We start from the raw sequence: 45,268 nt of genomic DNA on the forward strand, positions 1-45,268 counted from the left end.
CCAGTTCTTCGAGGGTGACCATTTCGAGTTGATACTGCTGAGGGGACGATTCTTTTAGCATCAGGATAAGCTCGTTTTTTAGCCTACCCCTATTAGATCAAAGTCCTGGCCAAAGGGCCAGGACTTTGTCAGCAGTCTGAAGGCGATGCTCAGCATCGCCTTTTAGTTTGCCTGTTACCCGCGGATCCGGGTTTAGTGGACCACGCCTTCCGCTTTGCGATTTTGCGCGCTGAGGAAGCGATAGCTCAGCTCTTTCTTGTCTTTGTTCAGCTCGACGGTTACCGAGCCGCCGTCGACCAGCGAACCGAACAGCAGTTCGTTCGCCAGCGGTTTCTTCAGGTTTTCCTGCATCACCCTGGCCATTGGCCGCGCGCCCATGGATTTGTCATAACCCTTGGTGGACAGCCAGTCGCGGGCTTCGTCGCTGACTTCCAGCGAAACGCCCTTGGCGTCGAGCTGCGCCTGCAGTTCCACGATAAACTTGTCCACCACCAGTTGGATAATTTCCGGCGATAAGTGATTAAACCAAATCACGTTATCCAAACGGTTGCGGAATTCAGGGGTGAAGATCTTCTTGATCTCGCCCATGGCATCGGTACTGTTATCCTGCTGTATCATCCCGATGGACTGGCGCGTGGTCTCCTGCACCCCGGCATTGGTGGTCATGACGACAATCACGTTGCGGAAATCCGCCTTGCGCCCGTTGTTGTCGGTCAGGGTACCGTTGTCCATTACCTGCAACAGCAGATTAAACACATCCGGATGCGCCTTCTCGATTTCATCAAGCAGCAATACCGCATGCGGGTGCTTGAGCACCGCGTCGGTCAACAGACCGCCCTGGTCGTAGCCGACATATCCCGGAGGCGCGCCGATCAGGCGGCTGACCGTATGGCGTTCCATATATTCGGACATATCAAAGCGCAGCAGTTCGATATCCAGCGCTTTTGCCAGTTGCACCGTGACTTCGGTCTTGCCCACCCCGGTCGGACCCGCGAACAGGAATGACCCGACCGGCTTATGGTCCTGGCCCAGCCCGGCGCGGCTCATCTTGATAGCCTCGGTCAGCGCCTCGATGGCTTTATCCTGCCCGAACACCAGCATCTTCAGGCGTTCGTTCAAATGCTTGAGCACATCGCGATCGCTGGACGAAACGGTTTTTTCCGGAATGCGCGCGATACGCGCCACCACCGATTCAATATCCGCCACGTTAACGGTCTTTTTACGTTTGCTCACCGGCATCAGCCGGCTGCGGGCGCCCGCTTCATCGATAACGTCGATGGCCTTGTCGGGCAAATGGCGATCGTTGATGTATTTCACCGCCAGCTCAACCGCCGCGCGCACCGCCTTGGCGGTATAACGCACGTCATGATGGGCCTCGTATTTCGGTTTAAGGCCGGTCAAGATCTGCACGGTTTCCTCAACCGAGGGCTCGGTAATATCGATTTTCTGGAAGCGACGCGCCAGCGCCCGATCCTTCTCGAAAATATTGCTGAATTCCTGGTAGGTGGTGGAACCCATAACGCGGATCTTGCCGCTGGAGAGCAGCGGTTTAATCAGGTTGGCCGCATCGACCTGGCCGCCCGAGGCGGCGCCGGCGCCGATGATGGTGTGGATTTCATCGATAAACAGAATGCTGTTTTTATCCGATTCAAGCTGCTTGAGCAGCGCTTTGAAACGCTTCTCGAAGTCGCCGCGGTATTTGGTGCCAGCCAGCAATGAGCCGATATCCAGCGAATAAATCGTGCAGTCGGCGATAACCTCGGGCACGTCCCCCTGGACGATGCGCCAGGCCAGGCCTTCGGCAATCGCCGTTTTGCCGACGCCGGACTCGCCCACCAGCAACGGGTTGTTTTTGCGCCGGCGGCATAACACCTGCACGGTACGTTCCAGCTCCCGCTCGCGGCCAATCAGGGGATCGATCCCGCCCACACGGGCGAGTTGGTTGAGATTGGTAGTGAAGTTTTCCATACGATCCTCCCCGCCTGCCTGCTCTTCATTAACCGGATTTTCAGGACCCGGCGCCTGTGTTTCATCTTTACGGGTGCCGTGGGAGATGAAATTGACGATATCAAGCCGGCTGACATCGTGCTTGCGCAACAGATATGCCGCCTGGGACTCCTGTTCGCTAAAAATGGCGACCAGGACATTGGCTCCGGAGACTTCACTGCGTCCAGAAGATTGCACGTGGAAAACCGCGCGCTGCAATACGCGCTGGAAACTGAGCGTAGGCTGCGTATCGCGCTCTTCGTCGCTGGTCGGTAAGGTTGGCGTGGTTTGTTCGATAAATGCTTCGAGCTCCTGGCGCAACGCCACCAGGTCAACCGTGCACGCCTCAAGCGCTTCCCTCGCCGAAGGGTTGCTGAGCAGGGCCAGCAACAGATGTTCCACGGTCATAAACTCATGCCGGTGCTCGCGCGCTCTGGCGAAAGCCATATTTAAACTGAGTTCCAGTTCTTGATTGAGCATTGGCACCTCCCCAAATTGATTGCCTGTTCAGGCCTTTTCCAGCGTACAAAGCAACGGATGCTCATTTTCCCGGGCATAACGATTAACATGAGCGGCTTTGGTTTCGGCGACTTCGGCGGTGTAGACTCCGCAGATAGCCTTGCCGTGATAATGAACCGTAAGCATCAGTTGCGTTGCACGTTCAACATCATAAGAAAAGAACTTTTGCAGCACGTCAATGACAAATTCCATCGGAGTGTAGTCGTCATTGATAAGTATAACTTTATACATTGATGGGGGTTTTACCGCATCTTTCAACAGGTCCTCGGCAAAATTCTGTTCGCCCGGCCTTTCACTAGTGTTGCCCATCGTCTTTCCGTCAGTACGTTTCTCTTTCTTGATATATCGTTGCGACCGCTTGGCTCTTCATGGCGCAACCCCATCATGATTATCAGTCTACCATCAGATGTTCAAAACAGCTGCCTGCTATAACCTATAACAATAATAGGATTTTGATTGCAGCCGGCGCCTTGAGATTTTGTCAAAAAAGCGTCAATATCGTTAACTGCTTCAAAGTTTAAGAATGTCATCAGCCAACTCCTCCAGCATCCTCTTGACCTGCGCTTCCTATCCTCTAGAGTGTACTTGCGTAAGCCGCTGCTGTTTTGACCAATCAGGCTTACGGCGTCAACAATCCTCATCACGTATAAGATTCGGTTGCGAGGGATGTAGAAGCATGGAGACGGGTAAAGTAAAATGGTTCAATAACGCCAAAGGTTTTGGGTTTATCTGTCCTGAAAGCGGCGGCGAGGATATATTTGCGCATTACTCAACAATCCAAATGGACGGTTATCGAACGCTCAAAGCCGGGCAAGTGGTCAGATTCGATGTTCATCAAGGTCCCAAGGGGAACCATGCGAGCCTGATTGTGCCTGTTGAAACCGAGACTGTTGCCTGATGACGCGCCTCGCGATTAATGCCTAATGATGCTAGTGAAATGCCAGTGATGCGCTGGCATTTTTTTTGCCGCCGGTCCCTGCATACTCAAGGTATAACATTTTTATTTTAAGACGCAAGCATAATTATGTGTGAGGCAATCACTATCTTGACTAATGATTTCCCGGCGCCCATCCGTGTCCATGGCGCCGGTTGACGCCGCTTAGCTGGAATCCCGCCTGAATAACATAAACCTATAGTAAACATATTATAATCTCTGGTTTATCTCGCCTCGACATTGACCTTCCGTTTAATAACATTTTGCTGAAATAGGCTTTTGTTTAAACCAGGTCATACAGATATGTCACAGCTTGTCACCAGTCTGGAAAAACCAGATACATTAACCGGTTGGCAATTGGCGCTTGCCCTGTTTCGCGGCAGGCGGGTACCGGGTATCGCATGGGAACATCCAGTCTACCGCTGCAAGTTTATGTTGCGCTATCTCTGCACGTTTAAACACTCCGCGCCCTGGCTGGCGTATCTGGCCCAGTCTCCGCTGCTGCCGCAGATGCTGGCCACGCAGCCGGGGTTGCCCTGCAAGCTGCATCGTCCCTACCTGGCGGCAAATATGAAGAGTGAACAACGTTTGGCGGCCCTGCTGTTCCATTACGACTACATCCAGTCGCATTTACCCAAGCCCTTGCTCAAGGGGCACATGTCGCGCGCGGGTGTCATCCTGGCGGAGCTGGAGGGAAAGAACGGCCAGCGCTTTTACCTGCGCTTCGACTCGCTGGACCATTTGAACCGCGAGGGCGAGGCCACCGTGCTGTTTTGCGATGAACAGGACGTCATGCTGGCCGAGATAACCTTTGCCTTTACCCCGGGACAGGGCGCCACCCTGTTTATCGGCGGCTTGCAGGGCGCGCGGCGGGACGTGGAGCATGAGACCATACAGCTTGCCACCAAGTCCTGCCACGGCCTGTTCCCCAAACGGCTGGCGCTGGAGGCGGTCATGCTGCTGGCATCCAACCTGGGCGTCGCCCGTATTCTTGCGGTCGGCAACGGCAGCCACATGTACCAGGATTTACGTTATAGCTGCAAAAAAAAGCGGTTCCTGCATGCTGATTACGACAATTTCTGGTTATCGCTTAATGGCCAAAGCAACGAACAGGGCTATTTCCAATTGCCGCTGTGCATTGCGCGTAAACCCCTAGACACATTGCCCAGTAAAAAACGCGCCGAATACCGGCGCCGCTATGATCTCCTGGACCAGCTCACCCGGCAAATCAACGCGCATTTCGTCAAGGATGAAAAACCGGCCATCTCCTGACGCCAGACGCCGCCGCCTTCCCGCTAAAAATGATCATCCGCGCGAACCGGGATTAACCCGCGCCTTTACAGCAATCCCGGTATTCGTTAGTTTAAGGCAGCGTTTCTTGCCGTGCAAAAGGATGTGACCCCGCCATGTATTCCGGCCTGCTGATAATTCTTATTCCCCTGATTCTCGGTTACCTGTTGCCGCGCCTGCGCCAACCGATACTGCGGGCCGTTAATCGCCTGTTGAGCGCCATGGTCTATATCATCCTTTTTTTCATGGGCATCAGCCTGGCTTTTCTGGATAACCTGGCCACCAACCTGTTAACGATCGCCTGGTATGCCGGCACCAGCGCCCTATGCATTCTGACGGTAAACGCCGCCGCGCTGTGGTGGCTGGAAAAACGCTCTCCCTGGACGACGCCGGGCCATCAGGAGGCGCCACCTTCCCGGCTGCGCATGGCCATGGATTCCCTCAAGCTTTGCCTGGTGGTGGTGGCGGGGTTCCTTATCGGCCTGACCCATTGGCACTGGCTCGGCGTCGCCTCCCGCGCCGGCGAATTCGCCCTGATCCTGCTGTTGCTGCTGGTGGGAATTCAATTGCGCAACAGCGGCATGACGCTGCGGCAAATCCTGCTGAACCGGCGCGGGGGCATCATCGCCCTGGTGGTGGCGGCCAGCGCCATGATCGGCGGCGCGGTCGCGGCATTGCTGCTGGGATTGCCCTTGCTTACCGGCCTGGCCATGGCTTCGGCTTTCGGCTGGTACTCGCTGTCGGGCATTTTAATGACCGACGCGTTTGGTCCGGTGGTGGGCAGCGCCGCATTTTTCAACGATCTGGTGCGCGAACTGCTGGCCATTATGCTGATTCCCGGACTGATGCGCCGCAGCCGCAGCGTCGCACTCGGCCTGTGCGGCGCCACGTCGATGGATTTCACGCTGCCGGTGCTGCAGCGCAGCGGAGGCCTGGAGGTGGTGCCGGCGGCCATTGTGCACGGCTTTTTATTAAGCCTGCTGGCACCGATTCTTATCGCGCTGTTTTCCGCCTGACAGGTCAGGTACTGCACTTCCCCGTTTAAAAGGACTAAGCTTTACCGGCATGGGATTTTTTTGTCTTAGTCCTGGCTCATTTCAAAGGGGAAAACCATGAAACAAACCGTTGCGGCAGCCATTGCCAAAACCTTGGAGCAAGCCGGCGTCAAGCGTATCTGGGGCGTTACCGGCGACTCGCTTAACGGCCTGAGCGACAGCCTTAATCGCATGGGCACCATTCAATGGATGGGCACCCGTCACGAAGAGGTAGCGGCCTTTGCCGCCGGGGCGGAAGCCCATGTCACCGGTCAACTGGCGGTGTGCGCCGGTTCCTGCGGACCGGGCAACCTGCATTTGATCAACGGTTTGTATGATTGCCACCGCAACCAGGTGCCGGTGCTGGCGATCGCCGCCCATATTCCCTCCAGCGAAATCGGCAGCGGCTATTTCCAGGAAACCCGCCCGCAAGAGCTGTTTCGCGAATGCAGCCATTACTGTGAATTGATCACAAATCCGGAGCAGCTTCCCCAGGTGCTGGGCATCGCCATGCGCAAGGCCATTCTTAACCGCGGCGTTTCGGTTATCGTGCTGCCCGGCGACGTGGCGCTGAAACCGGCGCCGGAAGACTATAAGCCGGAATGGTATGCGCCACAGCCGCCGCTGAGCGTCCCGCCGGTGGGAGAATTGGAAAAACTGGCCGCTATGCTGAACCAGGCGGAAAATATTACCTTGATGTGCGGCTGCGGCTGCGCCGGCGCCCATGACGAAGTGGTCAAGCTGGCGGGGCTGCTCAAGGCGCCGATCGTGCATGCGCTGCGGGGCAAGGAGCATTTGGAATGGGACAACCCCTATGACGTCGGCATGACCGGCCTGATTGGCTTCTCGTCCGGTTATCATGCCATGATGAACGCCGACACGCTGGTCCTGCTGGGCACCCGCTTCCCCTATCGCGCCTTCTATCCCACCCACGCCAATATCATCCAGATCGACATCGATCCGGGCAGCCTGGGCGCGCATTGCGCGGTGAACATGTCGCTTATCGGCGACGTGAAATCGACGCTGGCGGTATTGTTGCCGCGTCTGGCGGAAAAGACCACGCGTCATCATCTCGATCAGGCGTTGGCGCATTATCACGCGACCAGGGGCGATCTCGACGCGCTGGCCAAACCCAACGGCGACAAACCCATCCATCCGCAGTACGTGGCGCAGCAGGTAAGCCGCCTGGCGGCCCGCGACGCCATCTTTACCTGTGACGTGGGCACGCCGACCGTATGGGCGGCACGCTATCTGGAAATGAACGGCCAACGGCGGCTTATCGGCTCGTTCAACCATGGCTCCATGGCCAACGCCATGCCGCAGGCCCTGGGCGCGCAGGCGGCCTATCCCAAGCGGCAGGTGGTCGCCCTGTGCGGCGACGGCGGATTTACCATGCTGATGGGGGATTTTTTATCCATGGCGCAGATGAAGCTGCCGGTGAAGATCGTTATCTTCAACAATAGCGTACTGGGTTTCGTGGCGATGGAAATGAAGGCGGGCGGTTATCTGACCGATGGGACCGATCTGCAGAATCCTGATTTCGCCGCCATCGCCCGCGCCGCCGGCATCAAGGGCATCCGGGTGGAAAAATCCGCCGATCTCGACGCCGCGCTTAACGAGGCGTTCGCCACCGACGGACCGGTGGTGGTGGATGTAATTACCGCCAAGGAAGAGCTGGCCATGCCGCCGCAGATTAAATTTGAACAGGCAAAAGGTTTCAGCCTCTATATGCTGCGCGCCATTATTAACGGACGCGGCGATGAAGTGGTAGAATTGGCCAAAACCAACTGGCTGCGCTAGCGCCCGGCATGTTGCGTCCGGCGGGAATTCGCCCTGGCCGGGCGACGACGTCATTTGGGCGTGGGTCTTAACGCCCGTATCTAGAACGTAACGGAGTGAGCATGATTGATCTACGCAGTGATACCGTCACCTTGCCGAGCGATGCCATGCGCCGGTTAATGGCGTCAGCCGAGGTCGGCGATGACGTGTATGGCGACGATCCCACCGTGGCGGCGCTTGAAGCCGACGGCGCCCGCCTCGGCGCCAAGGAGGCGGCGCTGTTTTTCCCCAGCGGCACCCAGGCCAATCTGGTGGCGCTGCTGACCCATTGCCAGCGTGGCGAAGAGTACATCGTCGGCCAGCAGGCGCATAATTACCGTTTCGAGGCCGGCGGCGCCGCGGTACTGGGCAGTATCCAGCCACAGCCGCTGGAAGCCGACGCCGACGGCACCCTGCCGCTGGACAAAGTGGCGGCGGCCATCAAGCCCGATGATTTTCATTTCGCCCGCACGCGGCTGTTAAGCCTGGAAAATACCCATAACGGCAAAGTATTGCCGCAGGACTACCTGCGCCAGGCCTGGCAGTTTACCCGCGATCGCGGCCTGGCGCTGCATATCGACGGGGCGCGTATTTTTAACGCCGTGGCGTCGCTTGGGGTACCGCTTAGCGAAATAACGCAATATTGCGATACCCTGACCATCTGTTTATCAAAAGGATTGGGCGCGCCGGTGGGCTCGCTGCTGTGCGGCGGCGCGGATTATATCAGCCAGGCCAAGCGCTGGCGCAAAATGGTGGGCGGCGGGATGCGCCAGTCGGGGATCCTGGCGGCGGCCGGCCGCTATGCCTTGGAGCATAACGTGCGGCGGCTTGGCGAAGACCATGATAACGCCCGCTGGCTGGAGCAGCGGTTATCCGCGCTGGGCGTGGAAATCATCGCCCCGGGCGCGCAAACCAATATGCTGTTTATCCGCCAGCCGGCGGAATTAGCCGCCAAGCTCGGCCCCTGGATGAAACAGCATGATATCCTGATTGCCGCCGGCACGGTAACCCGGCTGGTCACCCATTTAAATACCAGCCGCGCCGATCTGGAGAAGGTGGTGGACTGCTGGCAGGCGTTCCTGCGGCATCAGGCGCAATTATCCGGCGCTCCGCTCACCGGCGTGTATTTCCAGTAGCGCATCCAGGATAGCCTCGGTTTCCGCGTCCGCCAGGCCGCGAAAATCCCGCGGGCGAAAATGCATCTGGAACGCCGCCAGCGCTTGTTGCCGGAGCGCCGACGGCAGTTCTGGCGAGACATCGTAGCCGTAGCGCGCCATCCGCGTCATCACGCCCGCCATCGCCACCCGCGCATCAGGGTCGCGCCCCGCCAGGAAATAATCTACCCGTTGCCTATCCGGCCAGACGCCGACGCCGGCCGCCGCCAATTGCCGCCAGGGGAATAACGGGCCGGGGTCCTGCTTGCGCCGCCAGGCGATATCACTGTGCCCCACCACATTGCCCGGCAGGATATGGTAACGGCTGACGATGTCCCGGCTTAGGGCTATCAGCAGCGCTATCTGCCGGGGCGGGTAGGACGTTGCGCGATAGCCCGCCAGGGTGGGTCGATAACCCTGGTTTTCGATTTCGATGCCAATCGAGGTATCGTTAAGATGGGTGCGGCCGCGCCAAAAACTCTCGCCCGCATGCCAGGCGCGACGGGATTCATCCACCAGCCGCAGCGCGGTGGGGACGCCCCGCGCCTGAGCGGACGATACGGGAATTAAATAGTGGGCGCTTACCTGCTCAGTGGTCAGGGTGCTTAGCGACGCGGCAAAATCCTCGGCGGTGTAATGGAGCACCAAAAACTGTATCCGCTCATCCGCGCCGCCGGCGCGCCGTGAATCGTCTATCCGGTAAGCCGTCTGGACGACCGGCGGTTTTATCCCCTGCTGGCAACCGGCGGTGCCGGCGCAAAGCAGGGCCAAACCAAGCCATAATGCCCTGGTCGATGCTCTAACGGCGCAAAAACCCGCGCCCCTGATGTTCAAATTACCAGCATCCATGAGAAATTTTATCCTGCAGAATGACCCTCTCCCGCAACAAATCGGCATAAAAATGCAGGGAATGAATTACGTCGGCTATTCTGTTTAAGTTTTGATTATACAGTCTACATGATAATACTGCCCTTTACTCATAAGGAAAGTGTGAATATCATGGCTCATTCTTGGTTTTTCCCAATTATCAACGTTTATCCCATTAAAGAAAGTATTTTTCCCGCAGTCTACAAAAACTTAACTGAAAATAGATTCGTAAAGTCCTTTGTGGCAATAAAAAATGTCTGTACCCTTACGGGCAAAACGTCAAATTTAAATAATGCTGACATTGTCGGCGACGCCGCTGACCCGGCAAATCGATTTTGTCATGCGCCTGGATATTCCCACCGGGAAACGGTGACGATACTGAAACAATGTATGTCCCGCCTGGTCGACTCATGCCGGAAGGTAAAAAATATTATTATGCACCGTGTCTTCTCACTCTCGTCACAACGTAGTTTTATGGACTTCCAAAAAAACCAACCGCCAAATAAAAAATCCTGTGATAAATTTACCGATAGCGCGGAAGATTACTACTCTCGGGTAATATTTAATAAATTACGCGATACTTTGCATAACCACATCAACACTAACGGAGGCACAAATGAGGCATGGAAGTCGCAAGAATCAAGGACCTATATTGGTGCCGTCATCAATAAAACCATAGATAAATATATAACCACAGATGAGGGGAAGCGTATTACCCAAACGCTTGGCATAAATGAATCAAGGAAAAGATGGTCTAATGAAATATATAAAAAGCTAAACTACAAAGACGGTTCAGGCCGTGAAAATGATATCCATAAACTTGCCAATCCCTCTATTTACAAAGCCGTTTTCGAATTTTTTGCCGATCCGGGCAATGAAATTGCCGATCCTTTGATTGGCAATGGCGTTAAAAAACTATGCAATGATGCCGAATTTATCTGGAAGATAAGCCACAGAGTCTATGTCGCGAAATTCAAGGATGTGCCTTCGCCTGAAAAAGTCATTGCCCAGACGCTCAATTATTTAAATAAACTGAAGCCGGCGCGGCCGCCGGAGCCTGAGATATCCTCTCCATCCGAGGGGAAACACGCCAAGGCCTATACCTCAGGCGCGACGTTTCTTAGTAAAAATTTCATGAACTTTCTTATGGGAATGATTGATAAAACAGTCGCATAAGGCCTCACGCAATCCTTGACCCAGAGTAGCAGCGCCGGGCGCGTTCGACTTCGCGCCGGGCCTCTCCCCGCCTTTAGCCAAACGTGCCCGCATGGGTACAACCATCTGATTTTTCACTATACTCGTTGATACTGATCTACCGCCATCCTCTATCATGCAGGTGAATAATGAAAAAAAATCTTTATGCCCTATTGCCGCTGGCATTTTTACTTGGCGCATGCACCCAGGTTGAACCGGCGTTCAAGGATATCGGCACCCGCAGCGCGCCCTGCGTCGACGGCGGGCCCGATGAGGTGGCGCAGGCGTTCTACACCCTGCGCATTGCACAGCCGCAGGGGAAACCCACCGCCGCGCAGTTGGGACAATACCGCCCTTATCTCAGCGAACGCCTGTTCCAGGTGCTGACCGCCGACCGCAAGGCGCAGGCTAAGCTTGGCGCCTTGCCGCCTGGCGATATCTTCAGCAGCAAAGCCGACGGCCCGTCGGCCGCGGAGGTTCATAGCGCCTCGCATATCCTGAATACCGATGCGAAAAATATCCCCCTGCGCGTCGATCTGAGCCGCGTCCAGAGCGGCGGCGGCCAGACGGTACATTGGCAGGATGAGGTGCTGATGATCCGCGAAGGCACCTGCTGGGCGATCGACGACGTGCGTTACCTGGGCACCTTATCCGCCCATCCCGCCGGCACCCTGCGCCAGACGCTGGAAGAGCGCTAGCCGATCGCCGGCAGCCTTTCCGGCTGCCGGCGGCGTCCGCTGCCAGGATGTCCGCCACCCGTTGCGTTAAAAGTCAGCACATCGCGGTCATCCGCCGGTGAGGCATGACGTTTTGTGCTGTTCGTGATATTATTACGCTCCTAAATGTAAATTTTAATCACGGCAGATTGCATCGGGCGGCTGTCGACGTTAACATCTGCCGCCTTAATGGCTATTCAGTTTCTTCGCATGAGTATTCAACTAAACCGCATTGACTGTTTTTACGGCGCCACCCAGGCACTGTTTGATATTACCCTTGACTGCCCGGCGGGAGAAACGCTGGTGCTGCTCGGCCCCAGCGGCGCGGGTAAAAGCTCCCTACTGCGGGTACTCAACCTGTTGGAGATGCCGCGCGCCGGTCAGTTGGCGATCGCCGGCAACCAGTTCGATTTTCACCATGCGCCGGGCGAGAAAGCCATTCGCGAGCTGCGGCAAAATGTCGGCATGGTGTTCCAGCAATATAATCTCTGGCCGCATCTCACGGTGCGACAGAATTTGATCGAGGCGCCCTGCCGGGTACTGGCCCTGTCGCGCGCCGTGGCCGACAAACGCGCGGACAAACTGCTTGATCGCCTGCGTTTAACCGATTTTGCCGATCGTTTTCCCCTGCATCTGTCCGGCGGTCAGCAGCAGCGGGTGGCGATAGCCAGGGCGTTGATGATGGAACCGCAGGTGCTGCTGTTTGATGAGCCTACCGCGGCGCTGGACCCGGAAATAACCGCACAAATCGTCAGCATCATTCGTGAACTGGCCCAAACCGGCATCACGCAGGTGATTGTGACGCATGAAGTAGAGGTAGCGCGTAAGACTGCCAGCCGCATCGTGTATATGGAAAACGGCCGCATTGTGGAACAAGGCGATGCCACGCATTTCGCCGCCCCCCACACCGAGGCGTTTGCTCACTATTTGTCGCATTAATTGTTGGAATAAAAAAATGAAAAAATTGATAATTGCCGCGGTACTGGCAGGGATCGCATCTTCCGCCGCCGCGGCGCAGACCATTCGTTTTGCCACCGAAGCCTCCTACCCGCCGTTTGAGTTTGTCGATGCCAATAATAAAATCCAGGGGTTTGATATCGATTTGGCCAATGCGTTATGCAAACAGATTCAAGCCGAATGCACCTTTACCAACCAGGCTTTCGACAGCCTGATCCCAAGCCTCAAATTCCGTCGTTTCGACGCGGTGATCTCGGGTATGGATATCACGCCGGACCGTTTGCAGCAGGTGACTTTCAGCCAGCCTTATTATGAAAATTCCGCCATTTTCGTGGCGCAAAAAGGCAAATTCACCGATCTGGCCTCGTTGAAAGATAAGCGTGTCGGCATGCAGAACGGCTCCACCCATCAGAAATTCCTGCTGGATAAACATCCGGAAATCACCGCCGTGCCTTACGACAGCTATCAGAACGCCATCCTGGACCTGAAAAACGGTCGTTTGGACGCCGTCTTCGGCGATACCGCCGTGGTCAATGAATGGCTGAAGAAAGACGCCGACCTGGCCACCGTCGGGGACAAGATCACCGATAAAGCCTATTTCGGCACCGGCCTGGGCATCGCCATGCGGCTGAACAATAATGAGCTGCGCGACCAGTTCAACGGCGCGCTGGAAAAAGTCAAACAGGACGGCACCTACCAGGTTATCTACCAGAAATGGTTTAAGCAGTAATCGCCCTTCATGAATGAACTTCAACCGATAGCCAGCGCCGCCGGGACCACCGTCGGCCTGGCGTTATGCGCGCTGGTGGCCGGACTGTTGCTGGCGATGTGTTTTGCCGCCTGGGAATCCGCCCGCTGGAAGTGGCTGGGGCTTATCGGCACCGCCGTGGTGACGCTGCTGCGCGGCCTGCCGGAAATCCTGGTGGTGCTGTTTATTTATTTCGGCGCGTCGCAGCTGCTGGTAACGCTTGCCGACGGCGTTAGCCTCGACCTGCTGGTGGCGCGCATTCCGGTGCGCCTGCCCATCGATAATTTCAACGTCAGCCCCTTTGTCTGCGGCGTTATCGCCTTGGCATTGCTGTATGCCGCCTATGCGTCGCAAACGCTGCGCGGCGCGCTGAAAGCCATACCGCAGGGGCAGTGGGAGTCCGGCCAGGCGCTGGGCATGAAAAAAAGCACGGTCTTTTTCCGTCTGGTGATGCCGCAGATGTGGCGCCATGCGCTGCCCGGCCTGGGTAATCAATGGCTGGTGCTGTTGAAAGACACCGCGCTGGTCTCGCTGATAAGCGTTAACGACCTGATGCTGCAAACCAAGAGCATCGTCAGCTTTACCCAGCAGCCGTTTACCTGGTACCTGGTCGCGGCGGCGGTTTACCTGATCATCACCCTGCTTAGCCAGATTATCCTGCGGGCGTTGGAACGTCGCGCCACCCGCTTTGAAACGAGGGCTTCCTGATGCTGGCCTACCTGCCCGAGCTGCTCAAGGGCCTGCCCACCAGCTTGACGCTGACGCTGTGCGCCATCGTCATTGCCTTGCTGCTGGCGCTGCTGTTTACCCTGGTTATCAGCCTTAAGACCCCGGTCCTGACGCCGTTAATCAGGATTTACATCACCTTGTTTACCGGCACCCCGCTGCTGGTGCAGATTTTTTTGATTTATTACGGACCGGGTCAATTCGCCGCCCTGCGCGCCATTCCCTGGCTATGGGCGCTGGTCTCGCAGCCGTGGCTGTGCGCCATGGTGGCGCTGGCGCTTAACAGCGCCGCCTACAGCACCCAGCTTTTCACCGGCGCCGTGCGCGCCATTCCCGCCGGACAGTGGCAGTCATGCGCGGCGCTCGGCATGTCGCGCATGCAATCCCTGCGCTTGTTGATGCCCTTCGCCATTAAACGGGCGCTGTCGTCATACTCGAATGAAGTGGTGCTGGTATTCAAAAGTACGTCATTGGCCTACACCATTACGCTGATGGACATCATGGGGCACGGGCAGCTCATGTATGGCCGCACCTACGACGTCATGGTATTCGGCGCGGCGGGTATTATCTATCTGTGCGTTAACGGCGTGCTGACCCTGCTGATGCGTTTGATCGAGCACCGGGCATTACGGTTCGAGCGGCGCAACTGACGGCCGGCGCCGCAGCAAGACCAGCGTTTCGTAATGGGCGGTATGCGCAAACATGTCGAATAACTGCGCCTTGACGATGTGGTAAGCCGGTAGGGCGCCCAGGTCCCTGGCCAGGGTTTCCGCCTGGCAGCTGGAGTAAAGGATATAGGCCGGGGCCATGTCGTCAAGATAGTTGCATAAATCCGCGCCAATGCCGCGCCGGGGCGGATTGACCAGCACCAGATCGGGAACCTCTGCCCGCGAACGGGCGAACTGCGTGGAATCCAGCGCCTGGAAGCGCACCTGGGTCAACCCCATCAGCGCTGCCGACTGGCGCGCGCCGGCTATCGCCTCGGCGCTTATTTCAATGCCGGTCAGGCGGATATCCGGCCCCGCGCAGTGCAGCCCAAAGCCCCCCACCCCGCAAAAAAGATCCCACAGGCTGCCTATCCCAAGCTCGCGCACCCACTGCCGCGCGGTGGCATACAGCCGGGCGGCGACCGCCGGATTGGTCTGGAAAAATCCGCGCGGACGGATAAACAGCGGCACATCATTAAGCCACTCGACAAGCGACGCGTCGTCGCTCAGGATGATTTCGGTTTCGCCCTCGAGGATGGCCATGTGCACCGGCTGGATATTCGCGGATATGACCCGCAGTTGGGGCAATTGCGCGCGCAGCCAGGGCAGCTGCGCGCGCAGCCCCGTCAGTTTGGCGTCCGACCGCAGCACGAAGCGCAGCATCATGCCGCCGTCATGGCGGCTTTCGGTCAACAGCAGGAATTTGAGTTCCCCCCGTCGGCGCGCCACATTGTAGGGCGTCAGGCCGGCGCGGGCGATGAAGGTTTTCAGCAGCGCGAAAACCGGGACGAAGGACGCGGGATAGAGCGGGCAGGCGCACAGGTCAAGCGGCTGGCCGTTGCGCGCCACGATGCCCAGCACCGGGCGCTCCACGCTGCCGCTGACCACCATCTTGGCTTTATTGCGAAACGCCGTCTGCGGCGAGGCGACCGGCGCCAGCCATTGCCCGACCGGCATGGCCGACAGCAGCCCGGCCAGGGCGGCCTGTTTGTCCGCCAGCTGCCGGGCGTAGGGCTTATCCAGCCACTGGCAGGATTGGCAACCATCGACGCTCGAGAGCTCGCAATGCATAATTTTTCCGGCCGGTTAAACGGGCACGCATTGTACCATCGGTTGCGCGTAAAAATCACCGGCCGCGTTTAAAAAAGCGCCGGCTGGAGAGCGGCGCGAATAATAACAGCATGATCACGATATCCGGCAATTTATGCATCAGGAGTTCGCCTGCGATCTCAGCCGCGCTATTGCCCGAGAGGGCGAACATTTCGGGATAAAAGCCGTTCCAGGTGGCCAGGAATAAATAGCCGGCGCTCAGGCCCTGGCATACGACAAAATACCAGCGCGACCAGCCAAGACCGCGCATCACCGCAAAGCCGCAGCGCAATTCGACAAACAGCACGGTCAGGCTTGCCAGGAACAGCAGCGTCAAATCCCACGAGCGGCTGCTGGTATCGATAAAACTGCGCACCCCCTCCACACCCAGGCTATTGGTCAACATCAGCATGCCCAGGCAGCGGGTGGCGACGATGGCGCTGCCGGCAATCAATACCGCCACCGGCGCGTTGCCGCGCAATCGCGTCCTTTGCGCCGCAACCCGCTTTAGAAGGCGCAAATGCAGGTACTCGGTATTGCCGCCCCTTAGGATCTCCGACATGGTCCTTCTCCTTGTAATTTCGCCATATTAAACAGCGGTACCAGGATAAAGACTAGCAGTAATCAGCGCATTCAGCCACGTAACGCCCGCCGTCGATCCCGTTGGCGCTGTTTTTCGGCGCGGGACATCAGCCACCAGGCGATCAGGCCGATAATCCCGACCACGCCCAGGATGATGGTGGCCAGGGCATTGATTTCCGGATTGACCCCCATCCTGACGCTTGAGAATACCAGCATCGGCAAGGTGGTGGCCCCGGGACCGGCGACAAAACTGGCAATCACCAGATCGTCCAGCGACAGGGTAAAGGCCAGCAGCCAGCCGGAGACAATGGCCGGCGCAATCATCGGCAGCGTGATGATAAAAAACACCTTGATGGGCGTGGCGCCGAGATCGAGAGCGGCTTCCTCAATGGATTCATCCAGCTCGCGCAGCCTGGAATTCACCACCACCGCCACATAGGCGGTACAAAACGTCACGTGCGCCAGCCAGATGGTGAACATGCCGCGCTCCGCCGGCCAGCCGATGGCGTGCCCGAGCGCCACGAACAGCAGCAGCAGCGACAGGCCGGTTATCACATCCGGCATTACCAGCGGCGCGGTCAGCATAAAGGCAAAGCCGGTGGCGCCGCGAAAGCGGCCGAAACGCACGATCACCACCGCCGCCAGGGTACCGAGGATCACCGCCATGGTGGCGGTGGCGGCCGCCAGCGTCAGGCTAAGCGACACGGCGCTGAGCATCGCGTCGTCATTGATCAGCACCCCATACCACTGCGTCGACCATCCGGCCCACACCGTGACCAGTTTGGAGCTGTTGAACGAATAGATCACCAGCATCAGCATCGGCGCGTACAGAAATGTAAAGCCGATAATCAAAATCACGATGCGCCACGGCGAGCGTATGACGGGTAGCGTATTCATGCATGGTCCCCCAGGGTTTTATTCTGATGTTTATGGAACCACATTATCGGCGCAATCAGCAGCAGCAGCATGATGACCGCCACCGCGGACGCCACCGGCCAATCACGGTTGTTAAAGAATTCCTGCCATAAAATCCGCCCGATCATGATGCTGTCGGGACCGCCCAGCAATTCCGGTATCACGTATTCACCCACCGCGGGAATAAACACCAGCATCGAGCCGGCGATGATGCCGCCTTTGGTCAAGGGCACGATGACCTGGAAAAAGGTTTTCAGCGGGCGGGCGCCGAGATCGAGTGATGCCTCCACCAGGGAATAATCCAGCCGGGTCAGGGCGGTATAAATAGGCAGGATCATAAACGGCAGATAGGCATACACCACGCCGATATACACCGCCAGATTGGTATGCAGGATAACCAAAGGCCGATCGATAACGCCAAGCCATAGCAGGACGTTATTGAGGATGCCGTTGTTTTTCAGGATCCCCATCCAGGCGTAGACCCGGATCAAAAAGGACGTCCACGACGGCAGGATAACCAGCAGCAGCAAGATATTGCGCGTAGAGGGTTTGCTGTGCGCCACCGCCCAGGCCATCGGGTAGCCTATCAGCAGGCAGAAAAAGGTGGAAACCGCCGCCACCTGCAACGATTGCAGATAGGCCTCGATATACAGCGGATCGTCCAGCAGTTGCAGATAATTAGCCAGGTTGAGGGAAATATCCAGCTTGCCGTCCAACCAGCTGACCAGGTCGGTATAAGGCGGGATGGCGCGGGCCATCTCCGCCATGCTTATTTTGAAAACGATCAGAAAGGGCAGCAAAAACAGCAGCAGCAGCCACAGGTAGGGCAGGAAAATCACCGCCTTGCGACCATGACGCATTTGCAGCCTTGTTAAGATGCGCGGGGTGTTGGCCCCCTCGATGGCCGGCGGGGGCGGTAACTTCTGGTCAGAAACAGACATGATTTATCCCCTGCCCTACACCGTCAGCACAACACAGCTGTCCGCATCCCAGCAAAGACGCACTTCATCTCCCCAGGTCGGCGTGCCTTTGCGGTAACGGTGCGCATTTTGCAGCTGCGCGCTGATGGTCTGGCCGCTTTGCAGCAGCACGTGGTAAATGGAAAGATCGCCCAGATAGGCGATATTGACCACCTCGCCGACGGCGAAGTTAACGCCGTCCTCCGGCACCTCGTCGCACAACATGATTTTTTCCGGCCGCAGCGCCACATGCACCGGCACGCCGTCGACCACCGAGACATCGGAGTTCACCTGGAGCGGATGCACCAGGCCGGGACTTTGGATAATCAGCGCGTCATCGTGGCGTTCCACCAGCAGGCCATCGAACATATTGACCGAACCAATGAATTCGGCGCTGAAACGGCTGTTGGGGTGCTCATAAATGTCTTCCGGCTCGCCGATTTGCACGAACTTGCCCCGGTTCATAATGGCGATGCGCCCGGCCATGGTCATGGCCTCTTCCTGATCGTGGGTCACCATGACGCAGGTCACCCCGACGCGTTCAAGGATATCCACCACCTCAAGCTGCATCCGGTCGCGCAGTTTTTTATCCAGCGCCCCCATCGGTTCGTCAAGCAGCAATAACTTTGGCCGTTTTGCCAGGCTGCGCGCCAGGGCCACGCGCTGGCGCTGGCCGCCGGAAAGCTGATGAGGCCTGCGGGCGGCGAATTCCTGCATATGCACCATCGCCAGCATCTCCGCCACGCGTTGTTTAATCTCGGCGCGCGGCAGTTTATCCTGCTTGAGCCCGAAGGCAATATTCTGCTCCACCGTCATATGCGGAAAAAGCGCATAGGACTGGAACATCATATTAATGGGCCGCTGGTACGGCGGCATATGGGACAGATCCTGTCCATCGAGCACAATCTGCCCATGGGTCGGTTGTTCAAAACCCGCAAGCATCCGCAACAGCGTGGATTTACCACAGCCTGACGCGCCCAATAAAGCAAACATTTCCCCTTTATAGATCGTCAAACTGACATCATCGACCGCCGTTTCGCCGTCGAAGGTTTTGGTCAAATTGCGAATCTCCAGTAATGGCGTCACCATTTTCTGGGTTTTGGGCTGTGGGCGGGGTATGGCATCGTTCACTAACATGACTCTCCGGAACAGAAGAAACGGATAAGAGTTAATCGGCTACCGTCTCAGAAATAGCATAACAGGCGGTATTGCACCGCCTGTGGATGAGCGTGATGTTAAATCCGCGGCCGGTGGATTATTTGCCGCTTTTGACCTTGGTCCAGGCCCGGGTGATAACACGGTCGATTTGCGGTGGCTGGACTTTAAGGCTGAACAGCTTCGCACGTACTTCGGGCGGCGGATAAATGCCGGGATTATTGCGAACCTCTTCATTGACCAGCGGCGTGGCCGCTTTATTGCCGTTGGCATAAAATATCTGGTTGCTGACCTGGGCAATAACCTGCGGGTCCATCAGAAAATTAAGAAACTGATAAGCCTCGTCGGTATTTTTGGCATCGGCCGGGATGGCCAACACGTCAAAAAACGCCAGGGCGCCTTCCTTCGGAATACTATAGGCAATATTAACGCCGTTCTTCGCTTCTTTGGCGCGATTTGCAGCCTGCATCACATCCCCGGCCCAGCCAATTGCCACGCAAATGTCGCCATTGGCCAAATCATTAATGTACTGCGAGGAATGGAAATAACGCACGCTGGGACGCAGTTTTAACAGCAGATCGGTGGCCGGTCCGGTATAATCAGCGGCATTGGCGCTGTTGGGATCTTTTCCCAGGTAATTGAGGACGGTTGCGAATATCTCCGAAGGCGCATCCAGGAATGAGACGCCGCAGCTTTTCAATTTGGCCAGGTTTTCCGGTTTCAACACCAGATCCCAACTGTTTACCGGCGCGTCCGCTCCCAGAACGGCTTTGACCTTATCGACGTTATAGGCGATGCCGGTGGTAGCCCACATATAGGGAATGGCATATTTGTTATCGGGATCGTGCTGGCTGATGAGTTTCAGCAATTCCGGATCAAGATTTTTATAATTAGGCAGTTTGCTTTTATCCAGCGGCTGGAATACCCCGGCGGTTAACTGGCGCTCCAGGAAACTGGCGGAAGGCACCACCACGTCAAAGCCGGTGCTGCCGGCCATCAGTTTTCCCTCCAACACTTCATTGGAATCGAAAACATCGTAAATGACTTTGATGCCGGTTTGTTTTTCAAAATCCGGCACGGTGTTGGGCGCAATATAATCCGACCAGTTATAGACATGCAGCGTTTTTTGTTCCGCCCCTGAGGCGGTGACGGACGCGGCCATCAGCAAGCCGGCAACCACACCCGACAGCCATTTTTTTCGTTGGGTGAACATCCGTTGCTTCCTCCAGATCCCAGTCAATAAAACAAATATCTGTAAAACGTCGCCGTTATACAGTGCTTGAATAAGCGCAGCGGCTGTTGGCGGCACCGTGAATAGCCCCTCTCCCGCGGGCAGGGCATGGGAGATAAGGTTAAAATAAACCCTCGGCCGACGGATTAAGCGCAGCATCGCCAGCATAACCGCAGCGCCAGTGCGACGCCAGCGGTCCGCAAAAAAAATGGTTCAAAACGATTAATTATTCACTTAATCGTTATCAAATCCGGCATGGCATGCAGAATGACAAAGGATCTTCGCCCGATCGGCCGTTGCGACAGAATAAATGATGGGGGATGAGGAGGGACGTGGCTGCCGCCTGCGCCAGGCGGCATTTTAATGGATTATCGGCAGGGCATGTTTTTGATCGTCGGGTTGCTCTTCTGCGTCGATAAACAGCAAATCATTGGCGCGCGCCTCAAGGATAAGCATGGAGATCTGTTCTTCAGACTGCTGCATAAAATGTTTAAACTGGCTGAAGGTCACCCCTACTTCGATGCTTAACGACTGGCAAGCCACCAGCTTGGGCAAATTATCGTCCTGGATATCAATAAACGCCTTCACCGTCAGCGAACTGGCGTTGATCTGGCTTAAATCCCCCACCAGCGCAATCAGGGCGGTGGGACGCACCTCCGCCAGGGCGGAAAACAAGATGACGTTGTCGACCAAATCTATTTTTGCATCAAAGATACCGTCAAAATTTTGCATATGCGGCAGATGCAACGCCTGGCAGGAGTCACACTCGAAAAACGTCAGACTGAGCTTTTCCAGCCAGCGTCTAAGGATGTCCAGATCCGGGACAATAAGTGAATCCATAACGGCCAACCTCTAAATGAAAAAAAGTGAAACGGGGCATAGCTTACGGAATAATTGTCAAAGGTGCCATGGACAAAAGCAGGAAATTCTTTTAACCGTCGGACGGGCCGTCCGGCCAGCTATGGCAAGGACTGGCGCTGCGTCGGGCGCTAAATATCATCATGTTGATTTGTAATGGATAGCTGTCCGGCGGGCCGTAATGGGTAAGACCAATGCACGCCCTTCGGGACAAAATCTGAAAATGTTCTTTTTGCCGGCGACCGGGGGAAATTATAGGGTATTGGCCCCTTTTAACCTCTTTTGGCCATGCTGTTCGATATATTCGATCATCATGCCGGCAATATCGATGCCGGTGGCGGTTTCCACCCCTTCAAGCCCCGGCGAGGCGTTGACCTCCATCACCAGCGGCCCTCGCCGCGCCCGCAGGATATCAACGCCCGCCACGTCAAGTCCCAGGGTGGCAACCGCCTTGATGGCCACCGCCCTTTCCCGCGGGGTAATGACAACGTTGCGGGCCGAACCGCCCCGATGCAGATTGGAGCGGAAATCTCCCGCTTCGGCCTGGCGCTCGATAGCCGCCACCACCTGTTTTCCCACCACCAGGCACCGGATATCACAGCCCTTCGCCTCCTGGATATATTCCTGCACCAGAAACTGCGCTTTTAAGCCGCGAAAGGCGTCGATGACGCTCTTGGCCGCCTGCGGGGTTTCAGCCAGCACCACGCCGATCCCCTGGGTGCCCTCCACCAGCTTCAACACCAGGGGCGCCCCGCCCACCATGGCAATCAGGTCGCCGGTATCGTCCGGGGAATCGGCAAAACCCGTAACCGGAAGATCAATCCCTTCTTTCGCCAGCAGTTGAAGAGAATGCAGTTTATCCCGCGCCCGGGTAATGGCGGTCGAGCCGTTCAGCGCAAAGCTGCCCAGCATTTCAAACTGGCGCAGGACCGCGGTGCCGTAAAAGGTAATGGCGGTGCCGATGCGCGGGATGACCGCATCGTAATGCGCCAGGCGTTGGCCGCGGTAATGAATGGCGGGCGCGGCGCAATTGATATGCATATAACAGGAAAGTGGATCGATGATATCCACGCTATGACGACGGGATTCGGCCGCTTCCCGCAGGCGCTTGCAGGAAAACAGGGTGCCGTCCCGGGATAAAATGGCTATTTTCACTTTTTACCCTGATTGGTCAGGTGGACCGGCTCATATTAATCCGCCCCGGCGCGGTGGTCGAGTAAAGTTTAGCGTCCAAACGCGGATCGCCCGCGCGTTGAACAGATAGGCTGTAGGCATCGGACTAAAAGGTAATTACCGCTTTTTTTTGATCCAGGTCACAGGCATAGTAGTCGGCAACAAGAAGCGTAACCGAGTGCAAATTCGTTGCAATTTTTTCCATGCGTTAAGGAGTGTATATGTTTGCTGTCATTTTTGGACGTCCGGGCTGTCCTTATTGTGTTCGCGCTAAAGAGCTGGCTGAAAAACTGACGGCCGAACGGGATGACTTCTCTTTCCGTTACGTCGATATCCATGCGGAAGGCATTTCTAAAGCCGATCTGTCGAAAACAGTCGGTAAAACCGTTGAAACCGTGCCGCAGATTTTTGTCGACGAGGTTCATATCGGCGGCTGCACGGATTTTGAAGCTTACGCAAAAGAAAATCTCAGCCTGTACCAGCAGTAATCCGCACCTCGTCATGAGATAGGAAAGCCAGCCGAGCTGGCTTTTTTTTGTCCGGTGTCAATGCGCCGCCCCGTTAAACATGACGCCGACAAAATAGCACCCCAGCGCGCCGCACCCGCACCAGAACACCGCGCTCAACATATAGGCGAGCTGATACCATAAGCTTATGGATGCTCCATGGCTGAGAAAAAACAGCAGCAGGCAAAAGGGTGAGGCAATCAGGGCGCCCAGGATCGGATTGATGATTTTATTTTCATGCAGCAACAGGCTGCCGACGACGCCGGGAAGCAAGAACAGCAGCAAACCCAACGCGGCGCCGTGATTTCCGCTCTTCATCACCGTAAAGCCGCTTAGCTGGCTGGCAAAGATTACGCCAAACAATACAGCACTGCTTATGGTTCCAGCCCAATGCCGGTAAAGCACCATTTTTTGCCTCCCATAATGAACGCCGCGATCAAAACGCCATGAATAAAAGGCCGCGATAACCCGATAATTTAATGTTTTAGCGCCATCACCCCCGCCGCGCCGACGGCTAAAATTCCCAGGCGCGGTAAAATGGGATTTATTTTCCCGGCGGCGGCGGGTAGAAGACGCAAAAGTTCAAAGCCGCCGAGCGGTCAAATAGCGGCGCAATTCCTTGCCGACATTAATGATGTATTCAAAGATTTATTTGCTGAATATACTTTATAAACTCATAATTATCAAATAGTTGGTAGTAACAATAAAGTTATCGCCCATGCATGTTAACGTGGCTGATTTGTTAATTAACAATGTACTTTTGTTATTCATTGTGGGAGGGAAATCACAGCCCTATAGTCATACAATAAAGTGAAACAGGGTCCAACCATGTCATTAGCCTGGCTTTTTTGCGGCAAAAAAATAATTTCAGCCTGGGTTCGAAACCCGGCGTTTAAAATGGGCATCTGCCAGGATAAGGCAGCATATATGCCCTGCGCCAGGTCGCTAAATAATAAATTTCAGTTTTTTCTTATGGTGACTGGCCTTGCGCGGCGAGGGTCTCACATTAATCTTGTGCATTAGTGGCGCCCGCACATTGCCTGGCGCCGCTTCCCGCGCCCTCGGGCGGGCGGCGCTCCCGCCCGAGGGCGCCACGAAACCTGGGTGAAGCACGCAAGGCCGGGGGAGAGATGGGTTTTTTTTATCTTAAGCAGAACTTTCGCTTATGCCCGCAGTCTGAATATGTGCCACTGCTTTTCTTTGATGTCCCCAAATTGAGGAGCCCGATCGTCCCGCCTATTAGGTTCAAGACTTTCGGGTTTTTTATTGTCCGGCATTCACCTACCGCCACCCGGCAAAGCGGCTGCCAACCCTTCCTGCCCATTCCAGCGCCGTACGTCTCGCGCTGTCCGCGCCATCGTCTCCCGACCGGGCCAACAATAGACCGCCCTACGTCCATACCTTTGCCTTTACCATACATCCACGCCGCTGTTCCGTTGCCAATAAATAATGGCATAATAAAATCACATAAAACTAATTCAATAACTAATATATGATTCAATTTTATTATCACTCGGGTGAGGCATTCACCGCCCGTTGCATTCCCGGTGATAAAAATATAACCCCGCCGCCGGGTTAATCTTGCCGCCCGATAATGATACAAGCAGGCATCTATATTTATCCAGATTAAAATATCAACCATATTAAGACCTTAGTTAACTTTAACGCTAATTAACCATTGCAATTTCTATAACGGAATTTATTATCATTATTGATAGACTGCGACAGGACTTTTGCGGGTAAATAATCGACATGGATCAAAAAAAACCAACATGGCGCATGAATGTCACGGATAAATTCTATATTATGTTCTTCTGATTTCAACCGCCCATACATTTTACTATTTTCATACCCTTACCGTTTTTCGTTACTGCTATTACTATAAAAGCGGCTATGTAATGAACGTTTGGCGTTTATATTTTATTCGTTCCGCTTAGTTTTTGGAGATATAATGAATACAACTCAAGCAACCACAGAGACCCTGGTCCATCCGACGACAGCCGCATCCTGGGGCAAATCGGATTCGGTCTGGATGATGGGGCTTTATGGCACGGCTATTGGCGCCGGGGTGCTTTTTTTACCTATCAATGCGGGCATCGGGGGCCTGGTGCCCTTGTTAATCATGGCGCTGATTGCCTTTCCCATGACATTTTTCGCCCATCGCGCTTTGTGCCGCCTAGTGTTATCGGGCAACGACGCATGCCGGGATATCACCGACGTGGTCGAGCAACACTTCGGCGCCCGCGCGGGACAGGTGATCACCCTACTCTATTTTTTTGCCATTTATCCCATTTTGCTGGTGTACGGCGTCGCCATCACCAACACCGTCGACACGTTCATTACCCATCAATTGCATCTCACCGCGCCGCCGCGCGCGCTGCTGTCATTAATCCTGATCTTGGGCCTGATGACCATCATCCGTTTCGGCAAGGACATTATCGTCCGGGTCATGAGCATGCTGGTGTTTCCCTTTGTCGCGGTGCTGATGTTTTTAGGCGCGTTCCTGGTGCCGCACTGGAGCACCGCCCTCTTTCACAGCGCCCCGCCCCTTGGCGGCGCCGGCGGCGGCGGGTTATGGAACACGCTGTGGCTGGCCGTTCCGGTGCTGGTGTTTTCATTTAACCATTCACCCATCATTTCCGCGTTCGCCATGTCGAAAAAAGCGGAATACGGCGATAACGCGGAACACAAATGCTCGCGCATTTTACTGTGCAGTAATATCCTGATGGTGCTGACGGTGATGTTTTTCGTGTTCAGCTGTGTCCTCAGCCTCTCGCCCCAGGACCTGGCAGACGCAAAAGCGCAAAATATATCAATCCTGTCCTTTTTGGCCAATCACTTCAATAACCCCTTTATCGGCTTTCTGGCGCCGGTAGTGGCTTTTGTCGCGATAACCAAATCGTTTCTCGGCCATTATCTCGGCGCCAGCGAGGGTTTTATCAGCCTGATGGGCAAGGCGTTGCGCAAAGAAGGCCGAACGGTACATGACGTTACGCTGCAGCGCGTGGCCGGGGTGTTTATGCTGGCGTCGACCTGGCTGGTGGCGACCATCAACCCCAACATCCTGGGCATTATCGAAATGCTCGGGGGGCCGATTATCGCCATGCTGCTGTTCCTGCTGCCCATGTACGCCATCATGAAGGTGCCCGCCATGGCACGCTATCGCGGCGCGGCCAGCAATTATTTTGTCTGGGTCATCGGGTTTATCGCGCTGTCGGCGATTTTATATAAACTGGTGGCATAGATTGGTAATATGCCTCCCGCAGGGAGGCATATTCTTTTCAGCTAAGACGACCCGGTTTATTTGCCAAACCAGCCGTGTATGGTTTGCAGGATCCAATCCCAGATATTGCGAAAGAAACCGCCTTTTTGCACTTCATCCAGCACCACCAGCGGACGTTGTTCCACAACCTTGCCGTCCAGTTGAAAATCAATGGTGCCGACCACCTGATGGCGAGCCAGCGGCGCCTCAAGATGAGGCGATGCCAGCGTAAAAGAGGCTTTCAGGTTTTTCATCTGGCCCTTGGGCAGGGTAATCGACGCATCCTGCGCCACGCCTAGATCCACCTCGCTGCGATCGCCAAACCACACCCGCTGGCGTGTAAACGGCTTACCGGCGGTTATCGGCGTCAGGGTTTCATAAAAATTGAAGCCCCAGGTGAGGATTTTTTCGCTCTCGCGAAAACGCACCCCGTCGGTCGGGGCGCCCAGCACCACGGAAATCAGCCGCATGCCGCCATTTGCGGTCGCCGATGCCACCAGGTTATGGCCCGCGCCGTCGGTATAACCGGTCTTGATGCCGTCCACCGAAAGCGTACTGTTCCACAGCAGCCGGTTACGGTTGAGCTGTTTTATCTTGTTATAGGTAAACTCTTTTTGTTTGTGCAGGGCATATTCGTCCGGCACATCCCGGATCAGCGCCTGGCTGATGATCGCCATATCCCGCGCCGTGCTGTATTGTCCTTCGGCATCCAGACCGTGCACGGTAAGGAAATGGGTATTTTTCAGCCCCATGACGTCGACGTATTTGTTCATCAGGCTGACAAACGCATCCTGACTGCCGGCGACATAATCCGCCAGGGCTATGCTGGCATCATTGCCAGACTGGATCACCACTCCGTTGTTCAAATCCGCCACCGAGACCTGTTCGCCGGGCTTCAGGAACATCAGCGACGAACCGCGCAGCACCGGATTACCCGTGGCCCAGGCATCCTTGCCGATGGTCACTTTATCCTGCTCGGTGATTTTTTTGGCCTTCAGGGACTGGCCAATCACATAGCTGGACATGATTTTTGTCAGGCTGGCGGGATCCAGACGCATATCGGCGTTCGACTCCGCCAGGACCTTGCCGCTTTGGTAGTCCATCAGGATAAAGGCCTTGGCGTTCACTTCCGGCGCGGCGGGAGGGGTTTCGGCCCGGGCGGCGGGGATAAGAACCAGCACCAGCAGTGCGCCCAGGGTCAGGGTGGTATGTCTTTGTGGAAAAATGTCATTATTCATGGCGTGACCAGAGTATCCATTCAACAATGGTAACCGCGTAACTCACGGTAGAGATTCCAACAGGGTTTGATGGCGCAGCCATGCTTACAGGCATATTGGGCCTGGCCATCAACGCTGTCGTGTGCTTGCTCATTATACCCGCATTAAACTCATGTGCTGGCCTGTCAGCAGTCTAAATACGTTGAGTTTATTCGAAACTGTTCAACTTTGCCGCATCGACGATAAATAGTCAGCCTTTTTTACGTTTATTTTAGCGCACGCCGGGCTAGCGTTTGCCGCGCCGGTCGGCGCGCGCGGCAAGGGCGTCGCCGAGCACCTGGACGATTTGCACTAAAATCACCAGCGCCACCACGGTAATGATCATTACCTTGGTTTCATAACGATAATATCCAAAACGAATGGCAAGATCGCCGACACCGCCGCCGCCGACAATCCCCGCCATGGCGGAATAGCCGATAAGGCTGACCAGGGTAATGGTCAATCCACGTAATAATCCCGCCAACGCCTCAGGGAATAACACCGTGCAGATGATGCGCATCGGGCTGGCGCCAAACGCCTCGGCGGCCTCGACAATACCGGGGTCGACTTCGCGCAGCGCGCCGTCCACCAGCCGGGCGTAAAAAGCGATGGCCGCGACGGATAACGGCACGGCGGCGGCAATCGGCCCGATGGTGTTGCCCAGTAAAAACTGTGTCAGCGGCAGCAGCAGCACCAGCAGGATGACAAAAGGAATCGAGCGGATAATATTCACCAACACCGTGCCGACAAGATAGAGCGCGCGGTTTTGCCAGAACAGATGCCGGTCGGTGACATAAATCAGAAAGCCCAGCGGCAGGCCGCCGATAATGGAAAACAGCGTGGCGATACCCACCATCTGGAAGGTTTCGCCAAACGCGGCAAACAGATCGAGCCATAAATCAGCCATGCAGCACCTCCACGCGCGCGGTATTTTCCTGGATATAGGCCACGGCAAGGGCCACCTGTTCCGGCCGGGTGGGATGGGTTAACAGCGCCACCAGCAAACCCAAGGCGCGATAGCCGATATATTCGATTTTACCGTGCAGGATATTCACCGACACGCCGAAACGCGTGGCGACATCCGACAGCACCGGCTGCTCGGCCGAGGCGCCGACAAACAGTATCTTCAGCAGGGTGCCGCGCAAATCCCGCATCAAGCGCGGCGGCAGTTCCAAATTGAACGTATGCGCGACCAGTTGGCGGGTAAAGTCGTGTTGCGGCGTGGCAAAAATATCAAAAACCTCCCCCTCCTCCACGACTTTACCGCCGATCATGACCGCCACTCGGTCGCAGATGGTCTTGATGACCATCATTTCATGGGAAATCAGGACGATGGTTATGCCGAGGCGGACATTGATCTCTTTAAGCAGCGTCAGTATCGATGCCGATGTTTCCAGGTCAAGCGCCGAGGTCGGCTCATCGCACAGCAATACTTCGGGCTGGTTGGCGATGGCGCGCGCGATGCCGACGCGCTGCTTTTGCCCGCCGCTGAGCTGTGCCGGAAAGGCCGTAGCCTTATCGGCCAGTCCCACCAGCGCCAGGATTTCCGGCACCCGCCTGGCGATATCGGCGGCGGACTTGCCGGCCGCCCGCAGGCTGAAGGCGACGTTAGCCGCTACCGTGCGCGTATGCATCAGGTTGAAATGCTGGAAAATCATGCCGATTTTTTGCCGCTGCCGGCGCAATTCGCCGCCGGAAAGCGCGCTCACCCGGGTTTGGTTAACGATAACTTCGCCGGCGCTAGGCCGCTGGAGCAGATTGATAGTGCGCAGCAGCGTGCTTTTGCCCGCCCCGCTGGCGCCGACGATACCGTAGACTTCGCCGCGTTTGATATGCAGGCTGACGTCATCCACCGCGCGGGCGCCCGGTTGTTTTCCCTGGGGAAAATCAACGCTGATATGGTCTAGCTGGATCATTATCCGCAAACTCCACAATCACATCCAAAGCGGAACACGGCCTGCCGGTCAATAGCGCCGGCAGGCGGATAGTCAGGGTTTAACCTGGGGGGCGGCCTGCATCCATTCCGGCTTTTGGAATTGACTGAACATGGAGGAGGGCTGGTTGATCACCTCGGCATAGGCCGGCGATTCCACCGCGGCCTTAATGTCTTTGACAAAGGGTTTGTCCACATCGTCGGTACGTACCGCAATGACGTTTTTCAGATTTTCATCCAGCGTCTCCAGCGCCAGGGCCGATGACATCTTCAGTCCCGCGGCAATGGCAAAATTGCCGTTGACCAACGCGCCGCTGGCGCTGTCGAGGGTACGCGGCAACTGGGCGGCCTCCAGCGGTTTAAAGACCAGGCCACGTGGGTTCTGGTCAATATCCCGTTCCGACGCTTTAGTCGGGTCGATATTCGCCTTGATTTTAATCAGCCCCAGTTTTTCCAGAAAACGCAGACCGCGCGCCAGGTTGGTCGGATCGTTGGACAGGGTGATGATATCGCCTTGTTTAAGCTGGTTAATGGCGGTGATTTTATGTGAATAAAATCCCATGCTGGCGGTGGGCACGGTAATCAGCTTGCTCACCTTAAGATTTTTGTCGGCGGCAAATTTTTCCAGATAAAGCGTATGCTGAAACAAGTTGGCGTCAATGCTGCCGTTGGCCAAGGCCATATTCGGCTGCACATAGTCGCTGAACTCGCGCACCTCGACGGTATACCCTTTTTTGACCAGTTCAGGTTTGATGGCCTGCTTGACCATATCGCCATAAGGACCAGGCGCAACGCCGAAGACAATGGTTTTCGGATCGCTATTGGCCTGGGCCAACTGCGACCCCAGGGCGAAGAGGCCCACGAATAAAGCAACGCGCACGGATTTTGTCAACATCATAACCACACCTTTCCCAAAATGAATACACCCGGCCACAGGCCGTAAAACCCATGATTAAAGCATAATTCGCCCTTGGGTATCTTCTGTTCTTGGCGAGCCGTTTTTTTTTGGAATAAAATATCGTTTAACTATTCATGGTAAAATGTTTATCAATGATTGCAGATTTTTACAGGTTATAATCCATCAAAGCAGGATAAAACGGTAACCTCTTTGGGGGAAAAGGTTATTTTCCCTTTATGCGCTAAAATCAGACTTAACACCACGTTGATGCGCGAAGCCAAGATGATGGCTTTTGGTCAGGCAAAACGGCCTGTCAGGTCCTCGTTGGCAATTACCGCAATTTTTTAAAAGAATGTATACGGAGAAGGTACAATGTTGACAATCTGGGGCCGTGAGAACTCGGTGAATGTTAAAAAGGTGTTGTGGTGCGCGGCGGAACTCGATCTGGCGTTTAACGTGATACCGGCCGGCGGCGAATACGGTAAAAACAAGGATCCGCTGTTCCTGGCGTTAAATCCCAATGGTCTTGTGCCCTGCCTGCAGGATGACGACAACGATCTGGTGCTATGGGAATCCAATACCATCGTACGCTATATGGCGGCCAAATTCGGCCAGGACATCTGGCTGCTGGCGGATGCCGCGGTACGCGCCACCTCGGAAAAATGGATGGACTGGGCGTTATCCAGCCTGGCGCCGGCGCTCACGCCGGTGTACATCAATCTTATCCGCACGCCGGCGGCCAAACGAGACAAGCAGTTGATAGAAAACGGCGTTAAGCGGTGCGAAGAATTATTTGATATCGCCGAAACCGCTCTGGAAAAACAACCCTATTTTTCCGGGGAAAAATTTGGCATCGGCGACATTCCCATCGGTTGCCTGGCGTATAACTGGTTTACCCTGGATATCGAGCGCAAACCGCGCACCCATCTGCAAACCTGGTATGACGCCATCTCTTCCCGTCATGGTTTCCAAACGCGGGTTATGCTGCCGCTAAGCTGATTGCGCCCAGGCGCCCTCGGCCGGCACCCGTCTCCATTGCCCGCGCGAGCGCGCCTGACCGCCCCCGGACCCTATGGTCCTATCAGCCCGAAAACACTGACCGCCATCCGCCGGGCGTGGCCCGGACGCCGTTACCCAGGCTGTTACTCCAGGCCCAGCCTGAGCAGTTTGCCGTTGCCCTCGTCGGTCAGCACATACACAAATCCATCCGGCCCCACCCGCACATCGCGGATGCGTTCATGGCGATCTTCCAGCAGGCGCTGTTCCGACGCCACCTTGTCGCCCTCCAGGGTTAGCCTGATTAAAGCCTGCTGCTTTAACGCGCCGATAAACAGCGAGTTCTTCCACTGCGGGAAACGATCGGCGTTATAAAACGCCATGCCGCTTACCGCCGGAGACTTTTGCCAGTACCAGACCGGTTGTACCGTTCCCGCCACCACGCCGCCCCGGGCTTCCGGGATCTTCAAGCCGGAATAATTAATGCCGTAGGTGGCGATCGGCCAGCCGAAATTGGCCCCCTTGGCGATGATATTCACCTCATCGCCCCCCTGGGGACCGTGTTCATTTTCCCATAGGGCGTTGGTCCAGGGGTTCAGGGCCAATCCCTGCGGGTTGCGGTGTCCCAGGGACCATATAGCCGGACAGGCGTTTTCATCGTGGACGAAGGGATTATCCGGGGGAATTTCGCCATCGGCGGTTAAGCGGATGATTTTGCCCTGATGCTTGGTCAGATCCTGCGCCGTCGGACGGCGGTTATTTTCGCCCAGGCTGATAAACAGAAAGCCCTGCCGATCGAATGCCAGCCGGCCGCCGAAATGCTCGCCGCTGGACAGTTTGGGCTGCTGGCGGAAAATAACCTTGAAATCGGTCAGTTGCTGATTGTTTTCCGATAAGCGGCCATATCCCACCGCCGTCCCCGCGTCGTCTTTTCCCGCTTCGGCATAACTGAGATAGATGCGTCGTGATTGGGCAAAATCCGGCGCCAGCACCACATCGAACAGCCCGCCCTGGCCGTGGGCGTAGACCTTGGGCACGCCGGCGATGGGGGCCGACAGGGGCTGTCCCGGCTGCCAATAGCGCAGCCGTCCCGGCCGTTCGGTAATCAGCATACCTCCGTCCTGCGGCAAAAAGGCCAGAGACCAGGGGTGAGCCATGCCCGCGAGCAACTGAGTGACCCTTAGCCCCGCCGCCGTCGCCTGTCCGCCAACCAAAGCCAGACCGACCGCCAGCAGTAAAGGTGTTATCCAACGCATGGTGTTCTCTCCATTTTATCGTTCCCCATAAGCGTAGAAATGCCGTACCGGTTGTGCGATAAATCGCCGCCGGATTTACACTTACTGACAATATTCTCTCCGCGTCGAGTGATTTTTCTTGCCCATTGAGCTGATGATTTTTATTTCATAATTAATCAATTGCATGTTATTAATTCATAAATAACAAAATTATTGTGCAAATTGATGCCCGTGCTGCAGGCCAGACAGGCATAACGCGCCGTGCAGGTTTTTAACTCCAGACAGTTTCGGGATATGACAAGGAGAAACAATGCAGACCATAACATGCGGATTCACCTTTATGACCCTCAGCCTGCTGTTAGGCGGCTGTGCGCCTCATCAACAGGCCGCCTCGCCCGAAATGGCACAGCAAAAGCTTACGGAACAAACCGTATTTGCCGTTAACTGGATGCAGCAATCCGGCGAAATCAGCGCCCTGTCCTACCAAGCCTTTAATACCGCCGAGACGGCATTTGCCCAAGCCAAAACCCGCCCGGGACTTAAAAAAGCGGTGGTGGTCGACCTGGATGAAACCATGATTGATAATAGCGCCTACGCCGGCTGGCAGATTAAAAACCACCAGCCGTTTACCGACGCCACCTGGAGTAAATGGACTCAGGCGCGCGAGGCCAAGGCGCTGCCGGGGGCGGTGGAGTTCTCCCATTATGTGCTGTCAAACGGCGGCCATATTTTTTACGTCTCAAACCGGGCACAGGCCGATTACACCGCCACGGTGGATAATCTCAACGCGCTGGGCTTTGCCGGCGTCAGCCCGCAAACGCTGTTGCTCAAACCCACCGGCGGCAGTTCCAACAAGGTTGAGCGTTTCGCGGCGGTGGAGAAACAGGGTTTTGATATCGTGGTATATGTCGGCGATAACCTGAATGATTTTAGCGGCGAGCCATATCATAAGCTAAATACCCAGCGCCGGGATTTTGTCAATCGTCACCAGGAGGAGTTCGGGCGCAAGTATATTGTGCTGCCCAATCCCAGCTACGGTGATTGGGAGGGCGGCATGGCGCAGGATTACTTTAAGGTGAACGATGAGGGCAAGGTGAAGATCAGGGAGGAGAGGGTTGATGCGTGGGATGGGAAATAAATATGGATTTGCGCTGCGTGCAGGGTTTGCCGGCTGATATGTGGCGCCGGGCGCGGGTTTCGCTTGCTGGTATGTTTACAATGCGGGCAGGGTTTTCTGGCTGATATGTGACGCTGGCCGCAGGTTTCGCTTGCCGTGGGCGGCGGTGCTTTATGTTGCCCCGTGCGGCCAATCGACGAAGGGCCGGCAGTCGCCCCGGCCCTCTCGACACCCGGGCTTCCGGCAGATCGCGCGCTGTATGCCGGAGCAAGGTCAACAACAAATGGCTGCATAATTATTTCATCGTTTATTTTTTTAAAGGACGATTTAGGATGACGCCAAAAGAAGTTGAAAGCCTGATAATTTTATACTTCTGTTCAGTTTGTTCAGCGATTATTGCGGGCCTACCAAGTATGAGTAAATAGTGCTTCGTGCAACAGCAACCGTTTGACTCATTCTGGATCGAGAATAGATTCTTTGAGTAAGGTCTCCCAATCATCAGGTGGGTATCCCGTTTTCAACATACCCGAAAAAACTTTATAAGCGTCAGTTTACTGACGCAGGACCGCAACGTTTCATCATTATTCAACCACCCCAGAACAATATGTTGATACCTTTCGCTGTACCGGTAATATATACGATATTGCTGAAGAAATTTGGCACGGAACCAGTGTTTGTGCGCATCACCCAAAGAACTACCCTGTCTAAATTCATTAGCGCCAGGAGCACAGGTTATTCTACATGAGATAACTTTTTTTGTCGTGGCGAGGACTCTGGCCGATTTCTTTTTTTCATAAACATCTGGGTATTTTTGCTTTAATAAATCCACTTTTTCAATTAAAGCGGAAATCTGCTCCATAAAACAGGGGTGACACGAGATAATCCATCCATTTATTTTATATGTTTCATATCATAATCCTTACTCATCATCCTCACCCTCGAGAGGGGCATCGAGATCAATGTCTATGCCAGACGTAAGCTCGTCCACTCGAGACATCAAAGATGCAGGCAATGGCTGGATATGATGCGGATTATCACGCATATCTTTTTCCAAAAAATCCAGAAATTTTAACATTACCGGATCCTCTTCTTCTTCTACCTGGCGCGAGATCATGACTTCGCCGGAGGGTAAAATTCTATAGCAGTATGGCTCTCCCCGGCCTTAAGCTGCAATGCATCGCGTACAGGAGCAGGGAAAGTGGTCTGACCGCGAACCGTCAGTTTGGATTCAACAAATACTTCATATCCATTTTGTTTATTGCGTGTGAATGCAAGCATACCATTAGCCTCATGGTGCAACCAGCGTCCTTTAATATGCAGCGCGGGCGGCGCGTCACATTTTCCGCCATTTGGAACGTAGCCCACAGTATAATAACGGGTTTCAACTTTTGCTTGGGATGTGCCGAATTCTGACTTACAATTCTTTTTAGCCATGGTAACTACCTTTTCTAGTTGCTGCTGGTTAGCGGTGCTAACGAGCTTCTACTCTTTATCGCCGCGTTATTAACTTACCGTGATAAATCATATAACTAGCGCATCATTTTGCTAGTAAACATATCCATTCGTATATTATTTCGGATAATTTTAAATAAATTGAAGATTGATAATATTAAATTCGCAACACTTAACACTTATATAGAATATTGGCAACGGCATGTTTATTTTTCCTCTACTGGTTAATTTACCAGTGGATGGATAAAAAATCGACTAAAAATAAAAATATCGAGTTTTGTTTAACATCATTCCAATCAATAGAAATATCACCTTAAATATTGCTGGTTGAAAAATTTATCTGTATTACTCATTTGTTAAATATTTCATAATGATTGAAAACAGCGACTTTTAATCCCATAACGGCAACCGGCATTAGTCTAACCAGCATAATGGTACATAGCATCTGCTTTTATATTTGAAAACCGCTTCTACCATTGGCTACTACCTTAAACACCGGTTCCTGCTTTGAGATGATCACCTGCTTTGGGATTGCCATCTGCTTTTGACATTGCCATCTACTATTGCATCTACTATTGGCATTTGGCATTTGGCATTCGGCATTCGGCATTGGCCGTTGATTTTGACGTTGACCTTGTACCGGCATCAAGCACGCTGACGGCACGGCTACCGACCGGACGAGACGCAGGGATGCGGCGAGAGCATGGTTCGCGCCGGGAGCGCGTACCGTGCGGTCCATCGGGCGGGAGAAGGGACGGAAGGCACCGCGCAGCGGCGTGCGATCTGCCGGAAGCCCGGGGGTCGAGGGGGCCGGGGCGACTGCCGGCCCCATCGTCGATTGCCCGCACGGGGCAGCATACTACGCCGCCACCCGTGGCAAGCGAAACCCCATCGCACTCATCTGCCCCACCATGGCAAGCGAAACCCCACCGCACCCACCTGCGCCACCTCCGGTAAGCTAAACTCTATCACGCTCACCGGCGTAAGCCCGCCTAATTCTTCAGCTTCGGATCCAACGCATCCCTTAACCCATCCCCCAGCAAATTAAACGCCAGCACCGTCAAAAAAATCGCCAGACTCGGGAAAATGGCAATATGCGGCGCCGTCACCATATCCGCCCGCGCCTCGTTAAGCATCGCCCCCCACTCCGGCATCGGCGGCTGCGCGCCCAGGCCAAGAAAAGACAGGCTGGCGGCGGTAATGATCGACGTGCCGATACGCATGGTAAAATACACCACGATGGAAGACATGGTGCCCGGCAGGATATGCCGCAGCAGGATGGTGCGATCGGAGGCGCCGATGCTGCGCGCCGATTCAATAAACGTCTGGTGCTTGAGCACCAGCGTGTTGCCGCGCACCAGCCGGGCAAAAGCGGGAATACTGAAGATCGCCACGGCGATAATCACATTCGCCATACCGCTGCCCATGATCGCCACCACCGCGATAGCCAGCAATATACCCGGAAAGGCGAACAGCACGTCGCAAATCCGCATAATCAGCCGATCCCACCAGCCTTCATAAAATCCGGCCACCAGGCCCATCGCCGTGCCGATGACCATGCCGAGCAATACCGAAAAAAAGCCCGCCGCCAGCGAGATGCGCGTGCCCATCAGGATGCGGCTGAAAATGTCGCGCCCCAGGGAATCCACCCCCAGCCAATGTACGGCCGAAGGGCCCTCGTTAAGCCGGTCATAATCAAAAAAGTTCTCCGCGTCAAACGGCGCCAGCCAGGGCGCAAGCAGCGCGGCTATAATCAACAGCAAGACAAAAATCCCGGCCGCCAGCGCCAGCGGCTGCTGTTTAAAACGCCGCCAGAACTCGCTCCACGGGGTGCGCACGCGATGGGGGTTAATCACCGGCATCGCCGCCAGCGCGGCGTTTCGTCGCCAGAATTTCATCGCGCGCCCTTACTGATACCGGATAGACGGATTGATTGCCGCATATAACATGTCCACCAGTAAATTAATAACGATAAACTCCAGGGAAAACAGCAGCACCTCGGCCTGGATCACCGGATAGTCGCGCATTTCCACCGAATCCACCAGCAAACGGCCCAGCCCCGGCCAGTTAAATACCGCTTCCACCACGATCGAGCCGCCCAAGAGAAAACCGAACTGCAGGCCCATCATGGTCACCACCGGGATCATGGCGTTGCGCAGGCCGTGTTTGACTACCACCCAAAACTCACTCACGCCCTTGGCGCGGGCGGTGCGCATATAGTCTTCCTGCATCACCTCGACAAAAGAAGCGCGGGTAAAGCGCGCCATAATCGACGCCACCGCCGCGCCCAGGGTAATGGCCGGCAGGATATAATGCCGCGGCGTGTCCGCCCCGACGGTGGGCAGCCAGCCCAGGCCGACGGAAAACACCTGCATCAGCAGCATGCCCAGCGCGAAGGCGGGGAAAGAAATCCCCGATACCGCAAGCGTCATGCCGATGCGGTCCGGCCAGCGGTTACGCCATACCGCCGAGACAATGCCCAGCGCCATGCCTAAAATCACCGCCCACAGCATGCTGGCGACAGTCAGCCAGAAGGTGGGCATAAACCGCGAGCTGATCTCGGTACTGACCGGCCGTTTCGACACCAGGGAGGTGCCGAAATTGCCGCGCGCGGCATTGGCGATAAAATGGACAAACTGCTCCGGCAGGGGGCGGTCCAGGCCCAAATCCTGGCGCACCAGCGCCACCACAGAGGCGTCGGCGTTGGGCCCCGCCGCCAGCCTGGCCGGATCGCCCGGCAGCAGGTGGACAAACAGGAACACCAGCACCGCCACAATCAGCAGGGTCGGGATCAGCCCCAATAAACGCTTGATAAAATAATTCAGCATTCTGCCGGGTTATTTCATATCGGCGTGGGTGAAATCAAACGAACTGTCCGGCATCACATAAAACCCGGTCAGGTTTTTGCTGTGCGCGTACAGCAATTTTTCCGTCAGCAGGAATACCCAAGGCGCATCGGCCCAGATTTTATCCTGTGCATCCTTATATATACGGGTTTTCTCGGCGCGGTCGGTGGTTTTCAGCGCATCGGTCAAATCTTTATCCACCTGCGGATTACTGTAATAGGCGGTATTGAAGATGGCGGGCGGCGCGGAAGTACTGGCGAACAGCGGCGTCAAAGCCCAATCGGCCTCGCCGGTGGAGGCTGACCAGCCGGTATAGAACATCCGCACGCCGGTTTCGTTGACCCCTTTAGCCTCTACCTGGGCCGCGCGCTGGCCGGCATCCATGGCGGTAACGGTGGTTTTAATCCCCACCTGCGCCAGCTGCTGCTGGGTAAACTGCAGCGCCTTCTGGAAGGTGCTGGTGTTGTGCGATGACCACAGGGTGGTGGTGAACCCGTCCGGATAACCGGCTTCCTTCAGCAGCTCGCGCGCCTTGGCCGGATCGTAGGGCCAGGGTTTAAATTTTACCGCGTAGTCGATGCCTGCGGGCAGCGGTCCCTGGGCGGGCACGGCATAGCCGGCGTAGGCCACTTTGATAAGCGCGTCTTTATTAATGGCGTAGTTAACGGCCTGGCGTACCCTGACGTCATCGAACGGCTTTTGCGTCACATTCAGGCTGATATAACGCTGCAGAATAGACGGCGCCGAGACTAAATCCAGCTTAGCGCTTTTCGCCAGCAGCGCGGCCTGTTCGTAAGGTACCGGGTAGGCAAAATTTGCCTCGCCGGTTTGCAGCATCGCCGCGCGGGTATTGTTATCCACCACCGGGCGCCAGGTGATGCTGTCGAGCTTGGCGGCATCTTTTTGCCAGTAACCGTCAAAACGCTTCACTTTGACAAAATCGGTCTGGTTCCACACTTCAAACTCGTAAGGGCCGGTGCCCACCGGATGAAAACCGATTTCCTTGCCGTATTTTTGCAGCGCCGCCGGGGAGATCATCGCCGCCGCCGGGTGGGACAGATTATTGATAAACGGCGAAAACGGCGTTTTCAGCGTGATTTTTACCGTTAACGGGTCGATCACTTCGGTCTTGTCGATCATCTTGAACAGATTGTAGCGCTTGAGATGGTTGTCCGGATTGCTGGCGCGGTCCAGGTTAACCTTAACCGCTTCGGCGTTAAAATCGGTTCCGTCCTGGAACTTGACGCCTTTGTGCAGCTTGATGGTATAGGTCAGGCCGTCGGCGCTGGCCTGATAGCTTTCCGCCAATACGTTAACCTGCTTCATATCCTTATCGAAACCGAACAGTCCCTGGTAGAACGATTTGGCCACCGCCTGCGACAGGGTATCGTTGGCGTCGTACGGGTCCAGGGTGGTGAAATTGGAACCCACCGCGATTACCGCGTCTTTGGCCGCCCAGGCCGGCGCCGCGGCCAGTGCGCCCATTACCGCCGAGGCAATAAGTACATTACGTTTTATGGTGTTTTTTATCATAAGATTGCATTCTCCATGAAAATCCCTGTCAGTAAGCGCCGCCGATCGGATGACGGGCTACATAATGCCCCTCCCCGACCTTGACCAACGGCGCAACCATTGGTTCATCACCCAGCGCCCGGACGGGGCTGGGAATCTCATCTACCAGTAAAGCATGTTCCGGCCGGCGACGCGCGGGATCGGGCACCGGCACCGCCGACATTAATTTGCGGGTATAAGGATGCTGCGGATTGGCGAACACCTGGCGACGGGGTCCTATCTCCACAATTTGTCCCAGGTACATGACCGCCACCCGATGGCTGACCCGTTCCACCACCGCCATATCATGGGAAATAAACAAAAAGGCAATGCCGAACTCACGTTGTAAATCGAGCATCAGGTTGATTATCTGCGCCTGGATCGACACATCCAGCGCCGAAACCGATTCATCGGCCACCACCACCTTGGGATTAAGCGCCAGCGCCCTGGCGATGCAGATACGCTGGCGCTGGCCGCCGGAAAACTCGTGGGGATAGCGCTGGGCGTGTTCGGGCAGCAGCCCGACGCGCGTCAATAACGTTTCCACCCGCCGCTGCGCGTCTTTGCCCTGCGCCACACGGTGTACCATCAGCGGCTCCATAATGGAATAACCGACGGTCAGCCTGGGGTCGAGCGAGGCGTAGGGATCCTGGAAAATAAACTGGATATCGCGGCGCAGATGCTGCAATTCATGCCCGGCAAGCGTGGTAATCGACCGGCCGTTGAAAATAATATCGCCGCTCTGGCTTTCCACCAGGCGCAGCAGCGAGCGGCCGGTGGTGGATTTGCCGCAGCCGGATTCACCCACCAGCGCCAGGGTTTCGCCGGGATACAGGGAAAAACTGACTTTTTCCACCGCGTGCACGCGTCGCCGCACGCGGTTAAACATGCCGCCGCGAATATCGAAGCCGGTGACCAGATCCTTGACCTGCAAAATCGGCGCGGCGTGCGGCGGCACGGTATCCTGTGCGTTGTCCGCGCGTAGGGCATTGGAATCCTTTGCCCGGTCTGCGGCCGCGACGCCTTCTGACGCAGCCTCGCCATTGGCGTTTGTGTCCGCAGGCGCCAATGGCGCGGCCTGCGTTTTCAGCAGCGGAAATTTAGCCGGGAAATCGCTGTCGGCCATTGAACCCAGCTTCGGCACCGCCGCCAGCAAAGCCTGGGTATAGCGGTGCCGGGGATGGGCAAACAGCGCGTTGACCGGGGCGGACTCCACATCATTGCCCTGGTACATGACCAGTACCCGATCGGCCATTTCGGCCACCACGCCCATATCGTGGGTTATAAACATTACCCCCATCTGCATTTCACGCTGCAGGGTGCGGATAAGTTGCAGGATCTGCGCCTGTATGGTCACATCCAGGGCGGTGGTGGGCTCATCGGCGATCAGCAGCGCCGGTTTGCACGATAGCGCCATGGCGATCATCACCCGCTGGCGCATGCCGCCGGAGAGCTGATGCGGGTAGCGATCGAGCATGCTTGCGGCATTGGGAATGCGTACCAGATCCAGCATGCGCAGCGCTTCCCGCCGGGCACTGCCGTGGTCTTTGCCCTGATGCAGGCGGATGGATTCGGCTATCTGCTCGCCCACCGGAAACACCGGATTGAGCGACGTCATCGGCTCCTGGAAAATCATCGCCATATCCGCGCCGCGCAGGGCGCGAAGCCGGGATTGCCCCGCCCGCGCCAGATCGAGCACCTCGCCGCCGCGGCGGCGGAACAGCATCACGCCGCTGTCCACCCGGCCGCCGCCCAGTTCCACCAGACGCATAATAGATAATGCGGTGACCGATTTCCCCGAACCGGACTCGCCGACGATCGCCAGGGTTTCGCCGCGATTGATGGCAAATGAAATACGCCGCACCGCCTCGATGCGCTGGCCTTCATGGGAAAAATGCACGCTCAGGTCGCGCACCGACAAGACCTGCTCCTCAGGTAAAACCAGCGCCGGCGACGGATCCGGATGGCGGCCCGCCGCCATGGGTTCGGCCATCAGCGGTAGATACCGATATCAGGCGTTGAGCCGACATAGCCGACGCCGCGATACATACCCTCGCTGTTAAACGGCAGCGCCACGTTGCCGGCGGCGTCCACCGCAATCAGACCGCCGGAGCCGCCAAGGGCCGTGATCTTATCAAAAATCACCCGCCCGGCGGCCTCCTGGAGCGCTAGCCCGCCGTAGGCCATGCGCGCGCCGACGTCGTAGGCGGCCACGGCGCGGATAAAGACTTCTCCGCTGCCGGTACAGGACACCGCGGCGGTGGCGTTATCGGCATAACATCCGGCGCCGATAATGGGCGAATCCCCCACCCGGCCGGTCTGCTTGTTGGTCATGCCGCCGGTGGAGGTGGCCGCCGCCAGATGGCCGAAGCGATCGCAGGCTACCGCGCCTACGGTGCCGAACTTCCGATCCGGATCCAGGGGATCGCCGCCGGACGGCGCATCATGATCGAGAATGGCGCCGGCGTCATCGGCCAGGGCGCGCTGTAGTTGGGCATAGCGTTCGGCGGTATCATAGAATTCCGGCTCTACCCGCTCCAGGCCGTGGGCAAAAGCAAACGCCTGCGCGCCGTTACCGGTGAACATCACGTGCGGACTGTGCTCCATCACCGCGCGCGCGGCGAGAACAGGATTGCGAATATGGGTCACGCCGCATACGGCGCCGGCGGCAAGCGTACGGCCGTCCATAATGCCGGCATCCAGCTCATGGCCGCCCTGATGGGTAAATACCGCGCCTTTGCCGGCATTGAACAGCGGGCACTCTTCGAGCAGGCGCACGGCCTCGGTTACCGCGTCGAGGGCGCTGCCGCCCGCCGCCAGGATAGCCTGCCCGCGCTCGACGATACCGGCCAGGACCTGGTTATAGTGCCGTTCTTTTTCCGCGCTCATGGCCTGGCGCGCAATGGCGCCGGCGCCGCCATGGATGACAATGACTGGTCTGCTCATCAGTTAAAACACCCTTCAAATCCGCACACAAGGAATGGGCGGCTGCCGGTATGACAGCGAACACCCCGGCCATTCCTTAGTTATTAATTAATTAAAACCAACATATAGCGATTTGGTTATTATTTTTGACTATATTAACCCTGCCCGTCAGTGTAAAGCGGAAATGCAACTATTGACGGTATCCGCAATAATGACCTTACTCTAGGCAAAATCGCCGTCTATGCTTAGCTAAAAACCGGCAAAGCGAATCCCGCGCGTTTACGGCGCCGGCGTATTTTAGATCACAAGTTTTACGCCGTCCGCTTTATGATATGAGTTTTCTGGCATAATAAGCCACGGCATAATTGCCTTACCGTCCGCCGGATCAACGGCGGACGCAGCTGGAGTTGCTATGGCATCCATTAATTCGTCCCTGCTTACGCTTGAACAAGCCCTGGAAAACATGCTGTCCAGGACAGAACCGCTTGGCGAGAGTGAAACGCTGGCGTTGGCCGACGCCGCCGGCCGGATCACCGCCGCCGCGGTGTTCTCCCCGGTCAATGTTCCCCCATTCGATAATTCCGCCATGGACGGGTATGCGGTGCGCCTGGCGGATGTAACCGCCGGCGCACCGTTGCCGATTGCCGGCAAGGCCTTTGCCGGCCAGCCCTTCGCGGGCGATTGGCCGCCGGGAAGCGTGGTGCGCATCATGACCGGCGCTCCCGTTCCCCCCGGGACGGAAGCGGTAATCATGCAAGAGCAGGCCGAATTATCCGGGGATCGGGTGCGTTTTACCGCCCCGGCAAAACCGGGACAGAATATCCGCCGTATCGGCGATGATATCCGCCTGGGCGATCAGGTCATGTCCGCCGGACGCGCGCTGGGGGTCGCCGAGCTGCCGCTGCTGGCGTCGCTGGGCATAGCGGAAATCGGCGTGGTGCGGCGGCTGCGGGTGGCGTTGTTTTCCACCGGCGATGAATTACAGCCTATCGGCGCCCCCTTGGCCTGCGGGCAAATCCACGACACCAATCGTTTTGCCGTCCGCCTGATGCTGCGCCAGTTGGGCTGCGAGATAATCGATCTGGGCATTATCGCCGACGATGCCCAGGCCCTGCGCGATGCATTTCGCCAGGCGGACAGCCGGGCGGATCTGGTGATTTCCAGCGGCGGCGTGTCGGTGGGCGAAGCGGACTATACCAAAACCATCCTGGAGGAACTGGGGGAAATCGCCTTCTGGAAACTGGCGATAAAACCCGGCAAACCCTTTGCCTTCGGCCGGCTGGAACATGCCTGGTTCTGCGGTCTGCCGGGCAATCCGGTGTCGGCGGCGGTCACATTTTACCAGTTGGTGCAGCCGCTGATAGCGCGGCTCACCGGCCGGGTCCATTGGCGATTGCCCGCCCGGCTGCGCGCGCGAACGCTGACCCGGCTGAAAAAATCGCCCGGCCGGTTGGATTTCCAGCGGGGCGTGTTCCATACCACGCCGCGGGGCGATATCGAGGTCGCCGGCACCGGTCCGCAGGGATCCCATGTGTTCAGTTCATTCAGCGCCGCCAACTGCTTTATCGTGCTGCCGGCCGAGCGGGATGATGTGGCGGTGGGCGAATGGGTGGAGATCGAACCCTTTAACTCTTTGTTGTTATCATAAGGCCGGGCCGTGGCGGACGAATTGACTGATGAGGAAATGCTGCGCTACAACCGGCAAATCATGCTGCGCGGCTTCGATTTTGACGGCCAGGAACGGCTGAAAAACGCCGGCGCGCTGGTGGTGGGCCTCGGCGGACTGGGCTGCGCGGCGGCGCTTTATCTCACCGCCGCGGGCATCGGCCACCTTACCCTGCTGGATTTTGACGACGTGGCGTTGTCCAATCTGCAACGCCAGATATTGCATGACGATCGCCGCATCGGCATGGCTAAAGTCGACTCCGCCGCCATTGCCCTGGCGGCGGTCAATCCTCATGTGACGATTGCCACGCGCAACGGCGCCCTGGACGACGAGGCGCTGTCCGCACTGATCGCGGGACATGGCGTGGTGGTGGATTGTACCGATAACCTGGCGACCCGCGAGCAGCTTAACCGGTTGTGTTTTGCCCGCCGGGTGCCGCTGGTGTCCGGCGCGGCTATCCGAATGGAGGGACAAATCAGCGTGTTTACCTACCGGCCCGGCGAACCCTGCTACCGTTGCCTGAGCCGCTTGTTTGGTAGCGCAAGCCTCACCTGCGCGGAATCCGGCGTTATGGCGCCGCTGGTGGGCGTTATCGGCTCACTGCAAGCGATGGAGGCGATTAAGCTGCTGACGGGGTTTGGCCAGGCGCCGGCTGGCCGGTTGGTGATGTATGACGCCATGACGCTGCAATTTCGTGAGTTGGCATTGCCAAGGGATGCGCATTGCGCCGTGTGCGGGACGGCGGCGCCCGAGTGATGGGTAAATCGCTTTTGCCGTGGGCGGCGTTGATTAGCTGGGAGCGGGTTTCACTTGCCGTGGGCGGCGTTGATTAGCTGGGAGCGGGTTTCACTTGCCGCGGGCGGCGTTGATTAGCTGGGAGCGGGTTTCACTTGCCGCGGGCGGCGGCGTTCCCTGTTGCCTGGTGCAGGCAAGCGATGAGAGGGCCGCTAGCCCGGCCCTCTCAACTCCCGGGCTGCCGGCAGATCGTGCGCCGCTGCGCGGTCCCTGGCGGC

The 45,268-nt window shown here is 56.3% G+C and carries 44 protein-coding genes; 18 read left to right on the forward strand and 26 right to left on the reverse strand.

What is annotated here, in order from left to right; all coding sequences use genetic code 11:
- Nucleotides 1-192: 192 nt before the first annotated feature.
- Entirely contained in the window at nt 193-2,466 is a 2,274-nt protein-coding gene (clpA, locus tag VGC33_RS18090; protein ID WP_331122168.1) for an ATP-dependent Clp protease ATP-binding subunit ClpA, read from the reverse strand.
- 27 nt (nt 2,467-2,493) lie between these two features.
- A complete protein-coding gene (clpS, locus tag VGC33_RS18095) occupies nt 2,494-2,814 on the reverse strand; it encodes an ATP-dependent Clp protease adapter ClpS (protein WP_331122169.1) in 321 nt (106 codons plus the stop codon).
- 367 nt (nt 2,815-3,181) lie between these two features.
- Between clpS and cspD the strand changes: the two genes are divergently transcribed.
- The 5 genes from cspD to ltaE all read left to right on the forward strand — a co-directional run bounded on the left by cspD (nt 3,182) and on the right by ltaE (nt 8,717).
- On the forward strand, nt 3,182-3,403 hold the full coding sequence (gene cspD, locus VGC33_RS18100; RefSeq protein WP_132922666.1) for a cold shock-like protein CspD: 222 nt from the start codon (nt 3,182-3,184) through the stop codon (nt 3,401-3,403).
- Between the two features lie 339 nt (nt 3,404-3,742).
- A complete protein-coding gene (locus tag VGC33_RS18105) occupies nt 3,743-4,711 on the forward strand; it encodes a VirK/YbjX family protein (protein ID WP_331122170.1) in 969 nt (322 codons plus the stop codon).
- A gap of 134 nt (nt 4,712-4,845) precedes the next feature.
- Nucleotides 4,846-5,745, forward strand: a complete 900-nt coding sequence (locus VGC33_RS18110; protein WP_331122171.1) for a LysO family transporter — start codon at nt 4,846-4,848, stop codon at nt 5,743-5,745.
- A gap of 96 nt (nt 5,746-5,841) precedes the next feature.
- Nucleotides 5,842-7,563 (forward strand): ubiquinone-dependent pyruvate dehydrogenase, encoded by a 1,722-nt coding sequence (poxB, locus tag VGC33_RS18115; protein WP_331122172.1) that lies wholly within the window; start codon nt 5,842-5,844, stop codon nt 7,561-7,563.
- 101 nt (nt 7,564-7,664) lie between these two features.
- Nucleotides 7,665-8,717, forward strand: a complete 1,053-nt coding sequence (ltaE, locus tag VGC33_RS18120; protein ID WP_331122173.1) for a low-specificity L-threonine aldolase — start codon at nt 7,665-7,667, stop codon at nt 8,715-8,717.
- On the opposite strand, the gene VGC33_RS18125 is transcribed toward ltaE, so the two are convergent.
- Entirely contained in the window at nt 8,679-9,584 is a 906-nt protein-coding gene (locus VGC33_RS18125; RefSeq protein WP_331122174.1) for an N-acetylmuramoyl-L-alanine amidase, read from the reverse strand. The two genes, ltaE and VGC33_RS18125, sit on opposite strands and share 39 nt — an antisense overlap.
- Nucleotides 9,585-9,734: 150 nt before the next feature.
- Between VGC33_RS18125 and VGC33_RS18130 the strand changes: the two genes are divergently transcribed.
- The 6 genes from VGC33_RS18130 to artM all read left to right on the forward strand — a co-directional run bounded on the left by VGC33_RS18130 (nt 9,735) and on the right by artM (nt 14,593).
- Nucleotides 9,735-10,778, forward strand: a complete 1,044-nt coding sequence (locus tag VGC33_RS18130) for a hypothetical protein (RefSeq protein ID WP_331122175.1) — start codon at nt 9,735-9,737, stop codon at nt 10,776-10,778.
- A 167-nt stretch (nt 10,779-10,945) separates the two neighbouring features.
- Nucleotides 10,946-11,494, forward strand: coding sequence for a lipoprotein (locus tag VGC33_RS18135; protein ID WP_414636958.1), 549 nt, complete (start codon nt 10,946-10,948; stop codon nt 11,492-11,494).
- A gap of 228 nt (nt 11,495-11,722) precedes the next feature.
- The gene (gene artP, locus VGC33_RS18140; protein WP_331122176.1) at nt 11,723-12,451 is read left to right on the forward strand and encodes an arginine ABC transporter ATP-binding protein ArtP; all 729 of its coding nucleotides are present in this window, start codon (nt 11,723-11,725) and stop codon (nt 12,449-12,451) included.
- Nucleotides 12,452-12,467: 16 nt separating this feature from the next.
- Nucleotides 12,468-13,199, forward strand: coding sequence for an arginine ABC transporter substrate-binding protein (locus VGC33_RS18145; RefSeq protein WP_331122177.1), 732 nt, complete (start codon nt 12,468-12,470; stop codon nt 13,197-13,199).
- A gap of 9 nt (nt 13,200-13,208) precedes the next feature.
- Nucleotides 13,209-13,925 (forward strand): arginine ABC transporter permease ArtQ, encoded by a 717-nt coding sequence (gene artQ, locus VGC33_RS18150; protein WP_331122178.1) that lies wholly within the window; start codon nt 13,209-13,211, stop codon nt 13,923-13,925.
- Nucleotides 13,925-14,593, forward strand: coding sequence for an arginine ABC transporter permease ArtM (gene artM / locus VGC33_RS18155; protein WP_331122179.1), 669 nt, complete (start codon nt 13,925-13,927; stop codon nt 14,591-14,593). Before artQ ends, artM begins: the two co-directional genes overlap by 1 nt.
- On the opposite strand, the gene rlmC is transcribed toward artM, so the two are convergent.
- From rlmC to rimK, 8 genes are all read right to left on the reverse strand, one after another.
- Nucleotides 14,570-15,721: a 23S rRNA (uracil(747)-C(5))-methyltransferase RlmC gene (gene rlmC / locus VGC33_RS18160; protein ID WP_331122180.1), complete on the reverse strand. Its 1,152-nt coding sequence runs from the start codon at nt 15,719-15,721 to the stop codon at nt 14,570-14,572. The two genes, artM and rlmC, sit on opposite strands and share 24 nt — an antisense overlap.
- 55 nt (nt 15,722-15,776) lie before the next feature.
- Nucleotides 15,777-16,301, reverse strand: coding sequence for a YbjO family protein (locus VGC33_RS18165; RefSeq protein WP_331122181.1), 525 nt, complete (start codon nt 16,299-16,301; stop codon nt 15,777-15,779).
- A gap of 71 nt (nt 16,302-16,372) precedes the next feature.
- A complete protein-coding gene (gene potI / locus VGC33_RS18170) occupies nt 16,373-17,218 on the reverse strand; it encodes a putrescine ABC transporter permease PotI (protein ID WP_331122182.1) in 846 nt (281 codons plus the stop codon).
- Nucleotides 17,215-18,177 (reverse strand): putrescine ABC transporter permease PotH, encoded by a 963-nt coding sequence (potH, locus tag VGC33_RS18175; RefSeq protein ID WP_331122183.1) that lies wholly within the window; start codon nt 18,175-18,177, stop codon nt 17,215-17,217. Before potH ends, potI begins: the two co-directional genes overlap by 4 nt.
- A 15-nt stretch (nt 18,178-18,192) precedes the next feature.
- Nucleotides 18,193-19,326, reverse strand: coding sequence for a putrescine ABC transporter ATP-binding subunit PotG (potG, locus tag VGC33_RS18180; protein ID WP_331122209.1), 1,134 nt, complete (start codon nt 19,324-19,326; stop codon nt 18,193-18,195).
- Between the two features lie 124 nt (nt 19,327-19,450).
- Nucleotides 19,451-20,563 carry a spermidine/putrescine ABC transporter substrate-binding protein PotF gene (potF, locus tag VGC33_RS18185; protein ID WP_331122184.1) on the reverse strand — a complete coding sequence of 371 codons (1,113 nt, stop codon included), beginning with the start codon at nt 20,561-20,563 and terminating at the stop codon, nt 19,451-19,453.
- A 378-nt stretch (nt 20,564-20,941) separates the two neighbouring features.
- Nucleotides 20,942-21,421 (reverse strand): YbjN domain-containing protein, encoded by a 480-nt coding sequence (locus VGC33_RS18190; RefSeq protein WP_331122185.1) that lies wholly within the window; start codon nt 21,419-21,421, stop codon nt 20,942-20,944.
- Nucleotides 21,422-21,691: 270 nt separating this feature from the next.
- Nucleotides 21,692-22,594, reverse strand: coding sequence for a 30S ribosomal protein S6--L-glutamate ligase (rimK, locus tag VGC33_RS18195; RefSeq protein ID WP_331122186.1), 903 nt, complete (start codon nt 22,592-22,594; stop codon nt 21,692-21,694).
- Nucleotides 22,595-22,833: 239 nt separating this feature from the next.
- Between rimK and VGC33_RS18200 the strand changes: the two genes are divergently transcribed.
- On the forward strand, nt 22,834-23,100 hold the full coding sequence (locus VGC33_RS18200; RefSeq protein ID WP_331122187.1) for a GrxA family glutaredoxin: 267 nt from the start codon (nt 22,834-22,836) through the stop codon (nt 23,098-23,100).
- Between the two features lie 57 nt (nt 23,101-23,157).
- Here VGC33_RS18200 and ybjM read toward each other — a convergent pair whose 3' ends face one another.
- Nucleotides 23,158-23,526, reverse strand: coding sequence for an inner membrane protein YbjM (gene ybjM, locus VGC33_RS18205; RefSeq protein WP_331122188.1), 369 nt, complete (start codon nt 23,524-23,526; stop codon nt 23,158-23,160).
- Nucleotides 23,527-23,655: 129 nt separating this feature from the next.
- Here ybjM and VGC33_RS18210 point away from each other — a divergent pair, with 129 nt between their 5' ends.
- Nucleotides 23,656-23,790 carry a hypothetical protein gene (locus VGC33_RS18210; protein ID WP_331122189.1) on the forward strand — a complete coding sequence of 45 codons (135 nt, stop codon included), beginning with the start codon at nt 23,656-23,658 and terminating at the stop codon, nt 23,788-23,790.
- A 469-nt stretch (nt 23,791-24,259) separates the two neighbouring features.
- Here VGC33_RS18210 and VGC33_RS18215 read toward each other — a convergent pair whose 3' ends face one another.
- The gene (locus tag VGC33_RS18215; protein ID WP_331122190.1) at nt 24,260-24,760 is read right to left on the reverse strand and encodes a hypothetical protein; all 501 of its coding nucleotides are present in this window, start codon (nt 24,758-24,760) and stop codon (nt 24,260-24,262) included.
- A gap of 309 nt (nt 24,761-25,069) precedes the next feature.
- On the opposite strand from VGC33_RS18215, the gene VGC33_RS18220 reads away from it, so the two are divergent.
- The gene (locus VGC33_RS18220; RefSeq protein ID WP_331122191.1) at nt 25,070-26,362 is read left to right on the forward strand and encodes a serine/threonine transporter; all 1,293 of its coding nucleotides are present in this window, start codon (nt 25,070-25,072) and stop codon (nt 26,360-26,362) included.
- A gap of 56 nt (nt 26,363-26,418) precedes the next feature.
- Here VGC33_RS18220 and VGC33_RS18225 read toward each other — a convergent pair whose 3' ends face one another.
- From VGC33_RS18225 to VGC33_RS18240, 4 genes are all read right to left on the reverse strand, one after another.
- On the reverse strand, nt 26,419-27,618 hold the full coding sequence (locus VGC33_RS18225; RefSeq protein WP_331122192.1) for a serine hydrolase: 1,200 nt from the start codon (nt 27,616-27,618) through the stop codon (nt 26,419-26,421).
- A 265-nt stretch (nt 27,619-27,883) separates the two neighbouring features.
- Nucleotides 27,884-28,543 (reverse strand): methionine ABC transporter permease, encoded by a 660-nt coding sequence (locus VGC33_RS18230; protein ID WP_331122193.1) that lies wholly within the window; start codon nt 28,541-28,543, stop codon nt 27,884-27,886.
- Nucleotides 28,536-29,552, reverse strand: a complete 1,017-nt coding sequence (locus tag VGC33_RS18235; protein ID WP_331122194.1) for a methionine ABC transporter ATP-binding protein — start codon at nt 29,550-29,552, stop codon at nt 28,536-28,538. Before VGC33_RS18235 ends, VGC33_RS18230 begins: the two co-directional genes overlap by 8 nt.
- Nucleotides 29,553-29,624: 72 nt before the next feature.
- Nucleotides 29,625-30,467, reverse strand: a complete 843-nt coding sequence (locus VGC33_RS18240; RefSeq protein ID WP_331122195.1) for a MetQ/NlpA family ABC transporter substrate-binding protein — start codon at nt 30,465-30,467, stop codon at nt 29,625-29,627.
- 372 nt (nt 30,468-30,839) lie between these two features.
- Between VGC33_RS18240 and VGC33_RS18245 the strand changes: the two genes are divergently transcribed.
- The gene (locus VGC33_RS18245; protein WP_331122196.1) at nt 30,840-31,466 is read left to right on the forward strand and encodes a glutathione S-transferase family protein; all 627 of its coding nucleotides are present in this window, start codon (nt 30,840-30,842) and stop codon (nt 31,464-31,466) included.
- A 143-nt stretch (nt 31,467-31,609) separates the two neighbouring features.
- On the opposite strand, the gene VGC33_RS18250 is transcribed toward VGC33_RS18245, so the two are convergent.
- Nucleotides 31,610-32,719 carry a PQQ-dependent sugar dehydrogenase gene (locus tag VGC33_RS18250; RefSeq protein WP_331122197.1) on the reverse strand — a complete coding sequence of 370 codons (1,110 nt, stop codon included), beginning with the start codon at nt 32,717-32,719 and terminating at the stop codon, nt 31,610-31,612.
- A 289-nt stretch (nt 32,720-33,008) separates the two neighbouring features.
- Here VGC33_RS18250 and VGC33_RS18255 point away from each other — a divergent pair, with 289 nt between their 5' ends.
- Nucleotides 33,009-33,836, forward strand: coding sequence for a 5'-nucleotidase, lipoprotein e(P4) family (locus VGC33_RS18255; RefSeq protein WP_331122198.1), 828 nt, complete (start codon nt 33,009-33,011; stop codon nt 33,834-33,836).
- Nucleotides 33,837-34,332: 496 nt separating this feature from the next.
- Here VGC33_RS18255 and VGC33_RS18260 read toward each other — a convergent pair whose 3' ends face one another.
- The 8 genes from VGC33_RS18260 to VGC33_RS18295 all read right to left on the reverse strand — a co-directional run bounded on the left by VGC33_RS18260 (nt 34,333) and on the right by VGC33_RS18295 (nt 42,610).
- The gene (locus VGC33_RS18260) at nt 34,333-34,674 is read right to left on the reverse strand and encodes a type II toxin-antitoxin system YhaV family toxin (RefSeq protein WP_331122199.1); all 342 of its coding nucleotides are present in this window, start codon (nt 34,672-34,674) and stop codon (nt 34,333-34,335) included.
- Between the two features lie 60 nt (nt 34,675-34,734).
- A complete protein-coding gene (locus tag VGC33_RS18265) occupies nt 34,735-34,929 on the reverse strand; it encodes a type II toxin-antitoxin system PrlF family antitoxin (RefSeq protein ID WP_331122200.1) in 195 nt (64 codons plus the stop codon).
- Nucleotides 34,926-35,249: a SymE family type I addiction module toxin gene (locus tag VGC33_RS18270; protein WP_331122201.1), complete on the reverse strand. Its 324-nt coding sequence runs from the start codon at nt 35,247-35,249 to the stop codon at nt 34,926-34,928. The genes VGC33_RS18265 and VGC33_RS18270 overlap by 4 nt, the downstream gene beginning before the upstream one ends.
- Nucleotides 35,250-36,259: 1,010 nt before the next feature.
- Nucleotides 36,260-37,165, reverse strand: coding sequence for a glutathione ABC transporter permease GsiD (gene gsiD / locus VGC33_RS18275; RefSeq protein ID WP_331122202.1), 906 nt, complete (start codon nt 37,163-37,165; stop codon nt 36,260-36,262).
- A gap of 9 nt (nt 37,166-37,174) precedes the next feature.
- Nucleotides 37,175-38,095: a glutathione ABC transporter permease GsiC gene (gene gsiC, locus VGC33_RS18280; RefSeq protein WP_331122203.1), complete on the reverse strand. Its 921-nt coding sequence runs from the start codon at nt 38,093-38,095 to the stop codon at nt 37,175-37,177.
- Between the two features lie 9 nt (nt 38,096-38,104).
- On the reverse strand, nt 38,105-39,646 hold the full coding sequence (gene gsiB, locus VGC33_RS18285; RefSeq protein ID WP_331122204.1) for a glutathione ABC transporter substrate-binding protein GsiB: 1,542 nt from the start codon (nt 39,644-39,646) through the stop codon (nt 38,105-38,107).
- A gap of 28 nt (nt 39,647-39,674) precedes the next feature.
- Nucleotides 39,675-41,645 carry a dipeptide ABC transporter ATP-binding protein gene (locus VGC33_RS18290; RefSeq protein WP_331122210.1) on the reverse strand — a complete coding sequence of 657 codons (1,971 nt, stop codon included), beginning with the start codon at nt 41,643-41,645 and terminating at the stop codon, nt 39,675-39,677.
- An 11-nt stretch (nt 41,646-41,656) separates the two neighbouring features.
- On the reverse strand, nt 41,657-42,610 hold the full coding sequence (locus tag VGC33_RS18295) for an isoaspartyl peptidase/L-asparaginase family protein (RefSeq protein ID WP_331122205.1): 954 nt from the start codon (nt 42,608-42,610) through the stop codon (nt 41,657-41,659).
- 391 nt (nt 42,611-43,001) lie between these two features.
- Between VGC33_RS18295 and moeA the strand changes: the two genes are divergently transcribed.
- Nucleotides 43,002-44,237, forward strand: coding sequence for a molybdopterin molybdotransferase MoeA (gene moeA, locus VGC33_RS18300; protein WP_331122206.1), 1,236 nt, complete (start codon nt 43,002-43,004; stop codon nt 44,235-44,237).
- A gap of 9 nt (nt 44,238-44,246) precedes the next feature.
- Nucleotides 44,247-45,011: a molybdopterin-synthase adenylyltransferase MoeB gene (gene moeB, locus VGC33_RS18305; protein WP_331122207.1), complete on the forward strand. Its 765-nt coding sequence runs from the start codon at nt 44,247-44,249 to the stop codon at nt 45,009-45,011.
- The last annotated feature ends 257 nt before the right edge of the window (nt 45,012-45,268 follow it).

Origin of the sequence: Acerihabitans sp., assembly GCF_036398755.1 — a bacterium.
Taxonomy (GTDB): Bacteria; Pseudomonadota; Gammaproteobacteria; order Enterobacterales; family Enterobacteriaceae; genus Acerihabitans.

Coding starts and splice junctions, on each gene's coding strand:
- clpA (WP_331122168.1), bottom strand. CDS start 2,466: ATGCTCAATCAAGAACTGGAACTCAGTTTAAATATGGCTTTCGCCAGA.
- clpS (WP_331122169.1), bottom strand. CDS start 2,814: ATGGGCAACACTAGTGAAAGGCCGGGCGAACAGAATTTTGCCGAGGAC.
- cspD (WP_132922666.1), top strand. CDS start 3,182: ATGGAGACGGGTAAAGTAAAATGGTTCAATAACGCCAAAGGTTTTGGG.
- VGC33_RS18105 (WP_331122170.1), top strand. CDS start 3,743: ATGTCACAGCTTGTCACCAGTCTGGAAAAACCAGATACATTAACCGGT.
- VGC33_RS18110 (WP_331122171.1), top strand. CDS start 4,846: ATGTATTCCGGCCTGCTGATAATTCTTATTCCCCTGATTCTCGGTTAC.
- poxB (WP_331122172.1), top strand. CDS start 5,842: ATGAAACAAACCGTTGCGGCAGCCATTGCCAAAACCTTGGAGCAAGCC.
- ltaE (WP_331122173.1), top strand. CDS start 7,665: ATGATTGATCTACGCAGTGATACCGTCACCTTGCCGAGCGATGCCATG.
- VGC33_RS18125 (WP_331122174.1), bottom strand. CDS start 9,584: ATGGATGCTGGTAATTTGAACATCAGGGGCGCGGGTTTTTGCGCCGTT.
- VGC33_RS18130 (WP_331122175.1), top strand. CDS start 9,735: ATGGCTCATTCTTGGTTTTTCCCAATTATCAACGTTTATCCCATTAAA.
- VGC33_RS18135 (WP_414636958.1), top strand. CDS start 10,946: ATGAAAAAAAATCTTTATGCCCTATTGCCGCTGGCATTTTTACTTGGC.
- artP (WP_331122176.1), top strand. CDS start 11,723: ATGAGTATTCAACTAAACCGCATTGACTGTTTTTACGGCGCCACCCAG.
- VGC33_RS18145 (WP_331122177.1), top strand. CDS start 12,468: ATGAAAAAATTGATAATTGCCGCGGTACTGGCAGGGATCGCATCTTCC.
- artQ (WP_331122178.1), top strand. CDS start 13,209: ATGAATGAACTTCAACCGATAGCCAGCGCCGCCGGGACCACCGTCGGC.
- artM (WP_331122179.1), top strand. CDS start 13,925: ATGCTGGCCTACCTGCCCGAGCTGCTCAAGGGCCTGCCCACCAGCTTG.
- rlmC (WP_331122180.1), bottom strand. CDS start 15,721: ATGCATTGCGAGCTCTCGAGCGTCGATGGTTGCCAATCCTGCCAGTGG.
- VGC33_RS18165 (WP_331122181.1), bottom strand. CDS start 16,301: ATGTCGGAGATCCTAAGGGGCGGCAATACCGAGTACCTGCATTTGCGC.
- potI (WP_331122182.1), bottom strand. CDS start 17,218: ATGAATACGCTACCCGTCATACGCTCGCCGTGGCGCATCGTGATTTTG.
- potH (WP_331122183.1), bottom strand. CDS start 18,177: ATGTCTGTTTCTGACCAGAAGTTACCGCCCCCGCCGGCCATCGAGGGG.
- potF (WP_331122184.1), bottom strand. CDS start 20,563: ATGTTCACCCAACGAAAAAAATGGCTGTCGGGTGTGGTTGCCGGCTTG.
- VGC33_RS18190 (WP_331122185.1), bottom strand. CDS start 21,421: ATGGATTCACTTATTGTCCCGGATCTGGACATCCTTAGACGCTGGCTG.
- VGC33_RS18200 (WP_331122187.1), top strand. CDS start 22,834: ATGTTTGCTGTCATTTTTGGACGTCCGGGCTGTCCTTATTGTGTTCGC.
- ybjM (WP_331122188.1), bottom strand. CDS start 23,526: ATGGTGCTTTACCGGCATTGGGCTGGAACCATAAGCAGTGCTGTATTG.
- VGC33_RS18210 (WP_331122189.1), top strand. CDS start 23,656: ATGGGATTTATTTTCCCGGCGGCGGCGGGTAGAAGACGCAAAAGTTCA.
- VGC33_RS18215 (WP_331122190.1), bottom strand. CDS start 24,760: ATGGTTGATATTTTAATCTGGATAAATATAGATGCCTGCTTGTATCAT.
- VGC33_RS18220 (WP_331122191.1), top strand. CDS start 25,070: ATGAATACAACTCAAGCAACCACAGAGACCCTGGTCCATCCGACGACA.
- VGC33_RS18225 (WP_331122192.1), bottom strand. CDS start 27,618: ATGAATAATGACATTTTTCCACAAAGACATACCACCCTGACCCTGGGC.
- VGC33_RS18230 (WP_331122193.1), bottom strand. CDS start 28,543: ATGGCTGATTTATGGCTCGATCTGTTTGCCGCGTTTGGCGAAACCTTC.
- VGC33_RS18235 (WP_331122194.1), bottom strand. CDS start 29,552: ATGATCCAGCTAGACCATATCAGCGTTGATTTTCCCCAGGGAAAACAA.
- VGC33_RS18240 (WP_331122195.1), bottom strand. CDS start 30,467: ATGATGTTGACAAAATCCGTGCGCGTTGCTTTATTCGTGGGCCTCTTC.
- VGC33_RS18245 (WP_331122196.1), top strand. CDS start 30,840: ATGTTGACAATCTGGGGCCGTGAGAACTCGGTGAATGTTAAAAAGGTG.
- VGC33_RS18250 (WP_331122197.1), bottom strand. CDS start 32,719: ATGCGTTGGATAACACCTTTACTGCTGGCGGTCGGTCTGGCTTTGGTT.
- VGC33_RS18255 (WP_331122198.1), top strand. CDS start 33,009: ATGCAGACCATAACATGCGGATTCACCTTTATGACCCTCAGCCTGCTG.
- VGC33_RS18260 (WP_331122199.1), bottom strand. CDS start 34,674: ATGGAGCAGATTTCCGCTTTAATTGAAAAAGTGGATTTATTAAAGCAA.
- VGC33_RS18265 (WP_331122200.1), bottom strand. CDS start 34,929: ATGATCTCGCGCCAGGTAGAAGAAGAAGAGGATCCGGTAATGTTAAAA.
- VGC33_RS18270 (WP_331122201.1), bottom strand. CDS start 35,249: ATGGCTAAAAAGAATTGTAAGTCAGAATTCGGCACATCCCAAGCAAAA.
- gsiD (WP_331122202.1), bottom strand. CDS start 37,165: ATGAAATTCTGGCGACGAAACGCCGCGCTGGCGGCGATGCCGGTGATT.
- gsiC (WP_331122203.1), bottom strand. CDS start 38,095: ATGCTGAATTATTTTATCAAGCGTTTATTGGGGCTGATCCCGACCCTG.
- gsiB (WP_331122204.1), bottom strand. CDS start 39,646: ATGATAAAAAACACCATAAAACGTAATGTACTTATTGCCTCGGCGGTA.
- VGC33_RS18290 (WP_331122210.1), bottom strand. CDS start 41,645: ATGGCGGCGGGCCGCCATCCGGATCCGTCGCCGGCGCTGGTTTTACCT.
- VGC33_RS18295 (WP_331122205.1), bottom strand. CDS start 42,610: ATGAGCAGACCAGTCATTGTCATCCATGGCGGCGCCGGCGCCATTGCG.
- moeA (WP_331122206.1), top strand. CDS start 43,002: ATGGCATCCATTAATTCGTCCCTGCTTACGCTTGAACAAGCCCTGGAA.